At 49.2% G+C, this 57,671-nt stretch carries 53 protein-coding genes (2 of these 53 running past the window's edge); 22 read left to right on the top strand and 31 right to left on the bottom strand.

Annotation, left to right across the window (positions count from 1 at the left end; all coding sequences use genetic code 11):
• From AAHB90_RS06745 to sufC, 3 genes are all read right to left on the bottom strand, one after another.
• On the bottom strand, positions 1-90 hold the 5' end (the start) of the coding sequence (locus AAHB90_RS06745) for a SufS family cysteine desulfurase (RefSeq protein WP_446717884.1). It extends 1,137 nt beyond the left edge of the window; 90 of the gene's 1,227 nt are visible here — the first part of the coding sequence; it begins with the start codon at positions 88-90; its stop codon lies beyond the left edge, outside the window.
• A 92-nt stretch (positions 91-182) separates the two neighbouring features.
• Positions 183-1,502, bottom strand: coding sequence for a Fe-S cluster assembly protein SufD (gene sufD / locus AAHB90_RS06740; protein WP_342084173.1), 1,320 nt, complete (start codon positions 1,500-1,502; stop codon positions 183-185).
• A 57-nt stretch (positions 1,503-1,559) separates the two neighbouring features.
• The gene (sufC, locus tag AAHB90_RS06735; RefSeq protein ID WP_090385328.1) at positions 1,560-2,318 is read right to left on the bottom strand and encodes a Fe-S cluster assembly ATPase SufC; all 759 of its coding nucleotides are present in this window, start codon (positions 2,316-2,318) and stop codon (positions 1,560-1,562) included.
• 259 nt (positions 2,319-2,577) lie between these two features.
• Here sufC and AAHB90_RS06730 point away from each other — a divergent pair, with 259 nt between their 5' ends.
• Both AAHB90_RS06730 and ctlX read left to right on the top strand, forming a co-directional pair.
• Positions 2,578-4,029 carry an arginine deiminase family protein gene (locus AAHB90_RS06730; protein WP_342084172.1) on the top strand — a complete coding sequence of 484 codons (1,452 nt, stop codon included), beginning with the start codon at positions 2,578-2,580 and terminating at the stop codon, positions 4,027-4,029.
• 157 nt (positions 4,030-4,186) lie between these two features.
• Positions 4,187-5,143, top strand: a complete 957-nt coding sequence (ctlX, locus tag AAHB90_RS06725) for a citrulline utilization hydrolase CtlX (RefSeq protein ID WP_342084171.1) — start codon at positions 4,187-4,189, stop codon at positions 5,141-5,143.
• Positions 5,144-5,203: 60 nt separating this feature from the next.
• On the opposite strand, the gene AAHB90_RS06720 is transcribed toward ctlX, so the two are convergent.
• The gene (locus AAHB90_RS06720; protein ID WP_342084170.1) at positions 5,204-5,662 is read right to left on the bottom strand and encodes a hypothetical protein; all 459 of its coding nucleotides are present in this window, start codon (positions 5,660-5,662) and stop codon (positions 5,204-5,206) included.
• Between the two features lie 231 nt (positions 5,663-5,893).
• On the opposite strand from AAHB90_RS06720, the gene AAHB90_RS06715 reads away from it, so the two are divergent.
• Positions 5,894-7,966, top strand: coding sequence for a TonB-dependent receptor (locus AAHB90_RS06715; RefSeq protein WP_342084169.1), 2,073 nt, complete (start codon positions 5,894-5,896; stop codon positions 7,964-7,966).
• A complete protein-coding gene (hemW, locus tag AAHB90_RS06710) occupies positions 7,966-9,090 on the top strand; it encodes a radical SAM family heme chaperone HemW (protein WP_342084168.1) in 1,125 nt (374 codons plus the stop codon). Before AAHB90_RS06715 ends, hemW begins: the two co-directional genes overlap by 1 nt.
• A 48-nt stretch (positions 9,091-9,138) precedes the next feature.
• On the opposite strand, the gene AAHB90_RS06705 is transcribed toward hemW, so the two are convergent.
• Entirely contained in the window at positions 9,139-9,558 is a 420-nt protein-coding gene (locus AAHB90_RS06705; RefSeq protein WP_342084167.1) for an OsmC family protein, read from the bottom strand.
• A 268-nt stretch (positions 9,559-9,826) separates the two neighbouring features.
• Between AAHB90_RS06705 and AAHB90_RS06700 the strand changes: the two genes are divergently transcribed.
• Together AAHB90_RS06700 and AAHB90_RS06695 are read left to right on the top strand one after the other, a co-directional pair.
• Entirely contained in the window at positions 9,827-10,372 is a 546-nt protein-coding gene (locus AAHB90_RS06700; protein ID WP_342084166.1) for a hypothetical protein, read from the top strand.
• 85 nt (positions 10,373-10,457) lie between these two features.
• On the top strand, positions 10,458-11,078 hold the full coding sequence (locus AAHB90_RS06695; RefSeq protein ID WP_342084165.1) for a DUF1684 domain-containing protein: 621 nt from the start codon (positions 10,458-10,460) through the stop codon (positions 11,076-11,078).
• 60 nt (positions 11,079-11,138) lie between these two features.
• Here AAHB90_RS06695 and AAHB90_RS06690 read toward each other — a convergent pair whose 3' ends face one another.
• On the bottom strand, positions 11,139-11,648 hold the full coding sequence (locus AAHB90_RS06690; protein ID WP_342084164.1) for a YcxB family protein: 510 nt from the start codon (positions 11,646-11,648) through the stop codon (positions 11,139-11,141).
• Positions 11,649-11,929: 281 nt separating this feature from the next.
• Between AAHB90_RS06690 and AAHB90_RS06685 the strand changes: the two genes are divergently transcribed.
• The 6 genes from AAHB90_RS06685 (at position 11,930) to AAHB90_RS06660 (ending at position 17,204) form a co-directional block, all read left to right on the top strand.
• Positions 11,930-13,984 (top strand): BatA domain-containing protein, encoded by a 2,055-nt coding sequence (locus AAHB90_RS06685; protein ID WP_342084163.1) that lies wholly within the window; start codon positions 11,930-11,932, stop codon positions 13,982-13,984.
• Between the two features lie 82 nt (positions 13,985-14,066).
• Complete coding sequence (locus tag AAHB90_RS06680; RefSeq protein ID WP_342084162.1) at positions 14,067-14,273, top strand: hypothetical protein; 207 nt, start codon at positions 14,067-14,069, stop codon at positions 14,271-14,273.
• Between the two features lie 134 nt (positions 14,274-14,407).
• Positions 14,408-14,722, top strand: coding sequence for a type II toxin-antitoxin system VapC family toxin (locus AAHB90_RS06675; RefSeq protein WP_342084401.1), 315 nt, complete (start codon positions 14,408-14,410; stop codon positions 14,720-14,722).
• A gap of 151 nt (positions 14,723-14,873) precedes the next feature.
• Positions 14,874-16,013 carry a 5-(carboxyamino)imidazole ribonucleotide synthase gene (locus tag AAHB90_RS06670; protein ID WP_342084161.1) on the top strand — a complete coding sequence of 380 codons (1,140 nt, stop codon included), beginning with the start codon at positions 14,874-14,876 and terminating at the stop codon, positions 16,011-16,013.
• A 9-nt stretch (positions 16,014-16,022) separates the two neighbouring features.
• Entirely contained in the window at positions 16,023-16,514 is a 492-nt protein-coding gene (gene purE / locus AAHB90_RS06665; protein WP_342084160.1) for a 5-(carboxyamino)imidazole ribonucleotide mutase, read from the top strand.
• 60 nt (positions 16,515-16,574) lie between these two features.
• Positions 16,575-17,204 (top strand): LysM peptidoglycan-binding domain-containing protein, encoded by a 630-nt coding sequence (locus AAHB90_RS06660; RefSeq protein WP_342084159.1) that lies wholly within the window; start codon positions 16,575-16,577, stop codon positions 17,202-17,204.
• Between the two features lie 78 nt (positions 17,205-17,282).
• On the opposite strand, the gene AAHB90_RS06655 is transcribed toward AAHB90_RS06660, so the two are convergent.
• On the bottom strand, positions 17,283-20,180 hold the full coding sequence (locus AAHB90_RS06655; RefSeq protein WP_342084158.1) for an outer membrane beta-barrel protein: 2,898 nt from the start codon (positions 20,178-20,180) through the stop codon (positions 17,283-17,285).
• A 170-nt stretch (positions 20,181-20,350) separates the two neighbouring features.
• Positions 20,351-23,965 carry a PAS domain S-box protein gene (locus tag AAHB90_RS06650; protein WP_342084157.1) on the bottom strand — a complete coding sequence of 1,205 codons (3,615 nt, stop codon included), beginning with the start codon at positions 23,963-23,965 and terminating at the stop codon, positions 20,351-20,353.
• A gap of 87 nt (positions 23,966-24,052) precedes the next feature.
• On the opposite strand from AAHB90_RS06650, the gene rsmA reads away from it, so the two are divergent.
• Positions 24,053-24,853, top strand: a complete 801-nt coding sequence (gene rsmA, locus AAHB90_RS06645; RefSeq protein ID WP_342084156.1) for a 16S rRNA (adenine(1518)-N(6)/adenine(1519)-N(6))-dimethyltransferase RsmA — start codon at positions 24,053-24,055, stop codon at positions 24,851-24,853.
• A gap of 68 nt (positions 24,854-24,921) precedes the next feature.
• Complete coding sequence (gene mgtE / locus AAHB90_RS06640; RefSeq protein WP_342084155.1) at positions 24,922-26,274, top strand: magnesium transporter; 1,353 nt, start codon at positions 24,922-24,924, stop codon at positions 26,272-26,274.
• 7 nt (positions 26,275-26,281) lie between these two features.
• Here mgtE and AAHB90_RS06635 read toward each other — a convergent pair whose 3' ends face one another.
• From AAHB90_RS06635 to AAHB90_RS06625, 3 genes are all read right to left on the bottom strand, one after another.
• Positions 26,282-27,709, bottom strand: a complete 1,428-nt coding sequence (locus tag AAHB90_RS06635) for an L-serine ammonia-lyase (protein ID WP_342084154.1) — start codon at positions 27,707-27,709, stop codon at positions 26,282-26,284.
• Between the two features lie 6 nt (positions 27,710-27,715).
• Positions 27,716-27,874: a hypothetical protein gene (locus AAHB90_RS06630; RefSeq protein ID WP_342084153.1), complete on the bottom strand. Its 159-nt coding sequence runs from the start codon at positions 27,872-27,874 to the stop codon at positions 27,716-27,718.
• A 68-nt stretch (positions 27,875-27,942) separates the two neighbouring features.
• Positions 27,943-28,338, bottom strand: coding sequence for a DUF6934 family protein (locus AAHB90_RS06625; RefSeq protein WP_342084152.1), 396 nt, complete (start codon positions 28,336-28,338; stop codon positions 27,943-27,945).
• Between the two features lie 184 nt (positions 28,339-28,522).
• Between AAHB90_RS06625 and dtd the strand changes: the two genes are divergently transcribed.
• Entirely contained in the window at positions 28,523-28,975 is a 453-nt protein-coding gene (gene dtd, locus AAHB90_RS06620; RefSeq protein ID WP_342084151.1) for a D-aminoacyl-tRNA deacylase, read from the top strand.
• Between the two features lie 71 nt (positions 28,976-29,046).
• Complete coding sequence (locus tag AAHB90_RS06615) at positions 29,047-29,373, top strand: nucleotide pyrophosphohydrolase (RefSeq protein ID WP_342084150.1); 327 nt, start codon at positions 29,047-29,049, stop codon at positions 29,371-29,373.
• 65 nt (positions 29,374-29,438) lie between these two features.
• On the opposite strand, the gene odhB is transcribed toward AAHB90_RS06615, so the two are convergent.
• The 9 genes from odhB to AAHB90_RS06570 all read right to left on the bottom strand — a co-directional run bounded on the left by odhB (position 29,439) and on the right by AAHB90_RS06570 (position 42,513).
• Complete coding sequence (gene odhB, locus AAHB90_RS06610) at positions 29,439-31,016, bottom strand: 2-oxoglutarate dehydrogenase complex dihydrolipoyllysine-residue succinyltransferase (protein WP_342084149.1); 1,578 nt, start codon at positions 31,014-31,016, stop codon at positions 29,439-29,441.
• Between the two features lie 47 nt (positions 31,017-31,063).
• Positions 31,064-33,826 (bottom strand): 2-oxoglutarate dehydrogenase E1 component, encoded by a 2,763-nt coding sequence (locus AAHB90_RS06605; protein ID WP_342084148.1) that lies wholly within the window; start codon positions 33,824-33,826, stop codon positions 31,064-31,066.
• Positions 33,827-33,939: 113 nt separating this feature from the next.
• Positions 33,940-34,869, bottom strand: a complete 930-nt coding sequence (locus tag AAHB90_RS06600; protein ID WP_342084147.1) for a PorP/SprF family type IX secretion system membrane protein — start codon at positions 34,867-34,869, stop codon at positions 33,940-33,942.
• A 99-nt stretch (positions 34,870-34,968) separates the two neighbouring features.
• The gene (locus AAHB90_RS06595) at positions 34,969-38,184 is read right to left on the bottom strand and encodes a hypothetical protein (protein ID WP_342084146.1); all 3,216 of its coding nucleotides are present in this window, start codon (positions 38,182-38,184) and stop codon (positions 34,969-34,971) included.
• A 16-nt stretch (positions 38,185-38,200) separates the two neighbouring features.
• Entirely contained in the window at positions 38,201-39,265 is a 1,065-nt protein-coding gene (locus AAHB90_RS06590) for an NAD(P)/FAD-dependent oxidoreductase (RefSeq protein ID WP_342084145.1), read from the bottom strand.
• 1 nt (position 39,266) lies between these two features.
• Entirely contained in the window at positions 39,267-39,977 is a 711-nt protein-coding gene (gene cmk / locus AAHB90_RS06585) for a (d)CMP kinase (RefSeq protein ID WP_342084144.1), read from the bottom strand.
• 46 nt (positions 39,978-40,023) lie between these two features.
• Complete coding sequence (locus tag AAHB90_RS06580) at positions 40,024-40,539, bottom strand: GNAT family N-acetyltransferase (protein ID WP_342084143.1); 516 nt, start codon at positions 40,537-40,539, stop codon at positions 40,024-40,026.
• 6 nt (positions 40,540-40,545) lie between these two features.
• Entirely contained in the window at positions 40,546-41,133 is a 588-nt protein-coding gene (locus AAHB90_RS06575; RefSeq protein ID WP_342084142.1) for a LutC/YkgG family protein, read from the bottom strand.
• 3 nt (positions 41,134-41,136) lie between these two features.
• Entirely contained in the window at positions 41,137-42,513 is a 1,377-nt protein-coding gene (locus AAHB90_RS06570; RefSeq protein WP_342084141.1) for a lactate utilization protein B, read from the bottom strand.
• A 241-nt stretch (positions 42,514-42,754) separates the two neighbouring features.
• On the opposite strand from AAHB90_RS06570, the gene AAHB90_RS06565 reads away from it, so the two are divergent.
• Positions 42,755-43,150, top strand: coding sequence for a hypothetical protein (locus AAHB90_RS06565; RefSeq protein WP_342084140.1), 396 nt, complete (start codon positions 42,755-42,757; stop codon positions 43,148-43,150).
• A 53-nt stretch (positions 43,151-43,203) separates the two neighbouring features.
• On the opposite strand, the gene AAHB90_RS06560 is transcribed toward AAHB90_RS06565, so the two are convergent.
• The 7 genes from AAHB90_RS06560 to AAHB90_RS06530 form a co-directional block, all read right to left on the bottom strand.
• The gene (locus AAHB90_RS06560) at positions 43,204-43,983 is read right to left on the bottom strand and encodes a (Fe-S)-binding protein (protein WP_342084139.1); all 780 of its coding nucleotides are present in this window, start codon (positions 43,981-43,983) and stop codon (positions 43,204-43,206) included.
• Positions 43,984-43,986: 3 nt separating this feature from the next.
• Positions 43,987-44,769, bottom strand: coding sequence for an endonuclease/exonuclease/phosphatase family protein (locus AAHB90_RS06555; protein WP_342084138.1), 783 nt, complete (start codon positions 44,767-44,769; stop codon positions 43,987-43,989).
• A 38-nt stretch (positions 44,770-44,807) separates the two neighbouring features.
• Positions 44,808-45,137, bottom strand: a complete 330-nt coding sequence (locus AAHB90_RS06550; RefSeq protein WP_342084137.1) for an L-rhamnose mutarotase — start codon at positions 45,135-45,137, stop codon at positions 44,808-44,810.
• A 6-nt stretch (positions 45,138-45,143) separates the two neighbouring features.
• The gene (locus AAHB90_RS06545; RefSeq protein ID WP_342084136.1) at positions 45,144-45,974 is read right to left on the bottom strand and encodes an amidohydrolase family protein; all 831 of its coding nucleotides are present in this window, start codon (positions 45,972-45,974) and stop codon (positions 45,144-45,146) included.
• 3 nt (positions 45,975-45,977) lie between these two features.
• A complete protein-coding gene (locus AAHB90_RS06540; protein ID WP_342084135.1) occupies positions 45,978-46,841 on the bottom strand; it encodes a fumarylacetoacetate hydrolase family protein in 864 nt (287 codons plus the stop codon).
• 269 nt (positions 46,842-47,110) lie between these two features.
• A complete protein-coding gene (locus AAHB90_RS06535) occupies positions 47,111-47,884 on the bottom strand; it encodes an SDR family NAD(P)-dependent oxidoreductase (RefSeq protein ID WP_342084134.1) in 774 nt (257 codons plus the stop codon).
• 45 nt (positions 47,885-47,929) lie between these two features.
• On the bottom strand, positions 47,930-49,582 hold the full coding sequence (locus AAHB90_RS06530; protein ID WP_342084400.1) for a UxaA family hydrolase: 1,653 nt from the start codon (positions 49,580-49,582) through the stop codon (positions 47,930-47,932).
• A gap of 175 nt (positions 49,583-49,757) precedes the next feature.
• On the opposite strand from AAHB90_RS06530, the gene AAHB90_RS06525 reads away from it, so the two are divergent.
• The 4 genes from AAHB90_RS06525 to AAHB90_RS06510 all read left to right on the top strand — a co-directional run bounded on the left by AAHB90_RS06525 (position 49,758) and on the right by AAHB90_RS06510 (position 54,418).
• Positions 49,758-50,666, top strand: coding sequence for an AraC family transcriptional regulator (locus AAHB90_RS06525; protein WP_342084133.1), 909 nt, complete (start codon positions 49,758-49,760; stop codon positions 50,664-50,666).
• The gene (gene ade / locus AAHB90_RS06520) at positions 50,663-52,291 is read left to right on the top strand and encodes an adenine deaminase (RefSeq protein ID WP_342084132.1); all 1,629 of its coding nucleotides are present in this window, start codon (positions 50,663-50,665) and stop codon (positions 52,289-52,291) included. Before AAHB90_RS06525 ends, ade begins: the two co-directional genes overlap by 4 nt.
• A gap of 160 nt (positions 52,292-52,451) precedes the next feature.
• Entirely contained in the window at positions 52,452-53,033 is a 582-nt protein-coding gene (locus tag AAHB90_RS06515) for an RNA polymerase sigma factor (protein ID WP_015815162.1), read from the top strand.
• A 113-nt stretch (positions 53,034-53,146) separates the two neighbouring features.
• Positions 53,147-54,418, top strand: a complete 1,272-nt coding sequence (locus AAHB90_RS06510; RefSeq protein ID WP_342084131.1) for a replication-associated recombination protein A — start codon at positions 53,147-53,149, stop codon at positions 54,416-54,418.
• On the opposite strand, the gene AAHB90_RS06505 is transcribed toward AAHB90_RS06510, so the two are convergent.
• Positions 54,412-54,630, bottom strand: coding sequence for a hypothetical protein (locus AAHB90_RS06505; RefSeq protein WP_342084130.1), 219 nt, complete (start codon positions 54,628-54,630; stop codon positions 54,412-54,414). The two genes, AAHB90_RS06510 and AAHB90_RS06505, sit on opposite strands and share 7 nt — an antisense overlap.
• A gap of 160 nt (positions 54,631-54,790) precedes the next feature.
• Between AAHB90_RS06505 and AAHB90_RS06500 the strand changes: the two genes are divergently transcribed.
• Positions 54,791-55,336, top strand: coding sequence for a YfbU family protein (locus AAHB90_RS06500; protein ID WP_342084129.1), 546 nt, complete (start codon positions 54,791-54,793; stop codon positions 55,334-55,336).
• A 198-nt stretch (positions 55,337-55,534) separates the two neighbouring features.
• Here the strand turns inward: AAHB90_RS06500 and AAHB90_RS06495 are convergent, their stop codons facing one another.
• From AAHB90_RS06495 to AAHB90_RS06485, 3 genes are all read right to left on the bottom strand, one after another.
• Positions 55,535-55,729 (bottom strand): hypothetical protein, encoded by a 195-nt coding sequence (locus AAHB90_RS06495; RefSeq protein WP_342084128.1) that lies wholly within the window; start codon positions 55,727-55,729, stop codon positions 55,535-55,537.
• Between the two features lie 72 nt (positions 55,730-55,801).
• Entirely contained in the window at positions 55,802-56,302 is a 501-nt protein-coding gene (locus AAHB90_RS06490) for a hypothetical protein (protein WP_342084127.1), read from the bottom strand.
• A 159-nt stretch (positions 56,303-56,461) separates the two neighbouring features.
• Positions 56,462-57,671 carry the 3' portion of a T9SS type A sorting domain-containing protein gene (locus AAHB90_RS06485; protein ID WP_342084126.1) on the bottom strand. 788 nt of this gene lie beyond the right edge of the window, so 1,210 of the gene's 1,998 nt are visible here — the last part of the coding sequence; its start codon lies beyond the right edge, outside the window; its stop codon occupies positions 56,462-56,464.

The raw sequence follows: 57,671 nt of genomic DNA, 5'->3' as shown, positions 1-57,671 counted from the left end.
ATCGAAATAGACGAGTTGTTTGCCATTGACGATTTCGTTCAAAATCGGGAAGTCGTTTCTGATGGATGCGATATTGAGATTGTGGCTCATGTGATTCGTCATTTAAGAAAAATACCCAACCCCAAAAATGGCGGTTGGGTACCAGGAAATGTATTAATTCGGATAATTAAACCCGCTGAAAGCTATTTCGAAGCCAACTTCTGGGTGATGACGTTTTCCAGATATTCACGAACCGAATCGATCTTGATCTGCGACACGACGTCCGCACAGAATGCAAACATCAAAAGCGACATGGCTTCCGGCTGGGAAATCCCGCGGGAACGCATGTAAAACAAGGCTTCCTCGTCGATCTGGCCGGTCGTGGTACCGTGCGAGCACTTCACATCGTCGGCAAAGATTTCCAGCTGCGGTTTGGTGTTCATCGACGCATCAGGCGACAAGACGATGTTTTTACAAGATTGAAATGCGTTGGTCTTCTGAGCGTCGGGGCGAACGAAAATCTTCCCGTTGAAAACACCTTTGGATTTATCCCGCAAAATACCCTTGTAAAGCTCGTTACTTTCCGAGTTGGGCTTCTGATGGTCTGCAACCGTATGGTTATCCACGTGCTGGGTGCCGTCCGGAAAATACAACCCGTACATATGTGCATCGCAATGCTCACCGTCCAGGACGATATTCAAATTGTTGCGTGTGAATTTGCCGTTCAGCGTTACAGTACCCGCATAGAAGTGCGAGCGGTCGAGCATGCGCACCTGGGTAGTGCCTATGTGGTAGGCATTCTCACTTTCGTTCTGCACTTTATAATACTGCACGTTCGCTTCCTCGGCCACGTGGATTTCAGTCACCACATTGGTAAACGAACGCTGGTCACCCAGGGTTCTGAATGCCTCAGCCATTTTCACCTGCGAATTTTTACCGACGGAAATGATGTTGCGGGGCTGGCTTCCCACATTTTTCTCCCGCGCGTCGCTGACAAAACGAAGGATGATCGGATGTTCAACCGACTGGTTATCGGGAATATGGATAAATATACCGTCCTGGGTAAAGGCCGTATTCAATGCTGTAAAGGCATCGTCAGCATCCTTGGTCAGTTCGTTGAAATGCGCTGCAACCTTGGCAGGATCATGCTTATATGCTTCGGCCAGTGAGCTGATTGTGATCTTTTCAACCGGAGAAATAATGGTGGACAGATCCGGGTTGTAGCGGCCATTGACAAAATACAGGATATTGGCTTCCTGCTTGGGCACTTTCAGGTCTTCCAGTTCAGCCAGGCCAATGGAGCTTTCCGCATTGAAGTCGTAAGAAACACTGATCAGGTCTCTAACATTGCTATATTTCCACTCCTCGTGTTTGATCGTCGGGAAGCCTAATTGCTCAAACCGGGCCAGTCCTGCGCGCTTTTTCTGGTGGAATTCAGAAGACGCCTCACCATTCATCACTGCCTCGCGGGCATGAAAATCAGTGATCAGTCTCGTTTTTAAATCTATTGTTTCGGTACTCATCGATAATGGGGTATGGTGCTGTGTTGGGTTAAGTTTTAAACGGACATCTGCCTTTACTTAACCTACCGCTTCAACTTCCGCTTTGATCCAATCGTAACCTTTTTCTTCCAATTCGAGCGCAAGCTCCTTCGGTCCGGATTTGACGATCCTTCCTTTGTACAATACGTGTACATAATCAGGTACGATATAATCCAAAAGACGCTGGTAGTGCGTCACAACGATCGTTGCACGCTCAGGCGAGCGAAGCGAGTTGACGCCTTCGGCCACGATACGCAATGCGTCGATATCCAGGCCCGAATCCGTTTCATCCAAAATCGCCAGTTTCGGTTCGAGTACGGCCATCTGGAAGATCTCATTACGCTTTTTCTCGCCACCGGAGAAGCCTTCGTTCAGTGCGCGTTTCAACAGCGAGTCGTTCATGCTGACCAGCTTGGCCTTTTCACGCACCATTTTCAGGAACTGCGCAGCATCCAGGGGCGCTTCGCCTTTATATTTACGGATTTCGTTAACCGCCGTCTTCAAAAAGTTGATCGTGGTAACGCCCGGAATTTCGACCGGATATTGGAATGCAAGGAAAATTCCTTCCGCAGCTCTTTCCTCGGGAGCCAGTTCAAGGATTTCCTTTCCTTCAAAAACTACATTTCCGCCAGTAACCTCGTACTCTTCCCTTCCTGCCAACACCGAAGCCAAGGTACTTTTGCCGGAACCGTTGGGCCCCATAATCGCATGCACTTCACCCGGTTTGACTTCCAGATTGATGCCTTTTAATATTTCCTTACCTTCAATGGAGGCACGCAAGTCATTAATAGAGAGCATAACTGATTTTATACTTAAAAGATAGTTCGTGGTAATTTCCCGCAAAAGTAATACGCATTAGCCGTAAATGAAAATGAGCCTCAATGTCTTAAACTACGGACCACTCATCTTCTACAACCTTTTTAAGTGGCAGGATGTTCCCGCGACAAAGATATTTCTGCCTTAAACGGTCAGAGAATAAACGGGTTGAAGAAAGGCCGGTTTTTAATTCCCGAAGAAACATTTACTTTGTGCCCCCAGCGTTCCAAACACTTCATTTATGGCTATCAATCCAATATCCGGGCTGCCGATTGGCGTATCCTCCGAAACAGGTACCCTGAAAAGACTGCTGATCCACAGCCCCGACCGTGGCCTGGGCAAGGTAGTGCCCAGCAAGGCCCAGGACTGGCTTTTCGAGGACATTGTGCATCTTGACACGATGCGCAGAAAAGAATATGACTATTATGTAAAGCTGCTGCTGTACTTCCTTGACCCTGATAAAATCAAAGGTAAAATCAGCGAAATCAATGAAGACCCTACCCGCTCCTACTTTATCCCGGGTACTGACAAATATTTCGCCTCCGACCATGTAGTGGACATTCAAAGGCTGCTTGGAGACATACTCGAAGATCAGCGCATACGTATTAAGCTCACCGCGGCTATTTGTGGTATAGAGCGTTGTTCCTACAAAATCCAGGAGGAACTGCACAGCTTCGATGCGCACGAACTGGCCCGCATTTTCATTTCAGGTTATTGTTCCGATAAAAGAATGCTTTTCGCCCCACTGCCTAACCTTATTTTCACAAGGGATATAGGCATTGTGATCAACGACCACATTCTGCTCAACAAACCGGCCAAAGCCGCGCGTACCCGCGAATCGATATTGGCGCAGTTCGTGTTCTTTTACCACCCGATGTTTGCCCATATCAAGGAAAACATTATTGAAATACCTGAAAACGAGCGGCATTTTCTGTTGCCCGATGATGAAAAGGCCAGCGACTATCAGCGCTGTACGCTCGAAGGCGGCGATGTGATGATGGTCGCGCCCGGCCACTTGCTGATCGGTTGCAGTGAGCGCACCTCGATTTACGCCGCCCAACAGGTGATGAAGATTTTGTTTGATAAAAATGTAGTCGACAAGATCACTATCATTAAAATTCCTAAGAAACGGGACTACATGCACATCGACACGATTTTTACCCAGGTTAAAAAAGATGTCTGGGTACTTTTGGGCTCGCTGGCGCGCGTGGGCGACGAGGCCCGAAAAAAAGATGTGCTGCACTTCTTTGCGCCTGTGGATGTAAACAAGGAGTTCAGGATCTTACAGTTTGCCAAAGGCAGTGAGCAGCATCCCCGGGAAATTGAGAACCTGGAAGATCTGCTGACCGAGATCAGCCGCGAGGATCTTGGCGTAAGCGGCCCGGTACGTTTCATTTACTCGGGAGGGAACGAATTCCCCTACGGAGAGCGCGAGCAGTGGACCGACTCCTGCAACCTGCTCGCCCTGCGCGACGGGGTGGTCATCGGCTACGACCGTAACGACAAGACCCTGGAAGCATTCAAAAAAGAGGGCTTCAAGGTAATTAGCGCCAAAAGATTGCTGGAAAAATTCGAGCATAACGAGCTGGCTCCCGAAGATCTTACCGACACCTTCATCACATTACCCTCCGCTGAGCTTTCGCGCGCCCGCGGCGGGTCGCATTGCATGAGCATGCCGCTGCTGCGCGGATAGCGGGCTACGCAAGCCGGGCTGCGTAAGCCGGGCTGCGTAAGCCCGGTGTGTTCCGAATCTTGATGTTGTAATCAAGCTGTCAGAATCGTAAATTGCATAAAGGATTTTCCTTCACGTTATAAAAAAATCTGGTTTCCAAACATTACTCCATACTCCCATGCGCGTCATTACTTCATCCGCTCAAATCCAGCCGCAGTCCACATCGCGGATCATGATGATCAGGCCCGTACGGTTCGGTTTCAATGAAGAAACCGCCGCAAGCAACGATTTTCAACGGGAGTCTTTCGCCGAGCAGACCAAGGAAACAGCCCAGCAGACGGCCCGTGAAGAATTCGAGCTGATGATCGACCAGTTGCAAAAAGCCGGTGTGGAGCTGCATATTTTCGACGACAACGAGCAGGTAGACCGCCCGGACGCTGTTTTTTCCAACAACTGGGTTTCTTTCCACCAGAGCGGGAAAGTCGTATTGTACCCGATGATGGCCGAAAACCGCCGGTTGGAACGCCGCATCGACATTATCGATGCGCTGGCGGGCGATTTCAACGTCGAAGAAGTGATCGATTTAACCCATTTTGAAGCGCAGGGTAAATTCCTGGAAGGTACCGGCAGTATGGTTTTCGACCGCCGTTACAAGATCGCCTATGCGTGCCTTTCCCCGCGTACGCACAGGGAAGTACTCGACGCATTTGCGCAGGCCCTAGGTTATGAAATCATCGCATTCTCCGCTTCCGATGAGAACGACAAACCCATTTACCACACCAACGTGCTCATGTGCATTGGCGATATTTTCGCAGTCGTTTGCCTGGAAGCGATCAAAGACCCCGATGAGCGGCAGATGGTGAGGTCGGTGCTTGAAGAGACCCATAAGGATGTGATTGAAATATCGCTGGAACAAATGCGGCATTTCGCCGGTAACATGCTGATGGTACGAAACGGGAAGGGCGACAAGTTCCTGGTCATGTCCACGCAGGCCTACGAATCGCTCACACCGCGGCAAAAGGACCTGCTCGACGACTACGCCCGCTTGCTGCATACCGATCTCTCGGTGATCGAGGGCAACGGTGGCGGCTCTGCCCGGTGCATGATGACCGAGATTCACCTACCTGTCAGATAACAAAAAAATGCTCCGGAGGACCGGAGCATTTTTCATAATTGTATAACCCTCATCAATTTATTAGTCGTTCAGGTCCGCCTTTACTTTGGCGATTTTTTCTTTGGTGTTGGCCTTGAACTCGTCCCATTTGTCTGCCGTCTCATTCTGGGCTCGTTTCCAGGAAGCCTGCAGCTCTTCTTTTTCGGCATTCAGCTCTTTTTTGCGCTCCTGCCATTTGGCTTTTTCCTTGTCTGCAGTCTTGTCAATTTTGGCGTCGGCCTCCTCGATTTTACGGTCGAGCTTTCCGATCGCATCGTCAATATCTTTTTTCAATTCCTCTTTATCTTCCTTCACTTTGGCTTCAAAATCATCCCCAGCTTCCTTGATATCGGCTTTGGCGTCGGCCACGTTTTCGTCCATGTCATTTTTAGCTTCTTCCACCGTTTCTTTGGCGGAGTCTTTTGTTTTGTCTGAACAGCCGGTCAGCGAAAGTGTACCGACCAGTAACAGAGAGGCGACAATCCAGGTGATCTTTTTCATGTTTTTGGGTATTAAGGTTGAATTCGGTAATTGTTTGATTGCTTCTCTCAGAGCAAAAAGCTTACCAGTGAATAAGGCGCATTTCAACATGTTTTATGTGGAAAATTCTTCTCAGAGCGCTGGAAGTCGTTGAACTTCGCATCATACTGGGCCGTTAAGCGCACAAGGACATCTTGAAACTGTTGGCATTTATGATCAGCTTTGCATTTTATTGATATATACTAAACCCATATGCTCAAAATCTCTATTACCGGTGCTCTTACCGCCTTCCTGATTTTTCATGATTCCGGGCCGGCGCGGGCCCAAAGTGATTCGCTGCAAGCCCGGGACCTGCGCGAGATCACCGTGCACGCATTTGAATCCGAAAAAGACCCGCTTACCACTACCGCGACAGTGGGAATGCTTAGCCCCCGTTCGCTTGGCCGGTTTTCCAATTACACCTGGGCCAATGCGGTCAATACCATCCCGGGTGTGCGCATGGAAGAGCGCTCGCCGGGCAGCTACCGTTTTTCGGTCCGGGGAAGCCTGATCCGCTCACCATTTGGCGTGCGGAATGTGAAATTTTACTGGAATGGCATCCCCTTCACCGACGCGAGCGGCAACACACCGCTGAATTCGCTCGATTATGGCGCTATTCAAAGTATGGAGGTGATCAAAGGGCCCGGCAGCAGCATTTACGGCGCAGGTACCGGCGGTGTGGTGCTCATGCACAGCAGACCGGACAACGAATTTCTGAACCGCGCCGAGCAAAGCGTAAGTTTTGGCAAATACGGTTTCCAAAGCCGGAATTCCACCATGCAGATTGGCGACATTTCCATTCAATATGGCCACAGCGAGCAGGACGGCTACCGCAACCACAGCGGCATGGCGCGCGACGCGATCCGGTTTAGCTCTACCTCGGCCATCGGCGAAAAGGGTACGCTCTCGTTGCTGGGAATGTACTCGGATCTGTTTTATCAGACGCCAGGCGGTATCAACCTTGCGCAGTATCAGACCAACCCCAAACTCGCCCGCCAGTCGACAGCGACCATTCCGGGCAGCGAAGCACAGAAGGCTGCCATTTATACCAGACTCGCATTGCTGGGCGGCAACTATCTGTTGCAGCTCTCTGACAGATGGACGCAGTCTACGGCATTGTATCTGACCTTCACCGATTTTGCCAATCCATTTATTTCAAACTTTGAAAAAAGGGATGAGAACGGCATTGGCGGTAGGAACATCTGGCAAAACAAATCTGAATGGGGGAATACAAAAACCAACTGGACCAGTGGTTTTGAATGGCAATACGGCAAATCCGCGCAGCGGAATTACGACAACAAAGGTGGCCTGGCCGACAAGCAGCAGACGGCCGAGGATATCAGAACAGCAAGCCTGTCGGTTTTCAGCCAATTGGAAGCGACTTTGCTCACCGACCTGACCCTGAGCGTAGGTTTGAGCTACAATACCTCTAAATATAAATACGAGCGCTATTTCCCCCTTCCCTTCAACAAGGACCAGAAAACTTTCGACGGCATTCTCATCCCGCGTTTTGCGGCCAACAAGGTTATAACAGGCAACTGGTCGGTGACTGCCTCATACAGCAGCGGCTTCTCCCCTCCTACCTTGCAGGAAGTGCGGCCTTCGGCGGGTGGTTTCCGCAAAGACCTGGAAGCTGAAAAGGGCAACAATACCGAGATTGGTATCCGAAAAGCCGGAAAGGTTATTTCCGGGGAAATCAGTCTTTACCACTTCGGGCTCCGTAACGCGATCGTACGCAGGCTCGACGAGGCGGGCGCGGAATATTTCGTAAATGCGGGTAAAACAAGGCAGAACGGCCTGGAATGGACCTTAGGATGGGATATTCTTTCCAACCCGAAACTACCGGTGATGCTCAAACTCTGGAATACGGGCACTTATACCAAATATACCTACCAGCAATTCCAGCAGGCCGACGCTGATCTGAGCGGGAAACTGATTCCTGGCATTCCGCGTTTCTCACAGTCGACCGGTCTGGACGTACTGCTTAAATACGGCATCTCGGCATTTCTGACCTACCAGCACGGCGACTCGTTTTATCTGAATGATGCCAACACTGTTAAAAACACGGCCTACAATCAATGGACGGCGCGCGTGAGCTGGAAAAAGAGCTGGGGCCAACACTTTTACAGTGAGCTGTCCGCATCGGCCGAGAAGGTCAATGCTGGCATTTACAGCCTGGGCTATGATCTGAACGCATTCGGCAACCGCTATTATAACGCCGCGCCGAAAAATAACCTCTGGGCCGGAGTGAAGATCGGCTGGGAGTGGGCAAAAAACACTAAATAATGCACTTATACCTCCATATCCCCTTTTGCAAACAGGCTTGCCATTATTGCGATTTCCATTTCAGTACCAATACCGCCAACAAGCGGGCCATTGTGGAGGCTATTGCAAGGGAGATTCTGCTGAGAAAGTCATACCTGCCGGAAGGGGATATGGAAACGATTTATTTCGGGGGCGGAACCCCGTCGCTGCTCGATGAAACCGAGCTGCATTTGCTGCTGGATACCATTCACAAACACTTCCGCGTTTCGCCGGATGCGGAAGTAACCCTGGAAGCCAACCCCGATGATCTTAGCGAGGCTACCCTGCAAATGCTCGCCAAAGCGGGCATCAACCGCCTAAGCATTGGTATTCAGTCTTTCCACGAGCCGCATTTGCGCTTTATGAACAGGGCGCATTCAGCGTTGGAGGCAGAGCAATGCGTCAAACTGGCCCAAGATGCGGGTATCGACAATATCTCCATTGATCTGATTTACGCCATCCCCTCCGAGGATCATACCATCCTGCTCAGTGATCTTTCCAAAGTATTTACGCTGGATGTGCCTCACATTTCCGCTTACTGCCTGACGATTGAGCCGCAAACCGCCTTTGGAAGCTGGCTAAAAAAGAAGAAGCTCCGGCCTATCGAAGAAGAATATGCGGCCCAACAGTTTGAGATACTGCTAAGAGCCCTGGGCGAGCATGGTTATGAGCAGTACGAGATTTCCAATTTCGCCCGAGATGGCCGTTACAGCAACCACAACAGCTCCTACTGGAAGCAGCGCCCCTACCTGGGCGTAGGCCCAAGCGCTCACTCCTACAATGGCGAAAGCCGCGAGTACAACGTTTCCAATAATGCCAAATACCTGCAAGCTGTTCAGAAAGACATTATTCCCTCGACTATCGAGCAGCTTACGCTTGCCGATCAGACCAACGAATACCTTTTAACGGGCCTGCGCACCAAATGGGGCGTGAAAATGCAAAAGCTCGAAATGCTTTCCAACGGCGCATTTACATTACAGCACTCGGGTGAATTAGAAAAAATGACCCGGAGGGGTTGGATCAGGGAGGAAGCGGGGATACTACTGCTCACCCAGGCCGGTAAGCTCTTTGCCGACCGGATAGCCAGCGATCTTTTTATCGAGTAAAACAACGGTTTGCCACGCCTGACGACATGGCAAACCGCTCTGTTGTGCTTATAGCAATTCTGCATTCAAGGTGATTTCCGCGTTGAGCAGCTGCGAAATAGGGCATTCTTTTTTTGCCTTATCGGCAACCTGAGCGAATTGCTCGGCGCTGATACCAGGAACCTGCGCTTTCAGATCGATCGCGCTTTTAACGACCTGGCCTTTTGCAGGGTCAAGGGAAACAGTAGCGGTGGCGTTTAGCTCGTCGGCCGTGAACCCTGCCGCATTCAATTCGAAGCTCAGCTTCATGGCGAAACATCCGGCGTGCGCAGCGGCAATCAACTCTTCGGGGTTTGTTCCCTTACCTTCGGCAAAACGGGTATTGAAAGAATACTGGGTATTTTCCAGAACTGTACTCTGCGTGCTGATCGTACCTGCACCTTCTTTGCCGGTACCTTTCCAAATGGCTGTTGCTTTACGGTTAATCATCGTTGTTCCTTTTAATGTTAGTTGATCCTAAAATCGTTGTTTTCGGGAAAAGTAGCACGCAAACGATATCTACGCAAACAATACCTTTATTAAAAATACAATAATTACTTACCGTCCTCTGTTCCAGTGTATGCCTCCCTGTGATGCATGGAACGGCATTTTTTAGTTAACAAAGGTTAATGCCCGATCGGGATTTAAACTTTATAATTGCATCATCATCTAATCACAGAATTTTAACAGATTTCTCAATTATTTCAACTAACAAGTCATGAACAGAAAATTCTTGCCCCTGCTGTTACTCGCTATCGCCGCATTATTCCAAAGTTGTGAGGGCCCCAAAGGCGATCCAGGCCCTAAAGGCGATCCGGGAGATTCTTATATTGGACAAACTTTCGACATTATAAATGTGGATTTCACCGCCGCGAACAAGTATTCCTATACACTGAACTTCGATCAGCAAAAAATTGAAGTTTTGCCTTCCGATGCAGTGCTGGTTTATGTTTACTGGAATGATGCCGGAAATTTGAAAGCATACCGCCCACTACCTCAGACGGCGTTTCTTACAAATCCTAACGGTATTATCACTTACAATTTTGATAGGACTGACGACGATATGATGATCTTTCTCGACGGCAATGTCAACCTTGCAAACGTAGCCACTGACTGGACCAAAGGTTTTGAGTTCCGCGTAGTAGTCGTCCCGTCCGACTTCCTGAAGCGCACCAACGCGGAAGTGGATCTGAACAGCTACGAATCGGTTGTGAAGGCATTCAATATCGACGAGTCGAAAGTGAAGAAAATTTCGGCTCAATAAGCAAAAAGTTCCCGGGCTTTTGGGTTTCTGGAATAATTTTTATAAAATCCGGTAAAAATTACCGGATTTCTTTTTTCCCTGCCTTATGAAAATTGTTTTTAGCACACTCTTTACAGTTCTGGTCGCGGCGTTTGGATCACAAGCACAAACTTTTACCGAAGAGACTAATCAGTATAGAAAACATTACAAGGAGGAGTTCCTGCGCTCAGAGAACTCGCCGCTCAAAGAAGCGGACCTGCCCTATTTGCAGTTCTACGAGCCAGATTCGTCCTACCGCGTGGAGGCCCGCTTTGAGAAGGCCAAAGGCAAATCGTTTGAGATGCCCACTTACAGCGGGATGAATAAAACCTACGTCAAATACGGGGTGCTCAAATTCAAGGTCAACGGCAGAAGGCAAAAATTGACCGTATACCGTAGCCTGAGCCTGCAGCAACTGGCCAAATACAAGGATTATCTTTTTGTCCCCTTCAAAGACAAAACCAACGGCTCGGACACCTATGGCGGGGGCCGATATCTGGACCTGAAAACGACCGACCTGAAAGACGGCACCTGCATTCTGGATTTTAACAAGGCATATAATCCCTACTGCGCATACAGCACCGGCTACAACTGCCCGATTCCGCCACTGAACAACCATCTGGCGATCGCAGTCACTGCGGGGGAAAAGAACTTCACCAAACATCATCAGGAGGCCAGTATCAAATAGCGGCCAACAAAAAAACGGGATGCCTTTTCAGACACCCCGTTTTTTTGTGATAAGCCCTTATCAGGCTTTCAGCATCTCTTTTTGCTTCAAAATCCGCTCGAAAACTTTAATATCGTGCTCCGAAGTGAAGATCGTGAACGGCAAATGCAGGAATTGTCCTTTGGAAATAACCAGCACATAAGCGTCTTTATCTTTATAACCTTCCTGGATCTGCTCCCATTTCATGACGCTTCCCTCTTTCTGGTTGAGCTTCATAATGATCTGGCGGTTGTCGATCTCATAGGAGAATTTCTCGAACATGGGCTTGTATTGCGCCAGTTGGGTGATGCCCGTGAACTGGATCAGCCAGAACAGCACGTAAAGGATCGCACCCACCAGGGCGGTGATGTAAATCCACAAATTGGGATACACACCCGTCAGGTTAATGACCGCATTGATCAGGATAATGGCCAGTGGGATAAGCCCCCATTTAAGCTGCGTCTTGAAAAAATAACGCATGGCCAATGAAATGTATTTTTGGGTAGGTAAGGCGTACTTCTTGGTACGAACCGCAGCTGGGTTCGTAGGCATTTGATAGACGGGCTGGTGTTTGTTTACCGAAACTTTGGCCATAACTCTGTTTAAATTAACGATCTTCCCTGTTGCCACGGGTATTGAAAAAACATGCCCCGGGCAAAATGAAGTGCAAAGTTAGAAAAAAGCGTCCGAGATATGAGAAAGCGCTACAAATAAAAAACTGTTATGAGAAATTGGTGTAATTTGTCTTTCCTAACTGCGTTGAACATTTGAAAAGTGCCGTTTTGAAACCATATTCGGCCACTGATCACTGACACAAGACTATCCTAAGCTACATGAGTTTCCTTTTCCCGTCCTTCCTGTGGGGTTTGCTGGCCATCTCGGTCCCGATCGCCGTACACATTTTCAATTTCAGGCGGACAAAAAGGGTATACTTCACCAATGTCGCTTTTTTAAAGGCAGTTGAAACCCAGACCAAGTCCATCCGGCAGATCAAGCACTGGCTGGTAATGGCCGCGCGGATACTGGCCATTGCCTGTCTTGCGTTCGCATTCTCCCAACCATTCATTCCCGCCGAAAGCAATGTAGCCGTCGACAGACGGGGCATTACCAGCCTGTACCTGGACAATTCGCTGAGTATGGAAAGCGAGTTGAATAACAAACGCTACCTCGACATTGCTACCGGTCGCCTGGGCGATTTATTGGGATTGTTCAAGAATGCAACCTCACTCCAACTGGTCACTAACGATTTTTCAGCCCAGGAACAAGGCCTGTACCCCGCCGAAAAGCTTCGCGACCGCCTGACGACCGTCGGACTTTCGGGCACGCCCCGTACGCTCGAACAGGTCTACAAACGACAGCAAAACCTGATAGCCCGGCATTCGCAGTCGGGTAAAAATCAGCTTTTCTGGTTTTCGGATTTTCAGAAAAGTACCGCGGGAAACCTTTCGGCTATTCAAGCCGATTCGACCAACCGGATTTTTCTTGTGCCCGTGCAGGCCGAAGCTGAGAAAAATGTGTTTGTGGATTCTGCCTGGCTGAACACACCCTTCATCCGAGAGCTTCAAAACAATATATTATTCGTAAAGGTGAGCAACTCGGGCAACCGCGAGGCGCGCAACGTGGTGCTCAGGCTGAGCCTTGATAATACGCAAGCCTCGACAGCTTCTGTAAACGTGCCTGCAAATGGCAGCGCGACAGCGAAGTTCAACTTCAACCTGAAAGGAAAAGGTTATAAAAAAGGGCAGATCACTTTCGATGACTTCCCGGTCACCTTTGATAATGACTATTATTTTGTGCTCAATGCGTCCCCGCTCATACGGGTGCTGCACGTGTTCGGCCAAAAACCGGAAGGAAACTATATCGAGAATGTATATGCCAATGACAGCCTGTTTGCCCTGCAAAGTTACAGCGTCCAGAATGTGGATCCGGGCCTGATCAAAAACGCGGATCTGGTCGTCTTGGAGGGCGTTACACAGCTTTCGGGAACTTTACCGCAGGATTTGCAGGATTTCGTCCGTCAGGGCGGCAGCCTGGCCATGATCCCGCCTGCTGCGCCGGCGGCCGATAGTTATGGCCGCTTTTTAAACGGGTTAGGTATTAACGGAATTGCCGCCGAAAAGGCGCAAGCCCCGCTACCGCTGGCTGTTCCCGACCGCAATAACCCTTTTTTCAGCGATGTTTTTGAAGAATCGATACGGCAGGAACTGAACCTTAACCTGCCGGGCGCATCGCCCGTATGGAGCTGGGCAAGTGCAGGGCAGCCGCTGCTGAGCTTGCGCAATGGGCAAAGCTACCTTGCTCAGGTGTTATCCGGTTCGGGCAAAACGTATTTGTTTGCCGCCCCGCTCGGACAGGAGCATGGTAATGTATCGCAGCATGCCATATTTGTGCCGGTCATGTATAAAATCGCCGCTTCCAGCGTCCGGCAGCAACGCACCTCGTTTACCTTTGATGAAAACCCTATCAGCCTGACTGTGGGCAGGCCCAAGCCTAATTCGGTATACAAACTCAGACGCAACAAAACCGAGATAATCCCGGTGCAGCGGGTGGCAGGAAACCAGCTTTTGCTTGAAATTCCCCAGGGTGACCAGGCCTCCGAGAGCCTTACCGCAGGCTATTTCGAGCTTGTCCTGGACAATAAAACAGAGCAGGTCATCGCCCTGAACCACAACCATGCCGAGTCTAAACTGCAATACTATACTCCCGACGAGCTGCGCGCTGCATTTTCAGGCCAAAAAAACGTGCAGGTCTTCGACCGGATCGACGACGATGCCTTTTCAACCGCTTTCCAGCAGCAGAATATGGGAACCAATCTTTGGAAGTTCTTCCTGTACGCAGCGCTGTTCTTCCTGTTGGTCGAAATTGGTCTGATCAGGTTTATGAAATAGCAATTATCCTGTGACGATTTAAAGGTTTTTCGGCCCGGAGGTGAATGCGTAAATTTGTAGAAATCAAAAAAAGCACACCACTATGAAAACACCTTCCCAAAATAAATCTGCCAAAAAGCACACCAATACCATTCAGGCTGTATCGTATCCTGATCTTGAAGAAACATTCGCTCCCCAGCTCAACGAACCCTTTGCTTCCTACGTGCGCCTCGATCCCGTCGCACACAGCCGTGTCATCTGTGAGGAACTGACACCCGAAGAAGAAGCCATGGCAAATATCCTAATGTGAAGCCTTTTTCACACGTTTCGGATTCCGCCGAATATGTAAAAAGAATCCGTCGCGATTTCAGGTGTTAATATGCTCTTGCTGGATACGAATATTCTCATTGATTATCTGAGGTGAAAGCAATCGGCTATTGAGTTATTGACTGTGCTGGTAAGCCGGGTTTCGCGGTTAATACCGTTATCGTGCTGGAACTTTATAATGGCTGTCTCAATAAAGCTGAGCTGGCAAAAATCAGGCGCTTGTTGAATGGATTCAGTCACTTTGAGTTGAATGAAGCCATCGCACAAATGGCGACGCATATTGGCCACAAGTTTGCGTTGTCACACTCAGTAACTGCTCCGGATGCTCTAATAGCGGCGACTGCAATGATTTACAATCTCGAACTACGGACCGCGAATCTAAAAGATTTCAGAATGATTCCCGGGCTGAAAGTGTCGAACGCATTACAATAACCGCATTTTCGTAATGACAACACAAGACTTGCTGACCTTTTCGTGCGTGGCAATACCCGACATCCTTACCATTCCTGATCCACATTTGCCGAACATCGCTTTTTTCTCACCCGTTTTTAAACCAATTTTGCGGGAAAATATCATTCAATAAATGCTTTCATCCCGAATTGGAATCCTAGGTGGCGGGCAGTTGGGCCTTATGCTCCTGCAAGCGGCCGTGGATTGGAACCTCGATATTCATGTACTTGATCCGGACGCAGAAGCGCCGTGCCGGAAAATAGCGCCCCACTTCTCGCAGGGCTCCCTGCAAGATTTTGATACTGTCTACCACTTCGGTAAGGACCTTGACATCATTACCATTGAAATCGAGAAGGTGAATGTGGAGGCGCTGGAAGCGCTGGAAAAGGAAGGAAAAAAGGTTTATCCTCAACCGTCGGTGATCCGTCAGATTCAAGACAAGCGGATTCAAAAGCAGTTCTACGCCGACAAGCAGCTTCCCACCGCCGAATTTATCCTCACAGAAAACCGCGAGGATGTTTCCAAACACGTTTCATTTCTCCCCGCGTTCCATAAACTCGGCAAAGACGGTTACGACGGACGCGGCGTACAGCGGCTGAGCTCGGCCGATGACCTGGGCAAAGCATTCGACAGTCCGGGCCTGTTGGAAAAAGCAGTCGCGTTCGAAAAAGAACTTGCCGTAATCGTTGCCCGCAACGCGAATGGCGAAATCCAGACTTTCCCAACGGTGGAAATGGTGTTTCATCCCGAACACAACCTGGTAGAATACCTGTTTGCCCCGGCCGAAATCAGCGGTGAAGTCGATGCGAAAGCGCAGCAAATCGCCCGCGATACGGCCGAGGCGTTCCAGATCATAGGACTGCTGGCGGTAGAGTTGTTTCTTACGGCCGACGGCCAGATACTGATCAATGAAGTGGCGCCCAGGCCCCATAACAGCGGCCACCACACCATCAGAGCCAATGTGACCTCGCAATATGAACAGCATTGGCGGGCCATTCTGAACCTGCCGCTGGGCAGCACGCACGCGTACGGCCCCTCGGCGATGGTGAACCTGCTCGGTGAAGATGGCTACCAGGGTCCTGCCATTTATGAAGGGATGGAAAAGCTGCTTGCCACGCCGGAGGTATTCCCGTTCCTTTACTGGAAAGCGACGACTAAGCCCTTTCGCAAAATGGGCCACATCACGATCATGGACGCGGATATCGCCTCGCTGAAAGCGAAAGCGGATTTCGTCAGAAACAATATCAAAGTAATCAGTCACCAAACCAAGTAAAACATACCAATGGTAGGGATTATCATGGGCAGCCTTTCCGACAGAAAGGTCATGCAGCTAGCCGCAGACGCATTGACGGAACTGGGCGTTTCATATGAGATGGAGATCGTATCGGCGCACCGCACACCCGAGCGTATGCTCGAATACGCAGCCTCGGCGCGCAGCCGCGGGTTGCAGGTGATCATCGCCGGCGCAGGCGGGGCTGCGCACCTGCCAGGAATGGTCGCGTCGCTGACCTCCCTTCCGGTGATCGGCGTGCCCGTGCTGTCGAGCAATTCCATAGACGGCTGGGATTCTGTTCTTTCGATCCTTCAAATGCCGGCCGGTGTTCCGGTGGCGACTGTGGCCCTGGACGGGGCGAGAAATGCCGGTATACTGGCCGCCCAAATTATCGGAGCAAGTGACGCTGCCCTGGCAAATAGGCTAGATGCATTCAAAGAAAGCCTCAAAGAGAAAGTTGCGCTCATGAACGAGGAATTGAAAAATCACCTTGGAAACTAGGTTGTCTTTATTATTTTCGTAGAAAATTAACTCCACTAAAAAATAGAATCCGGCCAGGTTATGGAAGACGAATTCCCGAAAAAAAGAAATATCCGTCCCACTGAAAAGTCGAATCTGCCTATCGTTACATTGCTCGTGTTGGTTTTGCTGGTATTGGCAATGCTGTATGTGGGCTACGAATATATTTCTGACAGTTCGTCCAGCTCCGAGGAACTAACATCGGTAGTCGTCGATTCGACCCTGGAAGAAAGCGCAGCGGAACCCATCACCGACGAGCCGGTACCTACCGAGGAGCCAGAGGAAAAAACCAAGCCCGAGCCGGTTAAAGAGAAGACCGAAGAGCCCAAAAAAGAGGAAAAGCCAACTGTTTCGGCTTCCTCCCTGGGAGGCGAACAAATAACGCACACCGTTCAGGGCGGCGAGACTTTTTCAAGCATTGCATCGCGCTATAACCTGAAAACAGAAACTTTAAAGGGCCTGAATCCTTCCGTTTCCGATGTGAAAGCCGGCACAACCAAGCTGAAAATACAGGTAAAAGCGGTTCATACCGTAGGCCCGGGCGATGTACTTCGCGTGGTGGCCAGCAAATACGGCGTGACCAAGGAAGCGCTGATGAAGGCAAATGGCAAAAGCCGTGATTTCTCCGAAAGAGGTGAAAAGCTGATCATCCCCTTCCCTGAGAAAAAATAGATTTTAGCATGGATGCAAAGAGAATCCCGGAGCCGAACGCCCCGGGATTTTTCTTGGCACTGATGAAGGGTTTAAAGTCTAATCGTTGAAACCCCGGCCTGCGCCGCCAGGTCCGCGCTCACCACCGCGGGGGTAGCCCGCTCCTGAGTCGAAATCACGTCTTCTGTAATTGCCCTCGTTGTTGGCAGGCATCTTGCCAAAGTTTCTCAGCGTATAAGTGAATGTGAGCATAGCGTACTGGGTAAGCACCCTGTTGGTAACATCCTGCACGTAAGTCTCGGTAACGTTACGGGTAATGCTGTTATTCTGTTTGAGAATGTCGAACACGGTCAGTTTCAGCTCCCCTGCATTGTTTTTCAGGAATTTCTTGCCGATGCTCGCATTCCAGAGCGTAAAGTTCTGATTATAACCTGCGCCCAGCCCGCGATACGACTGGTTGTTGATGTCACTTTGCAGTACAAATCCTTTCCCGAATATCCAGTTTACACGTCCGGTGATGCCTTGCGTATAGTAATTGTTATTCAGGTTGGGCTGGATACTGTTGCGCACCACGTTGTAGTTGCCCGAATAGGAAAGGGTGAAATCCAGCTTTTCGCTGATGTTGCTGCTAATGACCAAACCCTGCGAAACGGCATAGGTATTCGAATAATTCGGCACGTTGTTGATCATCCCAGGCGAGCGTACATAGTTAAAGCCGGTGGTCAGGTTCAGATTCAGCTTCAAGGGCGCAACAGGCTTTCCGTAAGCGATGAACGAGCGGGCATTCCAGCTTCCGTCTACGTTGATCGGCGCGGTGAATTTAGCACCTCTTTCCAGAAACAACCCATTGGGCAGTGTCTCGGGCTTTTGAGCGATGTAGGTCGAATTCACGATCGCGTTATTGGTCTGGGTCACAAAAATCATCGCATTAAAACTGTAAGGTCTTTTAGCCCCGGCCAGTGAATAGCGGACATTGAACATATTGCGATATTCCTGTTTCAAGTCGGGGTTACCAGCCGTGAGCGACAACGGATTGCTATTATCGACCACATTCTGCAATTGGGAGATCGATGGCTGGTTGGTCGAGCTGCGGAAAAAGGCCCGGAATTGAGCCCCTTCTTTCGAACGGTAGTTGATCATTGCATTTGGCAAGATGTTGGTAAACGACTGATCGACTTTGTTGTTGACCGGCGCCAGCTGCTGACTATAAAGGCCGGTATTCTGAAAGTCCACACCGACATTGGCCGACCAGCTGTTTTTGCGGTAGCGGTAACCCAAACCCGCGCGGTTTGTAATATAGCGGTTATCAAAATTATTGGTTAGAAGCGAATCCAGGTCCGTATAAGTGCCCTCTTCGTAGCTCATATTATAGGTATCCTTGTTGGAATTGCTATTCTGCACGGTCAGCCCATAGTTGAACTGCAACTGTCCGGTGGAACTGATCGGCTCGGTGTACACCAGGTTTCCGCCCAGGGTGATACCGTCAGAATGCGTAAAGCTTCGCTGATCGATCGTATCGCCCCGCATGGCAGTATCGCCCAATGCCAGGTTATCGAAATAGGTATTTCTTGAATAGAGATCGCGGCGGCCATTCTTGTCATTGACCTGGGTATTAAAATTAAATGAAACCGTGCGGCCCTTTTTCTCGAAAGCGTGCCGGAACAAAATGTCGTTGGAGAAATTATATCCCTTGTTGGCATTGCCCTGGCTGTTGTCCGAGCTGTTGACCTTGCTGCCGTCGGATGCCAGCGTCGTCAGCCCCGCCTTCACACTTCCCGAATGGTTGTCCTGAAAGCTCAGGCGCGGGGTAATGATCAATGAGTTCTTGGGATCGATATTGTATTCGATGCGAAAGTTCAGGCGGTGATTGGAATTGGTCGTGTTTGTACGGCTGTTTTCATTGTAGAACTGGTTGCTGCCAGCGCCTTGCAGAAAGTACTCCTGTGATGTCCCCTGCACATTACTGTTGCTGGTTCTGTTGAAGAAATAGCTGCCGCTGACATCGAGCTTCTTGCCGATTTTGTTGGAGTAGTTCAGACCAAACGAATTCGTACCGGTAATCCCGCTCTGGTTGCCGACCAGAAAATTACCGGCAGAGCCTCCCCCGCCGCGGTTACCGCCTCCACCGCCGGAAACGCCCAAAAGGTCCTGGTTGGAAAAATTCTGGTTATTGATATTGTTGCTCAATCCGATCACGGATATACGCTGGTTGCCTTTGAAAAAGCTTACATTTCCGCCCGCCTGATAGCGGTCGTCGAGCCCGTATCCGGCGAAAACCTTTCCGAACTGTCCCATACGCTTGTCAGCCTTGGTGACAATGTTAATCGTCTTTTGAGCATTACCGTCGTCAAATCCGGTGAATTGAGCCTGATCGCTGAGTTTGTCGAACACTTCGATCTTGTCGACGACCTCTGCGGGAAGGTTTTTAAGGGTTAATGCGGCATCATCGCCAAAAAATGGCTTACCATCTACCAAAACCTTATTAACGGTCTCGCCATGAGCCGTAACCGTACCGTTCGCCACGGTAATGCCGGGCATTTTCTGGATGAGGTCTTCGGTGGTCGCATCCCGGTTGGTTTTGAATGCGGCCGCATTGAACTGCGTAGTATCTCCCTTCTGTTCCATGGCAGTGACCTGCCCCACGACTTTCACTTCTTTCAGGTTAGCGACTGCCTCGGTTAGGGTGATTGTCCCGATGTTTTCAATGTCTTTGGTGACAGTCACCGTCCTGGTGAAGTCTTTATAACTTAAATAGGAGACTTTGATCAGGTAAGAAACCTGTTTGCTCAAACCGGTAAAAGTGAACCGGCCATTGACATCCGTCGTCACATATTCGGGCTTTGCCTCCGGGGTGTTGCGGCTCACTGCCACATAGGCGCCTACCACCGCCTGACGGCTCACACTGTCAAGGACCGTGCCGGTAATCTGCGCATTTTGCGCCAAGGCCGGGGCGGCAAAACCGGCAAGTAACAGGACGAGGAATGTAAATCTGTTCATGACTTGTAAAGGTTTATTGCAGGTTAGAGCCCCCTTTCCTACCAAAGTTTAATGCGCTGCGGCAATAAACCTTTACAATCGACAGTACCGGATATTTTAATAGACCAACAGGCCATTTTCACCGACGAACAGGCAGGCGCTTGCGCTGCCGTCCGAGCGGTATTTGTACGCTATTTCAGCCATTCCCCCAGTAATCCCTTATAACTTGCCAGGAATCTTTCATAAGCTTTCTCCAATGCCGGCAGTGCCTCTGCGAGTGTGCTCGTATCGTCGGATTTGAGGCGCCATTCGGCATCCCTTGCAATCTCGGCCACCTGCGAGACGCCTACGGTACCTCCGCTTCCTTTCAGGGTATGCAGGTTGCTTTTTACCGTTTTGATATCACCGGCTTTATAAGCTTCCAACGCGCCGGCTACCAGCTCATTGGATTCAGTCACAAAGTCCTCGAAGACCGACCATACCAGATCTGCGCCTCCGATGCCATTGAGCTGCTCGATAATTTCCTTGTCGAGCACCGGCACCATCGCCTCCTGAGCGATTTCCTTTTGCTTTTGTTCGAGCTTGCGGTTTTCGATGTTGCCCATCAGCTCCTTTACCTTCTGCACGAGCGTCTGGGCGCGTATCGGTTTGGCAATATAATCGTCCATTCCCTGGCTCATAAACCGGTCGCGGTCCTCTTTCATCGAGTAAGCCGTCATTGCTACAATCGGCGGAAGGCCTTTGGAGAAGCGCTTTTTCAGCTCCTGTGTCGTTTCAACGCCGTCCATGTCGGGCATTTGAATATCCATAAAAATGATATCGTACCCTTTCGAATCGGAATGGTACCTTTTCTCTACCATTTCAATCGCCTTGAAACCGCTTTCAGCCATATCGGTCTGGCAACCCGATTTTTTCAGGATTTCATTGGCTACCTTCCGGTTCACCGCATTGTCGTCGACCAGCAGGATCAACGGGTGGTAATCGGCAAACACGTCCTCGATCGGCGTATCTTCCAACTGGGTAATGGTGCTCACCTGCGCGATAGAGGTTTCCTTTGTTTCAAAGGTAAACCAGAATGTGCTACCCTCTCCCAGCGTAGACTCGACACCGATCTCCCCGTTCATCAACGCGCAAAGCTGCTTGGAAATAGCCAGCCCCAGCCCTGTTCCGCCAAAGGATTTACGTGAGGAATTATCCAGCTGAGTAAATGATGTAAACAAGATCTGTTTATCAGTGGCGCTGATACCGATGCCCGAATCCACTACCTCCACTTTGATCTTGTGAAACAGTCCTTCTTTTTTCAGCAATGTCAACAGCACCTTCACTGAACCATTCTCGGTGAATTTCAACGCATTCGAGGTCAGATTGGACATGATCTGCAAGAGCCTTGTCTGGTCTGCGATGATGAACTTGGGAATATCCGGCCCGATGTGATAAGTGAGCGTATTGCCCTTGCTCTTGGCGGTTTGTCCGAAAAGCGACACCAGTTTAAGCAGCAGTTCCTCCACCGCGATCGGCGCTTCGTGCAGCTCCATTTTGCCGGCCTCGATTTTGGAAAGGTCCAGAATGTCGTTGAGAATATTCAACAGCGTCTCCGATGACCGCTTGATCGTGAGCACGTAATCCTTTTGCTCGGGATTCAGCGGCGTCTCGCCCAGCAGATCGATCATGCCGATCACCCCGTTCATTGGCGTGCGGATTTCGTGGCTCATATTGGCCAGAAACCCTTCCTTTACTTTCAGCGAACGTTCGGCGTGCTCTTTGGATTTGAGCAGTTCAAGCTCATTACGTTTGAGCTCTGTGATGTCGCGCGCCAGCACGGCCACTTCGGTGGGTTTGCCTTTGTCATTGGTAAACATCAGCATATTGATCATGAACTGACGCTCGGTCCCATCCTTGCGGTACATGGTGATCTCAAAATTCCTCAGGCTTTTGGTTTTCCGAAGCCGTATCAATGCGGAATGGATACGCTTTTTGTCGGGGAAAAACTCGGTTATCTTATGGCCGATCACCTCTTCGGGCAGATATCCTAGCCGTTTCAGCACCGATTGGCTGATCATGGTGATCTCGCCCAGCCGGTTAATACGGCAATAAATGTCCTGCAAGTTTTCAAATATTCCCCTGAAAAGCTCTTCGCTGTGCCTGAGTGAAAGTTCGGCTTCTTTGCGGCGCGTAATGTCACGGGCAATACCGGACACTTCCTCAATCACCCCATCGGCATAATGAATCGGGTTAAGGTAAAATTCCAGCCACATTTCGCCCGCATCTTTCCGGTCGATCTTGAATTCGAAATACTGCGGCTCGCCGCGAAGTGCCTGCCGGTATTTGGTTTCAAGCGTCCGGCGGTTGCTGTTGCCGACCATCCGCCAGCCGAATTTCTCAGCGCTCGATTGCAGCGATGGCCGCACGCCAAGCTGATTATGGATAAGGTCTGCGTAGTTTCTGTTAAACGAGGTAAGTTGAAGCGCTTTGTTTACAGACCATATCAAATGCGAGCTGCTATCGAAAATCGCGTTCAACCTGGCCAGATACTTGCTTAATTCCTCCTCGCTCTGTTTCCGCGCAATCGCCATCGCTACCTGGCCGGATATAAATTCGAGCAGTTCCAGATCACGGGCATCGAACATATTCGGATCGTCATAGGATTTCACCCCGATGATCCCTGTCACCCGGTCGCCTATACGCAAAGGCACGCACAGGAGCACTTTCGGTGTGACGCCGTACAAATAAAGGCTGTTGGTTTTGGCCAACTGCTCGATGTCCTTGTCCGAGAGAAACAATGGCTTGTTGGAAGCAATCGCATATTCGGTCAGCCCGTTTCCGAGCTTTCTGCGGGTAAACCTTACATTTCCTTTGAAATACTGATCCACATAATAAGGGAAGTAAATGTAGCTCTGGCTGGGATCATATAATGCGATAAAGAAGTTGCGCACATCAATGATCTTGCCCAGCTCTTCATGGATTCCCTGGTAGAATTCTTCCAGATTTTGGGTATTGACCGTCCAGTTGGCAATGCTGTAATACAGGTTCTGAGCTTTTTCCGCTCTTATTTTTTCTGTAAAATCATTGAGAATACAGCGGAAAGCAGTCGGTTTGCCATTATCGAAACGGCAATTTACGCTTCCTGCCACAAATACTTTTTTTCCCTCGCGGTTCATAAAAACCGCCTCAAAGCTCGGATTGGCAATGCCCTGCTCGATCCGTTTCAGCTGTTCAAGCGCCTCCTCCTTATGCTGCGGATGCAGAATGTCCTCCATTCTCATGGAAGCGATCTCATCCAGACCATAACCGAGCACCTCACGCCAGGCTTTATTTACAAATATGAATTTACCGTCGATGGCCACCAGTTGGATCAGGTCACTGGTATTGTCCACCAGGTCCTGCAACTGGGAATTGGATTTGGCGATGGCCGATTCCATCCTGCGTCGGCGGGTAATGTCGTCACCCACAAGCGTAATGCATTCCACTTCCTGGTTTTCCTGATGGATCAGCACCGAATTGATCGAGAAGGTCCTGAGCGTTCCCTTCTGGGCCAGAAAGGGCACCTCGCGCTGTTCGAGTTTACGCTTGCCCTGGATACCTTCTTCAAGCATCTGCCGCACTTCGTACTCCTCTTCCCTGGGGATCAGCTTATCGAATATGCTGAAACCCACCAGATCCGACTCTTGCCAGCCCGTTTTGATGAGCGCATGTGGGCTTATGCTGCGGATAATAAAGTCGGGCGAAAAGGTAATTCCAATCAGATTTAAATGCTGAAGTGTGTGGTGAATAGTCTGCCAGTCGGTTTGGGATAAAATCAGTTCCATGGGTGCCGTACAATCGCACTTTTAAGTTTCCTTCCAATTCTTTATTCGATAAATCTACGAATTAAGACGTAATTTTGGCTTGTGAAAATGAATTATAAAAAACCGGATGATTCCAAAGTGCGGGCCAAAAAGCATCTGGGCCAGCACTTTCTGAAAGATTTGAATATTGCCCAACGCATCGTCGACGGACTCTCCGGCCACGGTGGCTATGAACGTGTCCTGGAAATCGGACCGGGTATGGGCGTACTTACGCAATTTCTTTTGCCCAAAACCAGTTTCAATACCTATGTCATCGAGATCGACACCGAATCGGTGACCTATCTTGAAAAACATTATCCCGAGCTTGCACCGCGCATTATCGCCGGCGACTTCCTGAAATTCAATCCGGGCGAATATTTTCCGGACAAATTCGCGATCATCGGCAATTTCCCTTACAATATTTCCTCGCAGATATTTTTCCGGGCGCTCCAAATACGTGACCGCATTCCGGAAATCGTTTGTATGCTGCAAAAAGAAGTAGCACAGCGTATCGCCTCGCCGCCTGGAAACAAGGATTATGGAATACTAAGTGTGCTTTTGCAGGCATTCTACGATATCGACTACCTGGTTTCAGTACCACCCGGAGCATTCGACCCGCCGCCGAAAGTACAATCAGGGGTTATCAGGCTACGCCGCAACGGGGTTACCGCGCTGGCCTGCGATGAAAAATTATTTTTCAGAGTGGTGAAAACGGCCTTTAACCAGCGGCGCAAAACCCTGCGCAATGCGTTGAAACCGGTAGGCGAAATACCGGATCATCCCCTTCTCAACAAACGGGCCGAACAATTGAGCGTCGAAGAGTTCGTTACCTTGACGTTGCTTGCCCAAAATACCCAGGAAAAGAACTAAACCTGCTCTGAAACAGTATATTTAAGTCAGCTAAAAGCATTTCGCCAGTCGCTAAAAGCTCATTTACAATGACGTTCGAATTAACCCAGCTCTACGTAGATCATATCCAGGAACTAATTGAGAAAGAGGATTCTGTGGCCATCAGGTCAGAAATGGAGAACCTTTTTCCCGCGGACATTACCAGCCTTTTGTACGAGCTGGAAACAGAAAGCGCCAAATTCCTGATCAGTCAGCTGAATATCGAAACCGGCGCGGCAATCCTGGCCGCTATGGACCGGGGCGAACGCCGTGACTTTTTGAAGGTCTTTACCTCGGAGGAGGTCTCCAAATTCGTCAACCTGTTTGATTCGGATGACGCCGTGGATTTGCTTAACGAGCAGCCCATTCGCGTACGCGAGGAAGTGATCGCATTGCTCGAAGACCGTGAACAGGCCCGCTTCATCCTCGATCTGCTGCACTACGACGAGGACGTGGCCGGTGGTCTGATGCAGAAAGAGCTTGTGAAAGCCAACGTGAACTGGACGGTAAATCAATGCATTGAAGAGCTCCGTACACAAGCAGAGGACGTCGAGAAAGTATATGCTGTATATGTGGTCGACGATTTTGGGAAACTCCTTGGTATTCTCTCCCTGAAAAAGATCGTTCTGGCCCACAAGAACACCAAAATCGAGGTTTTGTATGACAAGGACGTCATCTTTGTGGAAACCTACCGGCCCGCCGAAGAAGTGGCCGAGCTCATGCGGCGCTATGACCTGGACGCATTGCCGGTTGTGAATGTCCAGGGAAAGCTGCTGGGCCGCATTACAATCGATGATATTGTGGACGTGATCACCGACCAGGCAAGCTCCGATACACTGGCAATGGCGGGTATCACCGGTGACGTGGAGGAAGACGACAGCATCTGGCAACAAACCAAGGCCCGCCTTCCCTGGCTGCTTGTGGGCATGATGGGCGGAATACTTGCGGCAAAGTTCATCAGCTTTTTTGAGGGAGACCTTAAAATCATCCCGGCTATGGCCGCGTTTATTCCTATTATTGGTTCAACCGGGGGAAATGTAGGTATTCAGACGTCTTCCATTATTCTTCAAGGTCTGGCCGATAAAACCGGTCTTGACACTTCACTAGGGCAACGTCTGATCAGAATGTTCGCAGTGGCCTTTATCAACGGAATCATCATCAGCGCCATTGTATTCGGGTTTAATATTCTGATCGGAAATGAACTGCAACTCGCTCTGGTCGTTTCGATTGCTTTGATGTCGGTAGTCTTTTTAGCCTCGTTTATGGGGACCCTAACTCCTATTTTACTCGAAAAGATCGGTATTAACCCCGCAGTGGCATCCGGGCCCTTTATCACTACCGCCAATGACCTTATCGGCTATGGTGTGTATTTCGGTCTTGCACATTTGCTGCTCAAATTATAGACGCACCCTAGCATTCGCTCAGACTGATCGGGATATTTACGGCAAGTCCGCCTTCGGAAGTTTCCTTGTAACGCGTATTCATATCCAATGCGGTTTGCCACATGGTTTTAACCACATTGTCAAGGGAAACCTTCGCATTTTCTGGGTTGCTTTGCAATGCGAGCTGGGATGCGGTGATCGCCTTGATAGCGCCCATGGTATTGCGTTCAATGCAGGGTATCTGGACTAATCCGGCCACCGGGTCGCAAGTCAACCCCAGATGATGCTCCATAGCGATCTCGGCCGCCATCAGGCATTGCTCAACACTTCCACCCGACACTTGGGCCAGTCCCGCTGCGGCCATCGCCGAAGAAACCCCAATTTCCGCCTGGCAGCCGCCCATTGCCGCCGAAATGGTCGCGCCTTTCTTGAAAATGCTTCCGATCTCGCCTGCCGTCAAAAGAAATCTGAAAATATCCTCTTCTGTACCGCCGCAAAAGGTCACATGAAATTGCACCACCGCCGGTATCACACCCGCTGCGCCATTGGTAGGAGCCGTCACCACACGACTGTAAGAAGCATTCTGCTCATTGACAGCCAATGCAAAGCAACTGACCCAATCGAGCGTATAATTAAAGCCCGAACCGCTGCTGCGGATCAGCTCGACCCATTCCTCACAACCTGCGCAGGCATGGCCCTTCAGCAGTTTTTGGTTAAGCTCCGCTGCGCGCCGCTGCACGTTCAGCCCACCTGGCAGCACGCCTCTATGCTGGCAGCCCAGGAAAATGCTATCCTGCATCACGCGCCAGATATTCAGCAGATCTTTTCTGATTGTGGTATCATCCCTCCAAACCCGCTCGTTATCCAGCACTATTTCCCAGATCGCCTTGCCGCTAACACGGTGCCATTTGAGCAAATCCGACGCATCATCGATCGGATAAGGAATCGGCGCTGGTAACACATTACCCGAAGCCTCCCGGCCCTCCTGGATGATAAAACCGCCGCCAATCGAATAGTAAGTTTCTTCCAGCACCAGTCCGTCCGCGCAGATAGCCGAAAAGGCCACCCCATTCGGATGGAACGGAAGCGATTCGGTTTTATGGAAGACTACATTTGTCTTGGGATTAAAATGAATTTGCATTTCCCCGTGCAGCTGGATCGTCTCGCTCGAAGCAATCTCCTCCAGAATGCGGTCTATCGAACTCGTCTCAATCGTCACCGGATCATAGCCGCTCAGGCCGAGGATCACCGCGATATCGGTGCCATGCCCCTTGCCCGTTTTAGCAAGAGAGCCATAGAGGTGCACGGTTACCTGCTCTACGCTTCCGAGCAGGCCCCTTTCTTTTATAGTGGTTAAAAACTGCTGCGCGGCACGCCAAGGCCCAAGCGTATGTGAACTGGACGGGCCGATGCCGATCTTAAAAATGTCGAAAACGGAAATACGTTCTGATGTCATGAGGTATTAAATGGACGATGATTTTTCGTCACGGGGAGGCCAGGGAGTCTTCGCAAGAATCTCCCTTGCTTTGGCAGTTTTTTCTGGAAACAAATCCACACCATCCCATTTGTCCAGAGAAGGATTATGCTTCGGAGCCGAAATGGGCGTAGTAACCTTTTTCATAAGCTGTCAGGATTTTCTTAAAATTAGAACAATTTAGACACCATGAATGATTCATAGTTAACATTTTTTTAAAAGCTTCGCCAATGCCCGTTTCGAGATGCTGCTACATCGAAATCGGCCTTGATAATGTCGAGATTCTTGTTAATAATCATCTGATACAACCGGGTTCTAGCTGGTGTGCTGCCTGTTAGGAAAACGGAAATTTTGATATTTTCCGAAAGAAAGAAGCGTGTAATTTCGATTACAGTTGCCAGGACCTGTTCCATATCTCCATTGTTTGTCACTACCATGTCATCGATTTTGCCTTCCAGTTCATTCCAGTCGCCAAAGGCCAGGTTAAATACATTGCCTCTCATCGGGCTAAACTGGACACGTTTCTCAATACTACCTTGTTCTCCTTCGCTGATAAATGAGAAGAGGTGCCCGGAAACAGTAGTTTCAAATTCATAATGCGGTTGGTCCATCTATGACGAAGTGTGTGATATGCTTAAATTCGCTATTGATGTAAGCGTTGTACGCGACGATATACTTCTCAAAAATGTAAACGGCCGCATTGGTTGAACTAACGGCTTTTCAACAGCTACCGGGACTATTTTAAGATAATACCGCGTACTTTTGCCTCATCCAAAAGCATTGATACATCATAACATGATTGCAGTAATCCAGCGCGTCAGCAGCGCCTCGGTAACCATTGAAGGAAAGATAAAAGGAGAAATCAAAACGGGATTTATGGTGCTGCTGGGCATCACCCACCAGGATACACAAGAGGATATTGAGTGGCTCGGCAAGAAAATTATTGGGCTCAGGGTATTCAATGATGAAGAAGACAAAATGAACCTTGATCTCAAAACGGTCGGCGGCGACATTCTGCTCATCAGCCAGTTTACCTTGCACGCCAGCACTAAGAAGGGCAACCGCCCATCGTTTACCGAAGCCGCCAAACCCGACGTCGCGATTCCGATATATGAAAAAATGATCGCGTTTCTAGACAACGAACTAGGCCGGCCGGTCCAAACGGGAGAATTTGGCGCAGATATGAAAGTTGGGCTCTTAAACGACGGCCCCGTCACCATTGTGATCGACTCTAAAAATAGAATCTAAAACAAGGCATCTACCACAAACATTCACCCACTCTCACAGCTCATTCACTCATTCAATCATTCAAAATTAAAATGTCCATCCAGGAAGCACAAGACCAGGTCGATCAATGGATCAAAACCTACGGCGTAAGATACTTTTCCGAATTAACCAATATGACAATCCTAACCGAAGAGGTTGGTGAGCTCGCGCGCATCATGGCGCGTACCTACGGGGATCAGTCATTCAAAAAGTCGGATTTGGGCAAGGACCTGGGCGATGAAATGGCCGATGTGCTATGGGTACTCATTTGCCTGGCCAACCAAACGGGCATTAATCTCACTGAGGCCTTTGAAAAGAACCTTGCCAAGAAAACAGACCGCGACAAGGACCGGCACAAGCAGAACAAAAAACTACAATAGCCTGCAAACAGAACAAGCCCGGAAACCCGGGCCTGCTCTGTTATCTATTTTCCGAAATGATAATATTACATATCCAGCAACAGACGCATCGGATCTTCGAGTAACTGCTTCACGCGAACCAGGAAGCTTACCGAATCCTTGCCGTCTATCGTGCGGTGGTCGTATGACAAAGCCACATACATTATCGGGCGAACAACGATTTGCCCATCCACCACTACCGGGCGCTCCACGATATTGTGCATACCCAGGATGGCCGATTGCGGTGCATTGATAATCGGTGTCGAGAGCATCGAACCGAATGTACCGCCATTTGTGATCGTGAATGTTCCGCCGGACATTTCGTCAAGGCCAAGCTTTCCATCACGTGCACGAACCGCCAGACGAACGATTTCTTTCTCAATTGCCGCAAACGAGAGCGTTTCAGCATTGCGGATAACGGGTACTACCAGCCCGCGAGGCGTAGAAACAGCCACTGAGATGTCTGCGAAATCGTTGTATACCAGCTCTTCGCCATCAATATAGGCATTGATAACCGGGAAGTCTTTCAACGCGACGGTTACCGCCTTCACAAAGAACGACATAAAGCCGAGCCCTACTTCGTGTTTCTCTTTGAATTTATCCTTGAATTTAGACCGCAAATCCATCACCGGCTTCATATCCACCTCATTGAAAGTGGTCAGCATGGCCGTTTCATTTTTCACTGCCACAAGACGGCGTGCGATGGTTTTACGCAGCGATGACATTTTCTCGCGGCGCGACGCGCGAGCGCCCGCAGGAGCCGCAGCAGCTGGGGCAGATGCGGCAGGCTTGGCAGGTGCAGCGGCGGCAGGTGCCGGAGCAGCTTTTTCTGCTTTCAATGCATCATCTTTCATGATCTTGCCTCCTGAACCCGAACCATTCACATCTTTTGGATCGATCCCTTTTTCCGCCAGAATTTTCGCGGCAACAGGTGACGCATGCTTCTCGCTGTAAGCTTTGTCGGTTGAAGCCGCAGCAGCAGGTGCGCCCGATTGTGGAGCAGCAGGTGCCGACGCCGGAGCACCGGCAGTTTGCGCGATCGTGCAGATAACTGCACCGATCGAGAGCGTGTCGCCCTCTTTTCCTACAATTTTCAATATACCCGCAGCTTCTGCCGGAAGCTCAAATGTTGCCTTATCCGATTCCAGCTCGCACAGGATTTCGTCCACAGCCACGTAGTCACCATCTTTCTTGCTCCAAGAAGCGATGGTGACCTCGCTGATAGATTCTCCCACCGCAGGAACTTTCATTTCGTAAACCTGGCCGGTCGCCGCAGTCGATACTGGTGCTGCGGGGGCCTCGGCTTTCGCAGGCTCTGCCGCTGGTGCCGGCGCAGCAGGTGCTGCCACTTCCGCCTTCGGAGCAGTTTCTTTCGGAGCGGCTCCATTAGCCGAATCGATGGTAGCGATCAGGTCGCCGATATTCAACGTATCGCCTTCCTGAGCTTTGATATGCAGTACACCTTCTGCTTCCGCAGTGAGTTCAAATGTCGCCTTGTCCGAATCCAGCCCACAGATCACCTCGTCCATTTTCACAAAATCGCCATCATTTTTGAACCAGTTTCCTATCGTAACTTCGGTAATCGACTCGCCAACGGGCGGTACTTTTATTTCAATTTCAGCCATTTTATGTGCAATCTTGTTATCGAATTAAGTCAAAAATTATAGGAATATCATTCAAAAGCCCTGTTGATGATTTCCGCCTGCTCCTTGGTATGGATTTTTGAGAACCCTGTCGAAGGTGAAGCACTTGGTTCGCGGGCGATTACCTGCAATGGCTTGACGCCTTTGTACATGCGAAGCAGGAACGTCCAGCCTCCCATATTGAATGGTTCTTCCTGCACCCAGTAAACGCTTGCATTTTCATACTGGCTCAGGTGCGCGTCGATCTGCGTTTGTGGGAACGGATGCATTTGTTCCAACCGAATGATCGCCACGTCGTCGCGTTTGTCCGCCTGTTGCTTTTCGTACAGTTCATAGTACAGCTTTCCGGTGCAAAGCAATACTTTCTTCACTTTTTTCGGATCTGCATAGGTGTCTCCGATCGTTTCCTGGAACGAACCGCTTACAAGGCTCTCGATCGGGGAAACGCAAAGCGGATGACGCAGCATGGATTTTGGCGACATAACCACCAGCGGCTTGCGGAACGGGAACTTCAACTGCCTGCGGAGCAGGTGGAAGAAGTTGGCCGGCGTAGTCACGTTGGCTACGATCAGGTTATAGTTTGCCGAAAGTTGCAGATAACGCTCCGGACGCGCATTGGAGTGCTCCGGCCCCTGGCCTTCGTAACCGTGAGGCAGCAACATTACCAAACCCGTCCAGCGGTCCCATTTGGTTTCGCTCGATGTTACGAACTGGTCGATGATTACCTGTGTGCCGTTGGCAAAGTCACCAAACTGTGCTTCCCAGATCACAAGTGCGTTAGGATTGGCCATCGAATATCCGAATTCAAAACCCAGAACACCGTACTCTGAAAGCAGCGAGTTGTAGATCATAAACTGGCCCTGGCCCTCCTGAATGTGTTGCAGGCTGTTATAGGCTGCATTGGTTTCTACATCGCGCAAAACCGCATGGCGGTGCGAGAATGTACCACGTTGCACGTCCTGACCGCTTAAACGAACGATATTGCCCTCAGTAAGGATCGAACCGTACGCGAGCAGCTCGGCGGTAGCCCAGTTTACTTCCTTTTTATCGAAGATCATTTGCTCACGGTCTTTGAGCAACTTATCGATTTGTTTCAACCTGTTGAAGTTTTCAGGAGTGCTGATCAGCGCCTTGCCGATCTTTTCGAGCACCTCCAGAGGTACGCCCGTTTCCGGTGATTTTTCAAAATCTTCCGGTTTGGATTTACGCAGGCTGTGCCACTCCTGTTCCAGTTTTGGCATGGTGTATGGCAATGCTTTCTGCTTCACCATGTCAAGGCGCTCCTGCAATAATTGCTTGAACTCCTTATCCATATTGGCCGCCAGCTGCGCATCCACATCCCCGCGTTCCGCCAATGTTTTCTGGTAGATTTCGCGTGGGTTCTGATGGTTCTCGATGGATTTGTAAAGGACCGGCTGCGTAAATTTGGGTTCGTCCGCCTCGTTGTGTCCGTGGCGGCGGTAACAAACCATATCAATGAAAATGTCCTTGTTGAATTTCTGACGGTATTCTACCGCAAGGCGCATGCAGTATACAACCGCCTCCGGGTCATCGCCATTGACGTGCAACACAGGGGCATCGACGATTTTGGCAATATCCGTACAGTAAATAGATGAACGCGCATCAACAAAATCGGTGGTAAAACCAACCTGGTTATTGATCACAAAATGGATGGTACCACCGGTGTAGTAGCCGTTCAGGGCCGACATCTGCGTAACCTCATAAACGATACCCTGACCTGCCACAGCAGCATCGCCATGGATCAATACCGGTAATACGCGGTCGTAATCGCTGTCGTACATACCATCGGCGCGGGCGCGGATGTAACCTTCCACTACCGGGTTGACCGCCTCAAGGTGCGATGGGTTCGGAGCGAGTTTCAGGTGTACGTTGTTTCCGTCTTTGGTGGTGATCTGGCTGGCAAAACCCATGTGGTATTTCACATCGCCGTCTCCCCATACCTGGTCGGGCAGGTTACCTTCAAATTCGTTGAAGATCTGTCCGTAGGTTTTCTGCATGATGTTGGCCAGCACGTTCAGGCGGCCGCGGTGCGCCATACCGATCATCACTTCTACCACCCCCATTTCGGCAGCTTTGTTGATCATCGCGTCCAGCGCGGGGATCGTCGTTTCACCACCTTCCAGCGAGAAACGTTTCTGTCCAAGGTATTTGGTATGCAGGAAGTTTTCAAACACAACCGCCTCGTTCAACTTCGAAAGAATGTGCTTTTTCTCATCGATCGAGAAAGTCATCGTCAATGCTTCCTTTTCGATCTTTTTACGCAACCAGCTTTTTTGCTCGCGGTCGCGGATGTACAGGTATTCGAAACCGATATTTCTCGCATAGATCGTCTTCAACGAGTCGACAATCTCGCGCAGAGTGGCCGGACGATCAAAGACCTCAACACCAGCTTCAAAAACGGTATCGAGGTCTTCAGGTCCCAGATTAAAATCAGCAATGTCCAATTGCGGGCGACGGTCCTTCCTTTTCTGGATCGGGTTTGTCGTCGCCAAAAGGTGCCCCCTCGACCTATATCCGCGGATCAAATGCACCACTTCCATTTCCTTACGGATGCGCGTAGGATCCGATTTTCCAACTACCGCAGCCTCCTTACCGTTGGCAGAACCATTGGTGTGTCCGTTGCCGGTAACAGGGAATTTTTGATAAAAATCATAACCTTCGAAAAACTTTTGCCAGCCTTCGTCCACGGAAGCGGCATCTTGCTTATAGGAATTGTACAATTCTTCAATATAAGCGGCGTCGGAATTTGCTATATAAGTGTATTTATCCATCACAAAAGTGAGTATTTCATTTACGGCACAAAGGTACGAGAGTTATGTAAAGATTACGAATAAAAATATCCTTTTCACTTAACCTGAAAGAGGATTTGGAATGGTTGGTGACATCAATATTTCTGAAAACCTTTGGGATTAGGAATAAATTTCAGCATGAGCTCGTGAATACCCTTGGGGCCTGAATACGACGCATAGATCTGTTCTGCCTGTCGCGTACTGTAAAAATAACCCAGTCTGACGTTTCGTCCCAGCTGAACCTCAGCCGTTAACTGCAAATAATCCACTTTTGCCGACATAGAACTATACCCTCCGCCCACGCGATAAGACGCGCCTAGCCCTACTTTCTCCCTGAACCAGAACCGCGAACCGATGTCAAATCTGAGGTTGTGATCCTTTTCCTGAATAAACAACACATGCGGCAGCATCATGACGTCTTCGCTTAAATCGTAGCTTCCGCCGGCAGTGATGTAAAGAGGCCGGCGGTAGAGGGTACCCACGACTTGGTCTCCGAATTTCTGCGAGAGCACTTCCGGTTTAGAGATACCAAAATACAATTGGTCGGACCGAAGCCAGGCGCCAAGCCCGAAACTGCCTAATGCCCGGTTGTTGCTGATGAAAGTACCGTCTGAAACCGGCAGCACATTGATCCCTCCCTGAGCACCAAGACCCAGCTTCCAGCTATCGGACAGGCCCAGATGAAAAGCAAACGAGCCTACGAAGCCAGTCGTTGTAAAATAGCTGGTCTGGTCATTCAATGCCTGAAAACCTATTCCTAACTTGCCGTTGGCGACCGTGCCGTCCGCGGCAAAAGTTTGGCTGGTAGGCGAGTTGGGAATGTTGAACCACTTCCTGCGGAAAATGGCGGTCATATTGAAGTCTTCGCGCGCGCCGGTGAAGCCTGGGTTGATTGACATCGGATTCTGAACATATTGTTCATAAAGTACTTCCCGCTGCGCGCTAGCCGTGCCAAGGCTGCCTGTTAGTAATGATACTGCAAGAAAAATCCTGCTCGAATAGTGATGTGTGTTCTTTAAAAACATAGCACTGATTTTGGACTATTGTAAACAAAAATGGCAGGAGAGTCAATCTCTTGCCATCTTTATAACTCCTGAATAATACTTTTATACTGTTTGATCCAATCAAAAATCGTAACCCAGTGTTACGTAAGGGATTGGCTTGTTGGTATAACCGTTATCCACTCCCCAGGCGTAATCAAATTTGGCATAAAACCCGAACAATGTCGTTCTCACACCGGCACCATAGCCCATCAGGTAAGGGTTTTTATAGTTGGTGACCGTTGCGCGGAAAGTCTCGTTTTCATCCCCGATGATCTGGGTATTCAGGCTATTATTCTCGCTGAACGGCCCCTTGCCGGTCCACGCAGTACCAATGTCGCCAAAGCCGACAATCTGGAAATTACGCAGGAAGCTGGAAGTAATCGCACCGCGATATAGGTATTTTACAAGCGGGATTCTCAGTTCCGCGTTGAGCAGCATGTAGCTTGTACCTGACAGTCTGTTCAATTTAAATCCACGCAGGTTGGTCGCAAAATCAGCGAAGAAAATGTCACGATTGTCGCGCTGAAAATTCAGCGGGTTATCGCCGGTGCGGTTTTCCTTGCGGTTACCGAGCCAGTTTTCCATACCACCAAGGATATTTTGCTTAGGCGCCCGGCCCCCTGAATGGCTGGCTGACGCGCGCACGGCCAGAATCAGGTCGCGGTGTATTTTCTGGTAATGACGGAGGTCGAGGCTCACGCGGTTGAAGCTCTCGTTTCCATTACTCAAACCCTGGTACAAATCGTAACGCAGCTTGAACCGCGTTCCTTCCATCATATTCATACCATTCACACGGGTATTGTCGAATACAAATTCGCTGCGAAGACCTCCGTAGTTTGAAGACAAATCCGGATTAGGCAGTAGCACATCGATCATCCTGGTAGATGTGAACATCGGCGATACCGAGAAACGGCTGGTAGTCGAGAATGGGTACGACGCTGTGAACATCAGCTGGTTGAAACGGTATTTCTGGATCAAACCTTCCGAATCATTATAAAGCGTCTTTCTGTCCACACGCAAACCGAAGTCCACGCGATAGGTATTGTTGTTGTATTCGGCAAACAGATCGCTGTTCCTAAAATTCGAAGAAATAAAGATTCCGGCCTTGATGACGTGGTTTTCCAGCAAGTCGTTCATCGAAATGGACTGTGCGTAGCCAAATCCACGGATCGGGTCGATTCGCCAATCTGAACTGGCATCGTTGGTGATAAACAAGCCTTTATAATTGTATGGACCTTTAATCGCAATATTTTCACGAACAGCCTTAGTACGCGGCGCCACACCCGGTGTAGTCGGGAAATTGCCGCGGTTTCTTCTCGATTCAAACGATTTTAAGACATCTTCATCGAACTCATAATTATCGGTATCGACCTCGCCTTCCTTCAACGCAAGCTTGTTCGCCTGCTCAGTCTGTGCTGCTTTGGCGACCGAGTCGGTCTTTGCAGCACCGGTCGTGCCGGCATTACCAGGATTACCCGCGCTTGCAACTGTTAACGATGGCGGATTGACGGTCGCATTAACATCGAAACCGTTTTTAAAAGCGGCAGTATAATAGCCGTCATTCAGATAAGTATAAGCCAACGCTCCGCCCGCAGCTTTCAGGTTCACATCGGCGTTTCGGATGTTTTGGATATAATTTGTCAGCTGAGAGCTGGTTTGGGAAGCGCGGTTGTATTTATAAAGATTGTTGACACCCTTGCCGTTGGAAAGGTAAACCACATCATTTTCGTCAGCATATACCGGCGTTACTTTGGCCTTTCCTTCCGACTCAACCAGCTTAACGATGTTCTCCGATCTTGGTGTGCCATCGTGCTCAAACAATGTGTAGGAAGATGCAATCGATTTGAAATTACCTTTATCTCCCCTGCCCAGCGAATCGACTGGTCGGTTAGAAGAGAAAACAACCCTCCGTGAAGACCCCTGGATGAAACGGGGCGAAAGATCGTCATAAAGATCATTGGTCAAAGGCAATGCCGAAGCCCGGGCCACACTGATGAGGAAAATGTCGTTCTGACCAGCTTTATCAGCGCTCACCGTAAGCATCGAGCCGTCGTGAGACACATCCATATCTACAATCTGATCGAGTCCGCGGATATTCCGCTTCGTTTTGATCTTGATCTTCTTGGTCCCTACATTTTCATACATGTACAGGTTCTTCTTGTCGTTCTCGTTGGCAAGGATCGTCAGCACATTGTTTTTCGACCAACCCAAAAGAGGAGGCTGTGTTTTCATCCGGCCGCCGATAATATCAAGCTTACCCTGCCGAATTATTTTCTTGGAACCCGACTCGCTATCAAACAGATACACACGATAGCGACCATTCTTAATCTCACTTACAGCCGTATATTTTTTGTCAGGCGAAATCTTGATCACCGCGCTGGCATCGGTCACATTGAATTCGTTGAGCTTATATTTCCAGGTCGGATTGGGATCTGTATAAAACTGCTCGGCGTTCTTAGTCTGATTCAGGTAATAGGCCCGCCAGTCGCGCAGGAACCGGTTGTAGGATTGTACGCCGAGCGTGCTGGTGATACTGGTTTGCTCAGTGCGGATGATGCGGGTCAGGTTGAGAATGTCTGAGATCTTGTCCTTTCCGTAGCGCTCTGCAATATAGTTCCAGATCGAATGCCCGATCAGCGTGGCGTCGTCACCCGTCATAAGGGTAGGCTTACGAATGTTGCGGTTCTTAAAGAAATCGCGCATATAATCGTTCAGCTCTGGTGACCAGCCTTCGGCAATGTATGCTGCCGTTCCCGACATAAACCACTCGGGCAAGGTAAGCAACAATGAGCTTTGCAAAGCCTCTTTCATGTTACCCCCATACAGCATATCGTATACGAAAAGCAGGCTGATATCCCGCACGAGTTTCTTGCGAAAACCGATCTGATCGCCCGTATAGGCCACTTCCACGCGTGATTGCGAAAGGTTTAGCTTCTGGTCGCTGAGGTTGTCCAGCACCGAAAGCCCCATATTGCTTTGTTCGAGCTCGGCGGGTGAGTTGTAAAGGAATATTTTGACGCGGTTATAGGGCGTCCAACCGAGAATGTCAGTGATTTTGTCAAATTCGCTTTCCGCGTATTGAGCCGTCAGCTTCGCGAGCGCGGTGCCCCCCTGGTAGTGATAGATTTCGAAGTTGGTGGTCCGGAAAATCTTCCAGTTAAACTTCTTGTACTGGACCCGGTTCTTTCCAAAAGTCTCCTGTGAAGGATAGCGCTGTGCTACTGACTCTGTAAATAATCCAAAAACCGCTAAAAGACCGATCGAAAAGGCTAATGTGTAAATATATCTTCTGCTCATATTGCTTGGGCTGTCTTCAACGGAAATATAACGAAAAATACCTTTTTATATTCACTAGCGGGTTCAATTCTTTCCCGTAAATCAGGTGGTTACAAAACTCATTTGCCAGAAAAGGCGCCAGCGTCACCCCCTTTGTGCCTAACCCGTTGAAAATAGAGACATTAGAAAATTCGGGGTGGATGCCTATTAATGGTCGGCGGTCCCGCACGGACGGGCGTATACCTGCCTGGGCGCCTACTAATGTGTAACCGGTACTTAGTAATCCTTTCAATTTGGATTCAAGCTCCTCTGTCGCTGCGTCAGTGGGCTGCCAGTCCAGCGGGTCCCACGAGTAGGTGGCCCCTACTTTCATCCTATTCTCAGCCACCGGCAGCGCGAATATTCCCTGGTTGATAATGTAGGGTTTAACGGGAACGTCCGGAACGATTTCCAGGATTTGTCCTTTTACGGGTGTGAATGGCAGCCAATTGAACCAGTTGTTTTCCAAAGCAAAAAAGCCCTGGCTGAAAATGACCGTTTTGAATTTCTTACCTTTCCATAAAATACAGTCGTCCTCCCGGACAAGATCCGTTGCATTGACTACCGATTCAACATATTCATTCTTGAAATACAACCTGCTGGCATCGAGTAACGCCGGCAAGTCGATCCAGCCCGACTGAACCACTTCCAGTCCTCCGAAATCCGCATGCACATAAGGCAGCTCAGTCCGCGGGTCGGGAGTGCCGCCGATGTATGGGCGAATGCCCGGGTCAGCCGTTTGCGCAAGATAAGTGTTCTGCTCCTCGATCGACCTGAAAGGCCGGTAGATCGGCGTAAGGTGCATCAGCTTACACGCTAATTTGTCTTCCAGATTTGCGTAAAAGGACTGGGCATAAGGAAAAAGATCATCGGCCAGCCAGGTCTTGACCAGCTTTTTGCCCGTCAGCGGATTGAAAATACCCGCTGCCACACGCGAAGACGAAGGCATCGAAGAATCGCCAGCGATCAGAAAGCTCTTTCCCAGATGATGCAGGTGCCATGCTACCGAAGTGCCGCCTATCCCCTGCCCTATAATGAGGTAATCGTAATCAAATTGCTGCATATTAGTCTTTATCGGCAGCTCGACGTCTGAGTGACAACCCGATTTGCTCGTCGGCAAGGCGTACAACCATTTCTACCTGCTCGTCGAGGGTCATAAATGAATTGTCAATATAGATGGCGTCCTCGGCCTGCCGGAGTGGGCTTTCGGCACGGTGTGTATCGATATGGTCGCGCGTTTTGAGGTTTTCAAGGATTTCTCCCAAATCGACAATATCGCCCTTTTCCATCAGTTCCAACTGCCGCCGATGCGCACGGATCATCGGATCGGCAGTCATGAAAATTTTCAGTTCTGCCTGGGGAAACACGACAGTACCAATGTCGCGACCGTCCATTACAATGCCCTTGGTCCTACCCATCCGCTGCTGCTGTGCTACCAATGCGTGCCGTACTTCGGCGATTGCACTCACTTCGCTTACCCTTTCGGAAACGTACATTTTTCGGATCTCATCCTCAACATTGAGCCCGTTCAGGTACGTATCGTTGCGCCCGAGTTCCGGATGCCGGCGGAAGGTGATATGTACCTTCGACAAGGCGTTTTCCACTTCCTTCGGATTGGTAAGGCTTATATGGTTCTGGATAAAATACAGTGTAACGGCCCTGTACATCGCGCCTGTGTCGATGTAAGGGTAATTCAATTGCTTGGCAACCAGTTTCGCAGTCGTGGATTTACCACAGCTCGAAAAACCGTCGATCGCAACGATAATCTTGGGCATATTGGAACGTGTAATTTTACAGAGCGTAAAAATACATTTTTAAAGCTCATTCCCCGGCTAGCTTCACAAACAAATGTTCGTCCAGAAACTGACCATTTTTGGTAATGGCCTTTCGGTGAATGGCTTCAAGTTTGTAACCGGCTTTTTCCAACACGCGCATCGACGCCGGGTTAGTTTCAAATACCCCGGCAAAAAGCCGAATAATGGTTGTATTGGCAAAAATCCACTCGGTCATCTGTATAACTGCATCGGTAGTGATGTTCAGCCCCCAGTAAGGCTCGCCCAGCCAGTAGCCTATCTCGGCGTTGTTGCGGTGAATGTCTTCCTGGCGCAACACGCCTATTCCGCCTACAAATTCTTCATGATAATAGATAGCACGGTGAAAGCTCTCGCCACTGTGGCGCCCATTGCAGAAATCAATCCAGTAATGGGCGTCTGAGAGCGTGTATGGCGACGGGAAATTATCCCTCACCTGAGCTGCCACATTCTTATTATTGGCCAGCTCAGCCAACCTTTCGGCGATATTTCTTGTGAACGGTCTGAGTGTTACCTGTTGGTCCATACCATGCTACTCGCCTTCGAGCAGGAAGATCACCATACTGCGCGCCCCGTGCGCGCCGATGACCAGCGATTGCTCAATATCAGCAGTTTTTGACGGACCTGCAATAAAACAACCCCATCCCAATGTGTCCTGCAAGCGCACGTAAGCCTCATGCATATTGTTCACCAGCGCGTTACGCGGGATCACGAAGGCCAGGTTTTGGGTAATAAATGGTAAAACGCGGTGCGGCAGGTATTGGTCGGAAATCCAAACGGCACCATTTTCGGCCACGCCAAACTCGGCTTGTACAATAGCAATTTCTACCGTTTCCAGCTCGTGCGGATCGGAAACGTTCAGGCTGAAATCCGCCCAGGCGCTCAGTGCGGGGATGGTCGTGGCGCGATTTACCACATTCCCGTAAAGTTCTTCCGCTTTCCGCAAGAGCTCTTCCAGGTTCTTGACCACGATTACTTCCGTATAAATCGCCGCCAGCATCTCGCGGAATTTGTCTTCGGTACTATCAAAACCGCTGGCGAAAGTCGTAACCAACGGCAGGGCCACTTCTTCTGGTTTGTTCTGCCGGATCTGGGCCAATATTCTCTCTCGTGAGCTCATCGTCTAATTTTTTCGGTTACGAACATACCAGTCGCGGAAACTTTCCTTTGGCGGCTCGGGCATATCGCGCTGCTTGTACCACGGGTTCAGGCTGTTATTAACCATGAAAGGAATCGCCCGCATTACCGTCCGCCCCAGTCTGCCCGACCATTGGTAAAACCGCGGTGCGGCCAGTACGGTCGACATAGCCCGGATACCCATTTCCTTGCTTTTTGGAACATAACCTTCTTTTGCAAGCACCTGTCTCCATTTATATAGCTGGTCGTGAATATCGATTTTAACCGGGCACACATTTGAGCAGCTGCCGCATAATGTGCTCGCAAACGGCAGGTCGGCATTCTTGGTCATATCCAAGTTAGGCGCAAGAATAGATCCGATCGGACCTGCAACGGCATTGTGATAGCTATGCCCACCACTCCTTCTGTAAACCGGGCAGGTGTTCATACATGCCCCGCAGCGAATGCATTTCAGGGAATTTCTGAAATCCTTTCTTCCCAGCTGCGTACTGCGACCGTTGTCGACGATCACAATATGCATTTCCTGCCCTTCGCGAGGCCGTTTGAAGTGGCTGCTGTAAGTCGTAATAGGTTGACCAGTGGCACTTCTGGCGAGCAGCCGCAGGAATACGCCCAGGTGCTCCTGCTTGGGAATGATCTTTTCAAAACCCATGCAGGCAATGTGAATGTCGGCCAAATGCGCGCCCATATCAGCGTTGCCTTCGTTGGTCGAGACCACAAAGCCGCCCGTTTCGGCTATGGCGAAGTTGACGCCTGTCAACGCTGCACGGCGGGTTAGAAATTTATCGCGTAAATGTTGACGGGCCGCCTCGGTAAGGTACTGCGGGTCGGTGGCCCCGGCGTCGGTGCCCAGATATTCATGGAAAAGATCGCCGATATCCTTCTTTTTCAAATGGATTGCCGGAAGCACAATATGGCTCGGCGGCTCGTTGCGCAGCTGTACGATGCGTTCACCTAAATCGGTGTCGATCACTTCAATGCCGTTTTTACTCAGGAATTCGTTCATATGGCACTCTTCGGTGAGCATCGACTTGCTTTTGACCATCTTGTCGATCTTATGCTTCTTTAAAAGCCCGAGTACGATTTCATTATGTTCGGCCGCATTGGCAGCCCAATGCACCTGAACGCCATTTTCCTGCGCCTTCTGTTCAAAAGAAACTAGCAACTCGTCCAAATGCGAGAGCACATAGTTCTTGATGCCCGAAGCAGCCTCGCGAAGTTGCTCCCATTCGGGTAGTTGTTTGGATGATTTATCGCGCTTCTGGCGTACGAACCAAAGGGTTTCGTCATGCCAGTTTACGTAAGGTTCGTCTCTGTTGAACACCTCGGAAGCTTCCGCGTGCTCCATTACTGTTTTGGACATAGCTGCCTTAACAATTAGATAATGGTATTTAAAGAAGAATAAGAATTGTACTTTTCACATTCATTGCACTATTTCAAGTTTGCAGTTTGTTTAATAAACAACTTTTTACAAATCGAAAAAATGCTATTTTCTTGTATTGCAATATCTTATACTTTTGAATCAACAAAGTTTTTCGATCGGGGCATCGGAGTCTGAATTAAGTTCAGTTTAACTTTTTTTAGACATTTAAATATTAACTCCTATGAAAACCAAAAACACTCTTATTATCGCAGCCTTGACTGGCTTGCTGCTATCAGGATCGGCATTTACTTCAAATGCCCAGAACAACTTCGCTACCGCAGACAAAACTGTAAACGCTTCTACGAAGCTGACTGTTCTGCAGGTTAAACCATTGCAATTCCGTGTTTCTTATAATAATCCAATTTCAAAGAATGTAGTTGTGCGTATTCTGGACAACGAGAAAAATGTTCTTTTTTCAGAAAACAGACGCGTTGAAAACAACTATCTGAAATACTTCGACTTATCAACCCTGATGGACGGTACTTACACGTTCGAAATCACGGATGGTAAAGAGAAGGCAGCACAATCGTTTGATATTTTGACTACAACCAGCCGCGTTGTTTCTTCAATTAACTAACAACGGGCGCTTCTCAGATTCTGAACATCCGTAAACTTTGTATAGACCGGGGCTCAATGTATGGGCTCCGGTTCTTGTTTTTTGATACTCGCATTCAGGATTTCGGCGATATGCTTTACCTGTACATTGGAATTGCCGCGCCTAAGAATGCCGCCCAAATGCATTAAACAGCTCATATCAGAGCCAGTGATGTACTCTGCATTGTGCCGGATGTGGTCTGCCACACGGTCCTTACCCATTTTCACCGACACCGCTTCTTCACTCACACAGAACGTTCCGCCAAAGCCGCAGCATTCATCGGTTCGGTCCAGATCGATCAGCTCAATTCCTTTGACCTGTTTGAGCAACGATACGGGCTTCGAAAAAGGCTCTGCGTTCAGCTCCGACATCTGCGACAAATACAGCCCGCGCTGCCCATGGCAACCCTGGTGCAGGCCCACCCGATGGGGGAATTCCGCGTCAATGTGGTCTATTTTCAAAACGTCAGTCAGAAACTCGACCAGTTCGTATACTTTCTTTCTGAGGACTTTCGATTCGTCGGCCCGGTGATCTGCCTTCAAATGGTCCTTGATATGCAACACACAGCTTCCCGACGGAGACACCACATAATCGCAATCTTTGAAAAGATCATAAAAAAGATTGTCGCAAGAGCGTGAGAGATGTTCGAATCCGGAGTTGGCCATCGGCTGGCCGCAGCAAGTCTGGTTCAATGGAAATATGACCGTGCAGCCTAGTTTTTCAAGCAATTCCAGCGTAGCGATCCCTACCTGGGGATAAAACTGGTCGACATAGCAGGGAATAAATAATCCGATCTTCCAATTTGAGTAATTCATTTTCTACCAAAATTCAATGGTGGCCTGAATGGGATAATGATCAGAAACCTCCGGATAATTCCTGATAACCTTGTAGTTTTTGATGCGAACCCTGTTGTTGAGCAGGGCAAAGATGTAATCGAGCCGGTCACCCGGTAAACCTTCGTTCCAGGTTTGCATTTGGGACCCATGGGCAGCGTCCTGCCATTTTTTACGGAACGAAAAATAAGGCTGCTCAGTCGGTCTTGCGCCCATATCCATGCCCAAAAGCACGGGCTGGACGCTGTTGACGAGCATTTGATTTATGTAAGCGGCCTGCAGTGCACGGTCCATGACAGAGGCGTATTCAAGCCGGGAGTTGCAAAACCGGAAGGTTACCGACCTGGACAGTCTGATCAATCCGCATTGCAATACCTTCGGGTCCGAGCCGGGGGTCCGCGGCAGGTTGATCACCTGCGTTTTTTCAAACGGCCAGTTAGAAAGTATGCCTATGCCCTGCGTCCCGTTTTCGGAGGTGTCGGCCACAGCGTACGAGTAATACATGCCCGTCTGCGCGGCGATCTGCCTTAGCTGGTGCTGTACCTTCCCTTTGTCCATCAGGCTGTCGACCGCCTGCAATGCCACAAGATCCGGATCATTTTCTTTAATAATCCTTAATATATCCCGCAGATTCGACTCTTCTTCGATATTAAGGCCATGCCGGATGTTGAAACTCATCAACTTCACTTCCACAGCCTGGCGTGGCTGCGATGAAAGCAATGCAAATGATAAAACAAGGATGGATAACGCGTAAAATAATCTACTCAACCTGTTCGAATGCTAGTTCATCACTTCAACCTTTCTTCTTAGAGGGCAAATATCTGGTCCATCAATACCCATTTTTCGCCTGGTTTCGCAGTGGGTAATGCCTGCTGATACTTCCACATGAGCTGCTCCCACTCCTGTACTTTCGGATTGCCGGCGTCCATTTGGGCTTTTGTTTCAAAACTGAAATCGTCTTCCGTCTCCATGATCATGAACAAGCGGTTACTGACCCGGTAAATGTCCATGACGGTGATGCCGGCGCTGGTAATGCTCTTGTGAATTTCCGGCTGGATTTTTTTGTGATACGCCTCGTATTCCGCAATCATTTGCGGATCATCGACCAGGTCCACCGCAAGACAATATCTTTTCATATCGTATTAAATATCGAGATTGTAAAACCTTCTGGCATTATTTCCCATTACATCCCGCACCTCGTCGTCTGAGAACATGGTCAGGTAATCGGTCAGAATGCCTTTCGCACCTTCATACTCGCCTGAAACCAGGCATACGGGCCAATCGGAGCCATACATGATCCTTTCCGTGCCGAATGCTTCGAAAACCACATCCAGATAGGGCCGGAAATCCGCTTTCTCCCAATGCAGCCAGTTTGCTTCGGTAACCATCCCGGACACCTTGCAGTGTACGTTCGGCAGTTCGGCAAGCCGGTGAATATCATCGGCCCAAGGTTTCAACTCTTGTACCTTGATCAGTGGCTTGGCAATGTGGTCCAGCACAAAATGTACATGGGGCAACCTTACCGCAAAATTGTAGGCTTCTTTCAGTTGGTTTTGGTAAATCAGAATGTCGTAGGTGAAATCAAACGCCACCAGTTGGCCTACTCCCCTGATAAACTCCGGTTGCAGCAAAAAGCCTTCCGGCTGTCCCTGCGCCACGTGGCGGAAACCTTTCAGTTTTTCAAACTGCGAATACCTTTCGAGCTGCTCGTAAAGATTCACCGCCCGAAGATCGACCCAGCCCACTACACCTCTGACGAAATCATTTGCTTCGGCCAGATGGAGCAGGAATTCCGTCTCCGAATCGGTCTGCGAAGCCTGAACGGCCACACAGCCATCGACCTTATTGGCTTTCAGTACGGGCCACAAATCCTCCGGCAGAAAATTCCTCCGGATAACCTGCATATCGGGAGTGATCCATGAATCACGCTCCTCGTCGTAAATCCAGAAATGTTGATGGGCGTCTATTGTCATACCTTAAACCGCCTTCCAGGCAATCGCCTCCTGCTTTTGCGAGCCCAATTTTTCTATACCCAATTCTACCACGTCGCCCGGTTTCAGGTAAACCGGAGGCTTCATACCCAATCCAACGCCGGCTGGTGTGCCTGTTGTGATGACATCCCCCGGAAGCAATGTCATAAACTGGCTCAGGTAGCTTACCAGAAATGGGATCTGGAATATCATGTCCGAAGTGTTGCTATCCTGAATTTTCTTGCCATTCAGGCTTAGCCAAAGGTCGAGGTCATTGGCATTACCCACTTCATCGGAAGTCACCAGGTAGGGTCCCAGCGGTGCAAAAGTGTCATTGCTTTTACCTTTCACCCACTGTCCACCACGCTCCATTTGGAACGCCCGTTCCGAATAATCGTTGTGAACGGCGTAACCGGCGACATAATCCAATGCATTGGCTTCCTCGACATAACTTGTCCTTTTACCAATCACCACGGCCAGTTCCACTTCCCAGTCGGTTTTCTCCGAATTTCTCGGGATAATAACCTGATCAAAAGGCCCGCACAATGCAGAAGTTGATTTAAAGAAAATTATCGGCTCTTTCGGCAGCTCAGTCGCACCCGACTCGTAGGCATGTTTGGCATAGTTCATTCCAATACATACGATTTTCGAAGGGCGCGCTACGCAGGAACCGTAACGGAAACCATCTTCTACTTTCGGGGCGGAAGCCGCATTGGTGTCCAACCAGCTTTTCAGGCGGGCAATACCATCGGTTGCAAAGAACTTCTCGTTATAATCTTCACCAAATGCCGAAACATCCAGCTTCGTACCGTCGGCCAATTCTACGCCCGGTTTTTCATTTTCAAATGCACCAAATCGGAAAAGTTTCATGTAAGAGATATTTGTGACGGAAGAATGCTTTAAGCCTTAGGCTGTAAGCTATAAGCTATAAGCAATTGAGATATCTTCGTCATAATGAATAATATGCTTTAGATTTTGCTTTAACACTTGTACGCAACATCGCTTACAGCCTATGGCCTAAGGCTTAAAGCTATAAGCAATTGAGATATCTTACCGTCATAATGAATAATATGCTTTAGATTTTATTTAACATGTGTACGCGACATCGCTTACAGCCTAAGGCTTAAAGCCTACTGCCTCTAATTATTCAACTTCTCAAACCCGCCGTCGATCAGGTAATCGCAGCCGGTGATAAAGCCTGCCTCATCGGAGCACAGGTATAATGCCAGCGCACCGATTTCCTCAGGCTTCGCCATACGGCCAATGGGCTGGGTTTTAGATAGTTTTTCGAACATTTCCTGCTCTTTACCAGGATAATTTTTTGAAATAAAACCATCCACAAAAGGAGTATGTACACGCGCCGGCGAAATGCTGTTGCAACGGATACCGTCGGCCAGGTAATCGCGGGCAACTGACAATGTCATCGAGTAAACCGCGCCCTTTGCAGTAGAATAAGCAAAGCGGTCGGGTATTCCTACTGTTGCAGCAATCGAAGCCATGTTCAAAATAACACCTCCACCATTGGCTTTCAAATGCGGAATCGTGGCCATCAGACAGTTGTAAACGCCTTTGACATTGATATTAATTACCCGATCGAAATCGATTTCAGCGGTCGTATCCGCCTTGCCGATGTGCGCGATGCCCGCGTTGTTGACCAGGATATTGATCTTTCGGTTCGCCGCAATGGCGTTGATAATGTTGACGACATCCGCCTGCTTGGAGATGTCCAGTGCGTGTGCCTCAGCTTGTCCGCCTTCCGCAATGATTTCACTCACCACCTGGTTGGCCAGATCAATATTGAGTTCCAGAATGTGCACATAAGCCCCCTGTTTCGCGAAAGTTTTAGAGATCGCCAATCCGATCCCGCTCGCTCCGCCGGTTACCAGTGCTGTTTTTCCTGTTAAATCAAACATAGATATTTGCTTAAAGCCCGGGATTAAATCCCTGGTTATTAATAATTATAATGAAACTCCGCGCTTCCATGGGATAAAATCATCCTGACCAAGCTGTTGCGCTTTGGTGAGCTCTCCACTTGCCACTTTGATTACATATTCGAGCAATGCCTCGGCGTTCTGCTCAATGGTTTGCGTACCATCCACGACAGGACCGCAATCGAAATCAATGACGTCCGGCATGCGTTGCGCAAGTGCCGAGTTGGTTGCTACTTTCGCTACCGGGCAGATCGGGTTACCTGTTGGTGTGCCAAGGCCGGTGGTGAAAAGGATAATGTTAGCGCCTGCGGCTGTCTGACCCGTGGTTGCTTCCACGTCATTACCCGGCGTACACACGAGGTGCAATCCTGATTCCGTCGCACGTTCAGTGTAGTTCAAAACATCGGATACGTAAGCATTGCCGCCTTTCTTGGCTGCACCGGCGGATTTAATGGCGTCAGTAATCAAACCGTCCTTAATATTACCCGGTGACGGATTGAATGCAAATGCGGAACCTACTGCTTCTGCTTTGCCTGCGTAGTCGCGCATCAGTTTTTCAAATTTTGCGGCTTTTTCTTCGGTTACGCAGCGATTCAGGAGCTCTTGCTCGACCCCATTCAGTTCAGGGAATTCGGCCAGAAGCGTTTGTCCGCCCAGTCCTACGACCAAATCAGAAAGGTGCCCCAGCACCGGGTTTGCCGAAATACCCGAGAAACCATCCGAACCGCCACATTTCAAGCCTACCGAAAGTTTGGAAAGCGGCGCATCGGAGCGCTCGAATTCATTGATTTTGGTTAAACCCATGAACGTCTCCTTGATCGCACCTGACATCAAGGAGTATTCAGTGCCTTTCTGGTGCTCAAATGCAAAAAATGGCTTGTTAAAATGCGGATCGCGCTTGCGGATTTCGTCTTCCAGCGTTTTCAGCTCCGAATTCTGGCAGCCAAGGCTCAATACCGTGATACCCGCCACATTGGGATGAACCGCGTAGGCCGCAAAAAGCGAGCACAATGTGTTGGCATCCAGACGCGTGCCGCCGCAACCGCCTTCATGTGTGAGGAATTTAACTCCATCCACATTTTTGAACGGCCGTTCCGGTTTCTTCTTCGCAGCCGGCGCGTCCATGAAAGTTTCGAGACTTTTGATCGTCCGCATGTCGCCCTGCTGATATAAATGCAGGAATTCGCGCACCTGGTCACGGTAGATGTCAGTCTGCGCATAACCCAGCTCCCGCTCGAATGCGTCCTTCATAATCAGCACATTGCGGTTTTCGCAAAACACCAGCGGCACAACCAGCCAGTAGTTGTAAGTTCCAACGCGGCTGTCCTCGCGGTGGTAACCTTTGAAAGTCCGCTTCTGCCAGTGGCTTACGTCTGGCTGCGTGTAAGAGTATGGCTGACGATTCGCCGTACTGTAATCGTGGGCGTCGTGTTTCAGATTGAATGTCGTGATCGGCTCGCCCTTTTTGATTGGCTGGGTAGCCCTGCCAACAAGCACGCCGTACATAATGATGGCGCCGCCGGTATCAATGTCTTCCGTAACGAATTTGTGCTTGGCCGAAACGCCGTATTGAAGATTGTAGAGATTCCCCTCGTACGTCACGTCCGCACCTGCGGGCTGATCGCGCAGTGCAACGATGACATTGTCGGAAGGGTGAACTTTCAGGAATTGGGACGCCATATTAATGTTCAGGTGAATGGTAATCTGGTATATCCATCTGGTTTTCAACGATGCCAAATAGAATATATCAGCAAAACAACAGAATTATTTGAATACAATGAACTCAGACATTAGCAAATTTTTCAACTATATTGGCATATATTTCTCTTTTACGGTTTTAATCATGTAATTATTTGTGAAACCGCAGCTACTTAAAGTCCCGAAGGGCTTACAAAAATCATTCAGTATCCGGCGCGATGTGGTCCTTTATTTCTATAACCGCTGGCATTACCATCCTGAATTAGAGCTCATTCACATAGAGCAAGGCTCTGGTACGCAGTTCGTGGGCGACAATATCCGCAGCTTCCAGAGCGGCGATCTGCTGCTGATCGGCCCTAACCTGCCACATTACTGGCGTTGCGACGAAAAGTACTTCCAAAGGGGCAGCCAGCTTTATGCACAGGCCACTGTCGTCCATTTTTCGGAAGATATTTTCGGTAAAAACTTCCTGGGGCTGCCTGAAAACAAGTCGATCCACGATTTGCTCGTGAAAGCCCGGCTTGGGATGAAGATACTCGGGGAAGGCACCGATAAAGTGAAAACGCTTTTGCACGACCTTCTTAACCAGACCAACGGGAACCCGATCATCTCGCTGATGCAAATACTGGAAACGCTCGCTCACTGCGAGGAGATCAACGTGCTTTCCAATACACAGTACCAGAACGAGTACGACCAGTATGACACCGACCGTATCAACCATATTTATCAATACTCGATCTCCAACTTCCAGAAGAAGATCTCAATCGAGGAAATCGCCGAAGTAGCCAATATCAGCCCGCATTCGTTTTGCAGGTATTTCAAAAGCCGCAGCCGCAAAACCTATTCGCAGTTTCTGCTCGAACTTCGCATAGGACATGCCTGCAAGCTGCTTTCTGAGAGCCGTATTCCCGTCGCCCAGGTTTGCTTTGAAAGCGGCTTCAACAATTTTGCCAACTTCAATAAATACTTCAAACTCCACACCGGCAAAAGTCCGATGCAATACCAGAAGGAATTCCGGAAAATCCCTATTTCAGGCCATTTGCCAACCTTTAACACAGCTATATGAAAGCTAATCTGATTAACATACTCGATAAGACGATCCAGCAAGCCGAGATTCACATCGCAGACAAGCATATCTCGAAAATCGAAATTACAGGCCCGGAGAATCATGAACTACCTTATGTATTACCCGGCTTCATCGACTCTCATGTGCACGTAGAGAGCTCAATGCTTACACCGACACAGTTTGCCCGGCTGGCGGTTGTACATGGGACGATCGCGACGGTGTCCGACCCTCACGAAATCGCCAACGTGCTGGGTGTGGATGGTGTGCATTTCATGGTCGGGGACGGCAAGCGGGTACCTTTCAAATTCTGCTTCGGCGCCCCCTCGTGTGTGCCCGCGACGGCTTTTGAAACGGCCGGTGCGGAAGTAAATGCGGCGCAAGTTGGCGAGCTCCTGGCAAGCGACGATATTGGTTATCTGGCGGAGGTAATGAATTTTCCAGGGGTTTTGAATGAAGATCCCGACATGATGGCCAAGATCAATTGGGCTAAACATTACAATAAGGTAATAGACGGCCATGCGCCGGGCCTGCGCGGCGAGGCGGCCAGGCAATATGCCAGTTATGGCATCAGCACTGATCACGAATGCTTCATCTATGCCGAAGCCCGCGAGAAGATCGGTTACGGCGTCAAAATACTGATTCGTGAAGGTAGTGCTGCGCGTAATTTCGACGCGCTGATCCCGCTGATCGCCGAGTTTCCTGACCGTATCATGTTCTGTTCTGACGACAAGCATCCGGATAACCTCGTCGAAGGGCATATTAATGTACTTGTCAAACGTGCACTGGCGCTGGGTTACGACCTTTGGAATGTACTCCAAGCCGCTTGCATTAACCCCGCAGTACATTACAGTTTGAATGTGGGACTGCTGCGGGAAGGCGATGCCGCTGATTTTATTGTGATTGACAACATCAGCACATTCAATATCCTCGAAACCTGGATCGATGGCGCGCGGGTTGCCAAACAAGGCAGGTCCTTGATACCCGATCTGCGCTGCGCACATCCTAACCATTTCGAATGCCATCTGAAAACGGCGGCGGATTTTAAATATCCCGTAAAAAATTCTGAAACAAGGATCAGGGTGATCGAGGCTTTGGATGGTCAATTGGTTACAAATGAGTGGATAACGGAGGCAAAAATCATCGATGGCGCGATAGTCTCCGACCTAGAAAAGGACGTACTAAAGATAGTAGTCGTGAACCGCTACTCGCCCGCGCCCGTGGCCGTTGCATTCATCCGCAATTTTGGTTTGAGGCAAGGCGCATTGGCATCGTCGGTCGCACATGATTCACATAATATTATAGGTATAGGCTGTGATGATGAAAGCATTGCACGCGCTGTGAACCTGATCATTGGGGCAAAGGGCGGTGTATCGGCCGTAGGTGCCCAAAAGGAACACTTGCTGGAACTCCCGATCGCCGGACTAATGACCGACCATGACGGTTATGAAGTGGCTGAAAGTTACACGAAGATCGACCGTTTTGTGAAAGAAGTGCTAGGATCGACCTTAAAATCTCCGTTTATGTCACTGTCGTTCATGGCGTTACTGGTGATACCTTCGTTAAAATTGAGCGATAAGGGACTTTTTGACGGGAAAAATTTCAAGTTTACCGTGCCAGGTTTATAAAAAAGCACTGATTTACAGGAAATAGTATCATTAACCTTTGAAATATAATTTTATGATGAAAATATTTTTAAATTATGTTTTTTTATAAATATATTTACAAGTGTAATAATGACATTATTCACAATCATTCCTAACCCCAATTCAAAATCCTTTCCAAACAATGGCTCACCTACGCTACAAGCAAGAAGAAGAACTATGCTTTTGGGATCAGTTCAGAAAAGGCGATGAAAATGCCTACGCATGCCTCTACCGCTCTTACGTTCACATTCTTTACCAGTACTGTTCGCAATTCACGATCGACAAGCCTCTTATCAAGGATTGTATCCACGATTTGTTTGTAGAATTATGGAGAAACCGCATGACGCTCGGTGACACTACCTCGGTCCGCTTTTACCTAATGGCCTCCATCAAACGGAAATTGGTCCGCCATTTGAATGCACAACAAAAGCACACTAGCAACGAAGATATCCCGGTTGAATACTGGCATATCAACACCCCTTCCCATGAGAATCACCTCATTTCGGAAGAGGAGTTCGAATCGACCAATCAGCACCTGAATGTAGCTATCAACGGCCTACCACGCCGGCAACGTGAGGCGATCTTCCTCAAATTCTACATGAACCTCAACAACCACGAGATTGCAGATTTAATGAAAATAAATATACAATCAGTTTACAACCTGGTTTTCGGCGCATTGGGTAACCTGAAAAAGCAAATGACACTCGACAGACTGACTTTTTAATAGCCGTCTGTTTAAACGTTTAAATATACCTTTGAAAGCGTGGCGAACTCTGCCACGCTTTTTTTGTGTTAGATTAATCTTACATTGACAAGCTAAATTCGGACACTTCACCCATGAACATGACTACTACGCCCCTGGCCGAACGCCTCCGCCCGCGGACGCTCGACGATTTTGTGGGACAGGAAAAACTACTCGGCCCCAAAGGACCGTTAAGGCGCGCTATCTTACAGAATACAATTCCCTCCATGATTTTCTGGGGGCCACCCGGCGTGGGGAAAACTACCCTCGCACTGCTCATCGCTGAAACGACAAAACGGCAATTCTACAATCTCAGCGCCATCAGTTCGGGCGTAAAGGATTTGCGCGAAGTGCTTGCCCGGCCCTCAGGCCTGTTCCCCGCGATCCTTTTTATCGACGAAATACACCGCTACAACAAAAGCCAGCAGGACGCATTGCTCGGAGCTGTTGAAAAGGGGCAGGTTACACTCATTGGCGCTACGACTGAAAATCCGTCGTTTGAAATCAATTCCGCATTGCTTTCGCGCTGCCAGGTTTACATTCTGGAAGCATTCGGCGAAAAAGAGCTGAAAGACCTCATTGCCCGCGCGTTGGAGAAAGACCCTTGGCTGAAAGAAAAGAATATCAAATTCGCTTCTTATGATGCGCTAATGCGCCTTTCGGGTGGGGATGGCCGTAAATTGCTGAACCTGCTGGAACTGGTAGTATTGGGCAAAGGCGACGCTAAAAAGATTGAAATCACCGATGAATGGGTCACCGAAGTGGCGCAGCAGAATATTGCGCGGTACGACAAATCAGGTGAGCAGCATTACGATATTATTTCCGCATTCATCAAATCGCTCCGCGGCAGCGACCCCAACGGAGCGGTGTACTGGATGGCAAGGATGATCGTAGCGGGTGAAGATCCGTCGTTCATTGCCCGCAGGATGCTGATCATGGCCTCCGAGGACATCGGCAATGCCAACCCGACCGCTATGATTATGGCAAATGCCTGCATGCAGGCGGTGAATGTAATCGGGTATCCCGAATGCCGTATTATTCTGTCGCAAACGGCCGTCTATCTGGCCACTTCGCCTAAAAGTAATGCAAGTTACATGGCCATCGGCGATGCGATCGAGGCAGCCACGCGCACTGCGCACCTGCCCGTGCCGCTACACCTGCGTAATGCGCCTACGAAGCTGATGAAGCAGATCGGTTACGGAAAAGATTATAAGTATTCACACGATTTTGAGGGAAATTTTGCAAAGCAGGATTTCCTCCCCGACGAGTTGAAAGGCACCAGGTTCTTCGAACCCGGCAGGAATGCGCGTGAAGAGGAGATCCGGAGAAAATTACAACAATGGTGGGGCGAGTGGTACGGCTACTGACCGTCCTGCTGCGTGCGCTTTTCTTCGAACTTCTCAAAGGATAAATCAGGCATATTTTCCACAGCCGGATCTTTCAGGTCAGCTTTCAACTTCTGAGCGAGCTTTTTGAGGTTCCCAGAAGTCTCCATCCGTTTTACATAGTCGGAAAGAGACTCTTCGCCTGGGGTACGATCGTTGTCGGGACTGGTTGAGTCAGTGTGTAATTGTTCCATAGGTTGAGTCATAAAAACGTATTGGCCGGTGGCCGGGCGATCCGGCGATTGTTCAACAATACGATTGTAAAAGAGCAAACTTTCCCGAACATTGCAAGAAAAGCCGGTGCAAAATGTACCTAATACGATTAACTTGCCGAAAAAGTCGAACCAGCCTGATATGATTCCCGAAAGCATTTCCCTTATTGACAGACAACTGCTGATCAACCAGAGCAGAATCCTCTCCATCATCGGTGATGAAAAAGAACGTGAACTTTGTGAAAAACGGATTGAAATACTGGAAAAAGGTTACACTGGCCTTTATCCCAAAGTATTCAACAACTTGTATGAAGAAGTGCCGCTGAGCGTCTATAATGAAATTTCCGATATCATGAAGATGTACAGCCGAATCAACGATTCCATTCGGTTGCTACCCGAATCAGATAAAGAGTTACTTGACCTGGCTTCGTTGGAATTTGAAGGATTCGATCAGGATAGCGGCATGCATTATTATATGATGTCCTACCTGGTAGACCGGATGGACGAGCACGGTGATTATAAAGGGCGCGAATTGAAGTCGCACAAAAGCGGCTCGCTGATTAAATACAATCGAATGCTTGCCGTGTATTTTGGCTACGAAAAGGCGAAAAAGCAGCAATATTCCGCCCAGGATTTGCAAAAGTTTATCGACGAGGTGAAGACCATAGTGCTTGACACTCAGCTATAATACGTAACCGCTTGCCGAATAGTAAAAACATAGTGCCGAACGGCTACAAAAAATATTATTTCCTAAACAAAAAACAATGTTTTGAATAAAGAAATCATTAAGTTTGTATCGAAAACCCGTGAAAAGGTTTTCAATAACGTTGAGTAAAATCAGACATCCCGGTTACCTTGTAATTGGGATGTTTTTTTATGCCCTACGTTAATGCAGCTGTATTTTTCTAAGTCTGTTAGCGTTGCGTTTAAGAAACAAACGGTCGCTGAGCGAATAGCGGGTATAAGCGCTCCTCTTTTTCAGGTCCAGAATCAGCCAGAACCCACCGACCGCCGCGCCGAACAGGGCAATGGTAGCCAGGACGGGAGCGATGTTGTAGAGATTTTGAAGTAATTGTGCCATGGTATCCGCTGTTAGTCAGGTTTGGCGGATATTCTTAAATAATCGTACCAGCCCGGTACAATTTCCACAATCCTATTTTTTTGCACTAAGCACTCTCACATCACATCCCACCACCGCGTTGTTGACGTAACCCACACTCAGTCCTGAAACTTTGGTGGTTTTTTTAGCGGGAAGCGGCGTTTTGATGGTAACGATCTTGGAGGTGAGCACCGCCTGTACGTCATTGAGGTATTTGAACTCCACTTCCACACTTTTTACGAGCGAGGCCGAGGTGTTCTCGATTTCCAAATTGTGAATGGCCAACCCTCCCACCGGATGCCACTCGTTAGTGGTAACGTGTATCTTTGCAGCAAGTTCATCATCCGACCGTCCTATTCCTGCCTGCAAAGAGTCACCGGAGCTCAGCACCTTCGTTTCCGTTTTCACCACCTCCCGCTTTTTCAGGAAATCAAACTGCTTATAATAGTAAAGAATGTAAATGAAGGCACAAACCGGGATAATCGCACTGACCCATTTTAATACCGGAATAAGGACCTTTTTGAACTTGCTCTTTTTACCTCTTCTGCTGGGCATATAAAACTAACGTTGGTATTCGGGGATACTTTAAAACTCAAATATACCGCTCTGCTGTTTTAAAAAAAGTAGTTGGTCGCTCCTTTTTACAGTGCGGCTTACAAAAAACAAACCGCTGACTTGTGGTCAGCGGTTTGCCCGTGTATTGTGTGGACAGGGCTACTGTCTTACAAATCTCTGCGAACTTACAGTGCCGTCAGTATGTGTCACCTGGACCACATACGCGCCTGCGACAAGATTACGTGTGCTGATGCCCGAAAGCAATGCGTTGGAAGCTTCGAAAACTACTTTACCTGACGCATTTACCACCTTCACCACGCTTACTTTGCTCCAATCACCTACATTAAGTGTCAGACTTTGTGAAGCGCCTACAGGGTTGGGATACACCAGTGCAACGCCTTTGAAGTTTAGGTTTGCAATGCTGCTGTAAGAGAATGTTTCGTCGAGATCCACCATTTTCAGACGGTAGAGGTTTTCACCTCTCAGCGGAGCTGCATCCACAAATGAATAGTATTGATTCACGTTGCTCTCCTTGTGAGAAGCCAGCGAGCCGATCTTCGTCCAGTTTTTACCGTTCTGGCTGCGCTCAATATCGAAACGGTCACTGTTTGTTTCTTCCGAAGTTGACCACGACAAAGCGGCTGTTTGGCCTTCGGCGAAAGCTTTGAAGCTTATCAAGGTAACTGGCAGAGCTTTTTCGACCAACATGGTGAAAGAAGCAATCGCTGTTTGCCCAAACTGGTTGGTCGCTTGTACGTCGAAAGTGTAGGTACCGTCCTGACCGGTCAAAGGGGTTCCTGAAAAAGTACCATCCGCATTCAGGGTGATGGTACTGGGCAAGGTGCCTGCCATCGTACGACCGCCTGGTGACGATACCTGGTATAATGCATATGTGTAGTCAGTAGGCAAACCACACTGGATGCTGAAACTTGGAATGTCGTTGGTTTCTGCACTGAAAAGGTCTGACGAGACCGGATCACCCACACGTCCCGGCGATACTGTTCCGCCAGTAAAGGTTACCGGTGGACGAGAAGCCAGCTCGTGGATACGCAAACCTGTGAACAAGTTCACATCGAGGATTGTAGAGGAGGTGACTACAACCCTGTCAAAGCTGCCGCCTGGCGTGAATGTTACCGGAGTCATCGTATCGTCGCTGAAAAGGCCGAGTAAATCGGGTGTCAACAGTGCCGAAAGAGATTGCGCTCCTCCAACCGGAGTGTTACCCAGAAATGCCTGGAACGAAATATTGCTCAGTACGGACAGATTAAGTAGTGCCGCGGGTCTGGAGATAATTGCCGTTACCTGGTTGCCGGCTCCCGATGCTTTGGCCAGGTAGAATGTCTGCGAAACAGAGGAAGCAGCGGCAGCA

It is taken from the genome of Dyadobacter sp. OTU695, from assembly GCF_038440355.1.
In the GTDB taxonomy this organism is placed as follows: domain Bacteria; phylum Bacteroidota; class Bacteroidia; order Cytophagales; family Spirosomataceae; genus Dyadobacter.
The sequence above is the reverse complement of the archived record's forward strand: the minus strand, read 5'-3'. Positions and strand labels throughout refer to the sequence as shown.

Excerpts from the sequence above, each read along its gene's own strand:
- AAHB90_RS06490 (WP_342084127.1), bottom strand. The coding sequence starts at position 56,302 with ATGCCCAGCAGAAGAGGTAAAAAGAGCAAGTTCAAAAAGGTCCTTATT.
- rsmA (WP_342084156.1), top strand. The coding sequence starts at position 24,053 with ATGAATTATAAAAAACCGGATGATTCCAAAGTGCGGGCCAAAAAGCAT.
- AAHB90_RS06730 (WP_342084172.1), top strand. The coding sequence starts at position 2,578 with ATGGCTATCAATCCAATATCCGGGCTGCCGATTGGCGTATCCTCCGAA.
- AAHB90_RS06650 (WP_342084157.1), bottom strand. The coding sequence starts at position 23,965 with ATGGAACTGATTTTATCCCAAACCGACTGGCAGACTATTCACCACACA.
- cmk (WP_342084144.1), bottom strand. The coding sequence starts at position 39,977 with ATGCCCAAGATTATCGTTGCGATCGACGGTTTTTCGAGCTGTGGTAAA.
- AAHB90_RS06630 (WP_342084153.1), bottom strand. The coding sequence starts at position 27,874 with ATGAAAAAGGTTACTACGCCCATTTCGGCTCCGAAGCATAATCCTTCT.
- hemW (WP_342084168.1), top strand. The coding sequence starts at position 7,966 with ATGCACTTATACCTCCATATCCCCTTTTGCAAACAGGCTTGCCATTAT.
- ade (WP_342084132.1), top strand. The coding sequence starts at position 50,663 with ATGAAAGCTAATCTGATTAACATACTCGATAAGACGATCCAGCAAGCC.
- AAHB90_RS06635 (WP_342084154.1), bottom strand. The coding sequence starts at position 27,709 with ATGACATCAGAACGTATTTCCGTTTTCGACATTTTTAAGATCGGCATC.
- AAHB90_RS06590 (WP_342084145.1), bottom strand. The coding sequence starts at position 39,265 with ATGCAGCAATTTGATTACGATTACCTCATTATAGGGCAGGGGATAGGC.
- mgtE (WP_342084155.1), top strand. The coding sequence starts at position 24,922 with ATGACGTTCGAATTAACCCAGCTCTACGTAGATCATATCCAGGAACTA.
- AAHB90_RS06535 (WP_342084134.1), bottom strand. The coding sequence starts at position 47,884 with ATGTTTGATTTAACAGGAAAAACAGCACTGGTAACCGGCGGAGCGAGC.
- AAHB90_RS06550 (WP_342084137.1), bottom strand. The coding sequence starts at position 45,137 with ATGAAAAGATATTGTCTTGCGGTGGACCTGGTCGATGATCCGCAAATG.
- AAHB90_RS06530 (WP_342084400.1), bottom strand. The coding sequence starts at position 49,582 with ATGGCGTCCCAATTCCTGAAAGTTCACCCTTCCGACAATGTCATCGTT.
- AAHB90_RS06600 (WP_342084147.1), bottom strand. The coding sequence starts at position 34,869 with ATGTTTTTAAAGAACACACATCACTATTCGAGCAGGATTTTTCTTGCA.
- odhB (WP_342084149.1), bottom strand. The coding sequence starts at position 31,016 with ATGGCTGAAATTGAAATAAAAGTACCGCCCGTTGGCGAGTCGATTACC.
- AAHB90_RS06515 (WP_015815162.1), top strand. The coding sequence starts at position 52,452 with ATGGCTCACCTACGCTACAAGCAAGAAGAAGAACTATGCTTTTGGGAT.
- AAHB90_RS06685 (WP_342084163.1), top strand. The coding sequence starts at position 11,930 with ATGAGTTTCCTTTTCCCGTCCTTCCTGTGGGGTTTGCTGGCCATCTCG.
- AAHB90_RS06660 (WP_342084159.1), top strand. The coding sequence starts at position 16,575 with ATGGAAGACGAATTCCCGAAAAAAAGAAATATCCGTCCCACTGAAAAG.
- AAHB90_RS06495 (WP_342084128.1), bottom strand. The coding sequence starts at position 55,729 with ATGGCACAATTACTTCAAAATCTCTACAACATCGCTCCCGTCCTGGCT.
- AAHB90_RS06705 (WP_342084167.1), bottom strand. The coding sequence starts at position 9,558 with ATGATTAACCGTAAAGCAACAGCCATTTGGAAAGGTACCGGCAAAGAA.
- sufC (WP_090385328.1), bottom strand. The coding sequence starts at position 2,318 with ATGCTCTCTATTAATGACTTGCGTGCCTCCATTGAAGGTAAGGAAATA.
- AAHB90_RS06570 (WP_342084141.1), bottom strand. The coding sequence starts at position 42,513 with ATGTCCAAAACAGTAATGGAGCACGCGGAAGCTTCCGAGGTGTTCAAC.
- AAHB90_RS06720 (WP_342084170.1), bottom strand. The coding sequence starts at position 5,662 with ATGAAAAAGATCACCTGGATTGTCGCCTCTCTGTTACTGGTCGGTACA.
- AAHB90_RS06500 (WP_342084129.1), top strand. The coding sequence starts at position 54,791 with ATGATTCCCGAAAGCATTTCCCTTATTGACAGACAACTGCTGATCAAC.
- AAHB90_RS06680 (WP_342084162.1), top strand. The coding sequence starts at position 14,067 with ATGAAAACACCTTCCCAAAATAAATCTGCCAAAAAGCACACCAATACC.
- sufD (WP_342084173.1), bottom strand. The coding sequence starts at position 1,502 with ATGAGTACCGAAACAATAGATTTAAAAACGAGACTGATCACTGATTTT.
- AAHB90_RS06615 (WP_342084150.1), top strand. The coding sequence starts at position 29,047 with ATGTCCATCCAGGAAGCACAAGACCAGGTCGATCAATGGATCAAAACC.
- AAHB90_RS06655 (WP_342084158.1), bottom strand. The coding sequence starts at position 20,180 with ATGAACAGATTTACATTCCTCGTCCTGTTACTTGCCGGTTTTGCCGCC.
- AAHB90_RS06625 (WP_342084152.1), bottom strand. The coding sequence starts at position 28,338 with ATGGACCAACCGCATTATGAATTTGAAACTACTGTTTCCGGGCACCTC.
- ctlX (WP_342084171.1), top strand. The coding sequence starts at position 4,187 with ATGCGCGTCATTACTTCATCCGCTCAAATCCAGCCGCAGTCCACATCG.
- AAHB90_RS06565 (WP_342084140.1), top strand. The coding sequence starts at position 42,755 with ATGAAAACCAAAAACACTCTTATTATCGCAGCCTTGACTGGCTTGCTG.
- AAHB90_RS06605 (WP_342084148.1), bottom strand. The coding sequence starts at position 33,826 with ATGGATAAATACACTTATATAGCAAATTCCGACGCCGCTTATATTGAA.
- AAHB90_RS06575 (WP_342084142.1), bottom strand. The coding sequence starts at position 41,133 with ATGAGCTCACGAGAGAGAATATTGGCCCAGATCCGGCAGAACAAACCA.
- dtd (WP_342084151.1), top strand. The coding sequence starts at position 28,523 with ATGATTGCAGTAATCCAGCGCGTCAGCAGCGCCTCGGTAACCATTGAA.
- AAHB90_RS06700 (WP_342084166.1), top strand. The coding sequence starts at position 9,827 with ATGAACAGAAAATTCTTGCCCCTGCTGTTACTCGCTATCGCCGCATTA.
- AAHB90_RS06560 (WP_342084139.1), bottom strand. The coding sequence starts at position 43,983 with ATGAATTACTCAAATTGGAAGATCGGATTATTTATTCCCTGCTATGTC.
- AAHB90_RS06580 (WP_342084143.1), bottom strand. The coding sequence starts at position 40,539 with ATGGACCAACAGGTAACACTCAGACCGTTCACAAGAAATATCGCCGAA.
- AAHB90_RS06545 (WP_342084136.1), bottom strand. The coding sequence starts at position 45,974 with ATGACAATAGACGCCCATCAACATTTCTGGATTTACGACGAGGAGCGT.
- AAHB90_RS06505 (WP_342084130.1), bottom strand. The coding sequence starts at position 54,630 with ATGGAACAATTACACACTGACTCAACCAGTCCCGACAACGATCGTACC.
- AAHB90_RS06670 (WP_342084161.1), top strand. The coding sequence starts at position 14,874 with ATGCTTTCATCCCGAATTGGAATCCTAGGTGGCGGGCAGTTGGGCCTT.
- purE (WP_342084160.1), top strand. The coding sequence starts at position 16,023 with ATGGTAGGGATTATCATGGGCAGCCTTTCCGACAGAAAGGTCATGCAG.
- AAHB90_RS06595 (WP_342084146.1), bottom strand. The coding sequence starts at position 38,184 with ATGAGCAGAAGATATATTTACACATTAGCCTTTTCGATCGGTCTTTTA.
- AAHB90_RS06690 (WP_342084164.1), bottom strand. The coding sequence starts at position 11,648 with ATGCCTACGAACCCAGCTGCGGTTCGTACCAAGAAGTACGCCTTACCT.
- AAHB90_RS06510 (WP_342084131.1), top strand. The coding sequence starts at position 53,147 with ATGAACATGACTACTACGCCCCTGGCCGAACGCCTCCGCCCGCGGACG.
- AAHB90_RS06695 (WP_342084165.1), top strand. The coding sequence starts at position 10,458 with ATGAAAATTGTTTTTAGCACACTCTTTACAGTTCTGGTCGCGGCGTTT.
- AAHB90_RS06715 (WP_342084169.1), top strand. The coding sequence starts at position 5,894 with ATGCTCAAAATCTCTATTACCGGTGCTCTTACCGCCTTCCTGATTTTT.
- AAHB90_RS06540 (WP_342084135.1), bottom strand. The coding sequence starts at position 46,841 with ATGAAACTTTTCCGATTTGGTGCATTTGAAAATGAAAAACCGGGCGTA.